General features: G+C 67.0%; 59 protein-coding genes (2 of these 59 only partly in view). 36 read left to right on the top strand and 23 right to left on the bottom strand.

The annotated features are described in order from the left end of the window. The 7 genes from ACO06P_RS12040 to ACO06P_RS12010 all read left to right on the top strand — a co-directional run. A protein-coding gene (locus ACO06P_RS12040; RefSeq protein WP_420345489.1) for a GcvT family protein crosses the window boundary here: on the top strand, positions 1-1,705 show its 3' portion. The gene continues 743 nt to the left of window position 1, outside the view; 1,705 of the gene's 2,448 nt are visible here — the last part of the coding sequence; its start codon lies beyond the left edge, outside the window; it ends in the stop codon at positions 1,703-1,705. A 94-nt stretch (positions 1,706-1,799) separates the two neighbouring features. Continuing rightward, the gene (locus ACO06P_RS12035) at positions 1,800-2,465 is read left to right on the top strand and encodes a methyltransferase family protein (RefSeq protein ID WP_420345488.1); all 666 of its coding nucleotides are present in this window, start codon (positions 1,800-1,802) and stop codon (positions 2,463-2,465) included. A 233-nt stretch (positions 2,466-2,698) separates the two neighbouring features. Then, positions 2,699-3,307 (top strand): DUF2589 domain-containing protein, encoded by a 609-nt coding sequence (locus ACO06P_RS12030; RefSeq protein WP_420345487.1) that lies wholly within the window; start codon positions 2,699-2,701, stop codon positions 3,305-3,307. A 195-nt stretch (positions 3,308-3,502) separates the two neighbouring features. Next, complete coding sequence (locus ACO06P_RS12025; RefSeq protein WP_420345486.1) at positions 3,503-4,321, top strand: hypothetical protein; 819 nt, start codon at positions 3,503-3,505, stop codon at positions 4,319-4,321. 24 nt (positions 4,322-4,345) lie between these two features. Further along, the gene (locus ACO06P_RS12020; RefSeq protein WP_420345485.1) at positions 4,346-5,068 is read left to right on the top strand and encodes a DUF2589 domain-containing protein; all 723 of its coding nucleotides are present in this window, start codon (positions 4,346-4,348) and stop codon (positions 5,066-5,068) included. Between the two features lie 3 nt (positions 5,069-5,071). Beyond that, entirely contained in the window at positions 5,072-5,332 is a 261-nt protein-coding gene (locus ACO06P_RS12015; protein WP_420345484.1) for a hypothetical protein, read from the top strand. A 78-nt stretch (positions 5,333-5,410) separates the two neighbouring features. Then, on the top strand, positions 5,411-6,397 hold the full coding sequence (locus tag ACO06P_RS12010; protein ID WP_420345483.1) for a hypothetical protein: 987 nt from the start codon (positions 5,411-5,413) through the stop codon (positions 6,395-6,397). 19 nt (positions 6,398-6,416) lie between these two features. Here the strand turns inward: ACO06P_RS12010 and ACO06P_RS12005 are convergent, their stop codons facing one another. Both ACO06P_RS12005 and ACO06P_RS12000 read right to left on the bottom strand, forming a co-directional pair. Beyond that, a complete protein-coding gene (locus tag ACO06P_RS12005; protein WP_420345482.1) occupies positions 6,417-6,641 on the bottom strand; it encodes a hypothetical protein in 225 nt (74 codons plus the stop codon). A 12-nt stretch (positions 6,642-6,653) separates the two neighbouring features. Continuing rightward, entirely contained in the window at positions 6,654-7,757 is a 1,104-nt protein-coding gene (locus ACO06P_RS12000) for a hypothetical protein (RefSeq protein WP_420345481.1), read from the bottom strand. Between the two features lie 196 nt (positions 7,758-7,953). Between ACO06P_RS12000 and ACO06P_RS11995 the strand changes: the two genes are divergently transcribed. The 6 genes from ACO06P_RS11995 (at position 7,954) to ACO06P_RS11970 (ending at position 14,666) form a co-directional block, all read left to right on the top strand. Continuing rightward, entirely contained in the window at positions 7,954-9,231 is a 1,278-nt protein-coding gene (locus tag ACO06P_RS11995) for an acetylornithine deacetylase/succinyl-diaminopimelate desuccinylase family protein (protein ID WP_420345480.1), read from the top strand. Positions 9,232-9,310: 79 nt separating this feature from the next. Next, the gene (locus tag ACO06P_RS11990; RefSeq protein ID WP_420345479.1) at positions 9,311-10,804 is read left to right on the top strand and encodes an ABC transporter substrate-binding protein; all 1,494 of its coding nucleotides are present in this window, start codon (positions 9,311-9,313) and stop codon (positions 10,802-10,804) included. A 225-nt stretch (positions 10,805-11,029) separates the two neighbouring features. Next, positions 11,030-11,986: an ABC transporter permease gene (locus tag ACO06P_RS11985; RefSeq protein WP_420345478.1), complete on the top strand. Its 957-nt coding sequence runs from the start codon at positions 11,030-11,032 to the stop codon at positions 11,984-11,986. Next, the gene (locus tag ACO06P_RS11980) at positions 11,976-12,839 is read left to right on the top strand and encodes an ABC transporter permease (protein WP_420345477.1); all 864 of its coding nucleotides are present in this window, start codon (positions 11,976-11,978) and stop codon (positions 12,837-12,839) included. The genes ACO06P_RS11985 and ACO06P_RS11980 overlap by 11 nt, the downstream gene beginning before the upstream one ends. A gap of 7 nt (positions 12,840-12,846) precedes the next feature. Beyond that, positions 12,847-13,833 (top strand): ABC transporter ATP-binding protein, encoded by a 987-nt coding sequence (locus tag ACO06P_RS11975; RefSeq protein WP_420345476.1) that lies wholly within the window; start codon positions 12,847-12,849, stop codon positions 13,831-13,833. Then, the gene (locus ACO06P_RS11970; RefSeq protein ID WP_420345475.1) at positions 13,830-14,666 is read left to right on the top strand and encodes an ATP-binding cassette domain-containing protein; all 837 of its coding nucleotides are present in this window, start codon (positions 13,830-13,832) and stop codon (positions 14,664-14,666) included. Before ACO06P_RS11975 ends, ACO06P_RS11970 begins: the two co-directional genes overlap by 4 nt. On the opposite strand, the gene ACO06P_RS11965 is transcribed toward ACO06P_RS11970, so the two are convergent. The 3 genes from ACO06P_RS11965 to ACO06P_RS11955 all read right to left on the bottom strand — a co-directional run bounded on the left by ACO06P_RS11965 (position 14,663) and on the right by ACO06P_RS11955 (position 17,337). Beyond that, on the bottom strand, positions 14,663-15,703 hold the full coding sequence (locus ACO06P_RS11965; protein WP_420345474.1) for a hypothetical protein: 1,041 nt from the start codon (positions 15,701-15,703) through the stop codon (positions 14,663-14,665). The two genes, ACO06P_RS11970 and ACO06P_RS11965, sit on opposite strands and share 4 nt — an antisense overlap. 99 nt (positions 15,704-15,802) lie before the next feature. Next, positions 15,803-16,450 (bottom strand): LysE family translocator, encoded by a 648-nt coding sequence (locus ACO06P_RS11960; RefSeq protein ID WP_420345473.1) that lies wholly within the window; start codon positions 16,448-16,450, stop codon positions 15,803-15,805. Beyond that, positions 16,450-17,337 carry a nicotianamine synthase family protein gene (locus ACO06P_RS11955; protein ID WP_420345472.1) on the bottom strand — a complete coding sequence of 296 codons (888 nt, stop codon included), beginning with the start codon at positions 17,335-17,337 and terminating at the stop codon, positions 16,450-16,452. The genes ACO06P_RS11960 and ACO06P_RS11955 overlap by 1 nt, the downstream gene beginning before the upstream one ends. Before the next feature lie 109 nt (positions 17,338-17,446). Here ACO06P_RS11955 and ACO06P_RS11950 point away from each other — a divergent pair, with 109 nt between their 5' ends. Further along, a complete protein-coding gene (locus tag ACO06P_RS11950; protein WP_420345471.1) occupies positions 17,447-18,367 on the top strand; it encodes a LysR substrate-binding domain-containing protein in 921 nt (306 codons plus the stop codon). A 19-nt stretch (positions 18,368-18,386) separates the two neighbouring features. On the opposite strand, the gene ACO06P_RS11945 is transcribed toward ACO06P_RS11950, so the two are convergent. Both ACO06P_RS11945 and ACO06P_RS11940 read right to left on the bottom strand, forming a co-directional pair. Next, positions 18,387-18,671, bottom strand: a complete 285-nt coding sequence (locus ACO06P_RS11945) for a hypothetical protein (RefSeq protein WP_420345470.1) — start codon at positions 18,669-18,671, stop codon at positions 18,387-18,389. Positions 18,672-18,694: 23 nt separating this feature from the next. Next, positions 18,695-18,982, bottom strand: coding sequence for an HlyU family transcriptional regulator (locus ACO06P_RS11940; protein WP_420345469.1), 288 nt, complete (start codon positions 18,980-18,982; stop codon positions 18,695-18,697). A gap of 132 nt (positions 18,983-19,114) precedes the next feature. On the opposite strand from ACO06P_RS11940, the gene ACO06P_RS11935 reads away from it, so the two are divergent. Further along, entirely contained in the window at positions 19,115-20,479 is a 1,365-nt protein-coding gene (locus ACO06P_RS11935) for an NAD(P)/FAD-dependent oxidoreductase (RefSeq protein ID WP_420345468.1), read from the top strand. Between the two features lie 14 nt (positions 20,480-20,493). On the opposite strand, the gene ACO06P_RS11930 is transcribed toward ACO06P_RS11935, so the two are convergent. The 4 genes from ACO06P_RS11930 to ACO06P_RS11915 form a co-directional block, all read right to left on the bottom strand. After that, positions 20,494-20,946 carry a universal stress protein gene (locus tag ACO06P_RS11930; protein WP_420345467.1) on the bottom strand — a complete coding sequence of 151 codons (453 nt, stop codon included), beginning with the start codon at positions 20,944-20,946 and terminating at the stop codon, positions 20,494-20,496. Between the two features lie 20 nt (positions 20,947-20,966). After that, positions 20,967-22,913, bottom strand: a complete 1,947-nt coding sequence (locus tag ACO06P_RS11925) for a glycine betaine ABC transporter substrate-binding protein (RefSeq protein ID WP_420345466.1) — start codon at positions 22,911-22,913, stop codon at positions 20,967-20,969. 13 nt (positions 22,914-22,926) lie between these two features. Beyond that, the gene (locus tag ACO06P_RS11920) at positions 22,927-24,528 is read right to left on the bottom strand and encodes a BCCT family transporter (RefSeq protein ID WP_420345465.1); all 1,602 of its coding nucleotides are present in this window, start codon (positions 24,526-24,528) and stop codon (positions 22,927-22,929) included. Between the two features lie 227 nt (positions 24,529-24,755). Next, positions 24,756-25,643 (bottom strand): phytanoyl-CoA dioxygenase family protein, encoded by an 888-nt coding sequence (locus ACO06P_RS11915; RefSeq protein WP_420345464.1) that lies wholly within the window; start codon positions 25,641-25,643, stop codon positions 24,756-24,758. 360 nt (positions 25,644-26,003) lie between these two features. On the opposite strand from ACO06P_RS11915, the gene ACO06P_RS11910 reads away from it, so the two are divergent. The 5 genes from ACO06P_RS11910 (at position 26,004) to ACO06P_RS11890 (ending at position 30,015) form a co-directional block, all read left to right on the top strand. After that, a complete protein-coding gene (locus ACO06P_RS11910) occupies positions 26,004-26,324 on the top strand; it encodes a ribbon-helix-helix domain-containing protein (protein ID WP_420345463.1) in 321 nt (106 codons plus the stop codon). A 276-nt stretch (positions 26,325-26,600) separates the two neighbouring features. Beyond that, complete coding sequence (locus tag ACO06P_RS11905; RefSeq protein ID WP_420345462.1) at positions 26,601-26,996, top strand: VOC family protein; 396 nt, start codon at positions 26,601-26,603, stop codon at positions 26,994-26,996. Positions 26,997-27,070: 74 nt separating this feature from the next. Next, complete coding sequence (locus ACO06P_RS11900; RefSeq protein WP_420345461.1) at positions 27,071-27,622, top strand: twin-arginine translocation signal domain-containing protein; 552 nt, start codon at positions 27,071-27,073, stop codon at positions 27,620-27,622. A 16-nt stretch (positions 27,623-27,638) separates the two neighbouring features. Continuing rightward, positions 27,639-29,210: a GMC family oxidoreductase gene (locus ACO06P_RS11895; RefSeq protein WP_420345460.1), complete on the top strand. Its 1,572-nt coding sequence runs from the start codon at positions 27,639-27,641 to the stop codon at positions 29,208-29,210. A gap of 151 nt (positions 29,211-29,361) precedes the next feature. After that, positions 29,362-30,015 carry a hypothetical protein gene (locus ACO06P_RS11890; protein ID WP_420345459.1) on the top strand — a complete coding sequence of 218 codons (654 nt, stop codon included), beginning with the start codon at positions 29,362-29,364 and terminating at the stop codon, positions 30,013-30,015. Positions 30,016-30,055: 40 nt separating this feature from the next. Here ACO06P_RS11890 and ACO06P_RS11885 read toward each other — a convergent pair whose 3' ends face one another. Then, positions 30,056-30,529 carry an HIT family protein gene (locus tag ACO06P_RS11885; protein WP_420345458.1) on the bottom strand — a complete coding sequence of 158 codons (474 nt, stop codon included), beginning with the start codon at positions 30,527-30,529 and terminating at the stop codon, positions 30,056-30,058. A gap of 224 nt (positions 30,530-30,753) precedes the next feature. On the opposite strand from ACO06P_RS11885, the gene ACO06P_RS11880 reads away from it, so the two are divergent. The 4 genes from ACO06P_RS11880 (at position 30,754) to ACO06P_RS11865 (ending at position 33,975) form a co-directional block, all read left to right on the top strand. Continuing rightward, positions 30,754-31,314: a superoxide dismutase family protein gene (locus ACO06P_RS11880; RefSeq protein WP_420345457.1), complete on the top strand. Its 561-nt coding sequence runs from the start codon at positions 30,754-30,756 to the stop codon at positions 31,312-31,314. Between the two features lie 103 nt (positions 31,315-31,417). Further along, complete coding sequence (locus tag ACO06P_RS11875; protein ID WP_420345456.1) at positions 31,418-32,299, top strand: LysR family transcriptional regulator; 882 nt, start codon at positions 31,418-31,420, stop codon at positions 32,297-32,299. 100 nt (positions 32,300-32,399) lie between these two features. Further along, positions 32,400-32,981: a nuclear transport factor 2 family protein gene (locus tag ACO06P_RS11870; RefSeq protein WP_420345455.1), complete on the top strand. Its 582-nt coding sequence runs from the start codon at positions 32,400-32,402 to the stop codon at positions 32,979-32,981. A gap of 94 nt (positions 32,982-33,075) precedes the next feature. Further along, positions 33,076-33,975, top strand: coding sequence for an SDR family NAD(P)-dependent oxidoreductase (locus ACO06P_RS11865; RefSeq protein WP_420345454.1), 900 nt, complete (start codon positions 33,076-33,078; stop codon positions 33,973-33,975). A 31-nt stretch (positions 33,976-34,006) separates the two neighbouring features. Here ACO06P_RS11865 and ACO06P_RS11860 read toward each other — a convergent pair whose 3' ends face one another. Then, on the bottom strand, positions 34,007-34,960 hold the full coding sequence (locus tag ACO06P_RS11860; RefSeq protein ID WP_420345453.1) for a GNAT family N-acetyltransferase: 954 nt from the start codon (positions 34,958-34,960) through the stop codon (positions 34,007-34,009). A 51-nt stretch (positions 34,961-35,011) separates the two neighbouring features. Here ACO06P_RS11860 and ACO06P_RS11855 point away from each other — a divergent pair, with 51 nt between their 5' ends. Both ACO06P_RS11855 and ACO06P_RS11850 read left to right on the top strand, forming a co-directional pair. Beyond that, complete coding sequence (locus ACO06P_RS11855) at positions 35,012-35,239, top strand: hypothetical protein (protein WP_420345452.1); 228 nt, start codon at positions 35,012-35,014, stop codon at positions 35,237-35,239. A gap of 81 nt (positions 35,240-35,320) precedes the next feature. Next, on the top strand, positions 35,321-36,382 hold the full coding sequence (locus ACO06P_RS11850; RefSeq protein ID WP_420345451.1) for an ABC transporter ATP-binding protein: 1,062 nt from the start codon (positions 35,321-35,323) through the stop codon (positions 36,380-36,382). Positions 36,383-36,522: 140 nt separating this feature from the next. Here ACO06P_RS11850 and ACO06P_RS11845 read toward each other — a convergent pair whose 3' ends face one another. From ACO06P_RS11845 to ACO06P_RS11830, 4 genes are all read right to left on the bottom strand, one after another. Then, the gene (locus tag ACO06P_RS11845; RefSeq protein WP_420345450.1) at positions 36,523-38,298 is read right to left on the bottom strand and encodes an ABC transporter permease; all 1,776 of its coding nucleotides are present in this window, start codon (positions 38,296-38,298) and stop codon (positions 36,523-36,525) included. After that, positions 38,298-39,293 (bottom strand): ABC transporter substrate-binding protein, encoded by a 996-nt coding sequence (locus ACO06P_RS11840; protein WP_420345449.1) that lies wholly within the window; start codon positions 39,291-39,293, stop codon positions 38,298-38,300. The genes ACO06P_RS11845 and ACO06P_RS11840 overlap by 1 nt, the downstream gene beginning before the upstream one ends. A gap of 194 nt (positions 39,294-39,487) precedes the next feature. Then, entirely contained in the window at positions 39,488-39,724 is a 237-nt protein-coding gene (locus ACO06P_RS11835; RefSeq protein ID WP_420345448.1) for a hypothetical protein, read from the bottom strand. Positions 39,725-40,032: 308 nt separating this feature from the next. Continuing rightward, positions 40,033-40,332, bottom strand: a complete 300-nt coding sequence (locus ACO06P_RS11830; protein WP_421938202.1) for a helix-turn-helix domain-containing protein — start codon at positions 40,330-40,332, stop codon at positions 40,033-40,035. A 930-nt stretch (positions 40,333-41,262) separates the two neighbouring features. Here ACO06P_RS11830 and ACO06P_RS11825 point away from each other — a divergent pair. After that, complete coding sequence (locus ACO06P_RS11825) at positions 41,263-42,198, top strand: GlxA family transcriptional regulator (RefSeq protein WP_420345446.1); 936 nt, start codon at positions 41,263-41,265, stop codon at positions 42,196-42,198. A 185-nt stretch (positions 42,199-42,383) separates the two neighbouring features. After that, positions 42,384-42,803: a hypothetical protein gene (locus tag ACO06P_RS11820; protein WP_420345445.1), complete on the top strand. Its 420-nt coding sequence runs from the start codon at positions 42,384-42,386 to the stop codon at positions 42,801-42,803. A 211-nt stretch (positions 42,804-43,014) separates the two neighbouring features. On the opposite strand, the gene ACO06P_RS11815 is transcribed toward ACO06P_RS11820, so the two are convergent. Beyond that, positions 43,015-43,476: a hypothetical protein gene (locus tag ACO06P_RS11815; RefSeq protein ID WP_420345444.1), complete on the bottom strand. Its 462-nt coding sequence runs from the start codon at positions 43,474-43,476 to the stop codon at positions 43,015-43,017. 332 nt (positions 43,477-43,808) lie between these two features. Here ACO06P_RS11815 and ACO06P_RS11810 point away from each other — a divergent pair, with 332 nt between their 5' ends. Next, positions 43,809-45,536 (top strand): putative bifunctional diguanylate cyclase/phosphodiesterase, encoded by a 1,728-nt coding sequence (locus tag ACO06P_RS11810; protein ID WP_420345443.1) that lies wholly within the window; start codon positions 43,809-43,811, stop codon positions 45,534-45,536. Between the two features lie 25 nt (positions 45,537-45,561). Here the strand turns inward: ACO06P_RS11810 and phaR are convergent, their stop codons facing one another. Then, positions 45,562-46,194: a polyhydroxyalkanoate synthesis repressor PhaR gene (phaR, locus tag ACO06P_RS11805; protein ID WP_420345442.1), complete on the bottom strand. Its 633-nt coding sequence runs from the start codon at positions 46,192-46,194 to the stop codon at positions 45,562-45,564. 320 nt (positions 46,195-46,514) lie between these two features. Here phaR and ACO06P_RS11800 point away from each other — a divergent pair, with 320 nt between their 5' ends. The 3 genes from ACO06P_RS11800 to ACO06P_RS11790 all read left to right on the top strand — a co-directional run bounded on the left by ACO06P_RS11800 (position 46,515) and on the right by ACO06P_RS11790 (position 49,428). Further along, complete coding sequence (locus ACO06P_RS11800) at positions 46,515-47,006, top strand: hypothetical protein (protein WP_420345441.1); 492 nt, start codon at positions 46,515-46,517, stop codon at positions 47,004-47,006. 46 nt (positions 47,007-47,052) lie between these two features. Beyond that, positions 47,053-48,078, top strand: a complete 1,026-nt coding sequence (locus ACO06P_RS11795) for an alpha/beta fold hydrolase (protein ID WP_420345440.1) — start codon at positions 47,053-47,055, stop codon at positions 48,076-48,078. 174 nt (positions 48,079-48,252) lie between these two features. Continuing rightward, the gene (locus ACO06P_RS11790) at positions 48,253-49,428 is read left to right on the top strand and encodes an acetyl-CoA C-acetyltransferase (protein ID WP_420345439.1); all 1,176 of its coding nucleotides are present in this window, start codon (positions 48,253-48,255) and stop codon (positions 49,426-49,428) included. Between the two features lie 98 nt (positions 49,429-49,526). Here the strand turns inward: ACO06P_RS11790 and ACO06P_RS11785 are convergent, their stop codons facing one another. Genes ACO06P_RS11785 through ACO06P_RS11775 form a run of 3 tightly spaced genes read right to left on the bottom strand, consistent with a single transcriptional unit; the run spans position 49,527 to position 50,699 of the window. Next, positions 49,527-49,922: a hypothetical protein gene (locus ACO06P_RS11785; RefSeq protein WP_420345438.1), complete on the bottom strand. Its 396-nt coding sequence runs from the start codon at positions 49,920-49,922 to the stop codon at positions 49,527-49,529. Further along, a complete protein-coding gene (locus tag ACO06P_RS11780; RefSeq protein ID WP_420345437.1) occupies positions 49,906-50,349 on the bottom strand; it encodes an SRPBCC family protein in 444 nt (147 codons plus the stop codon). The genes ACO06P_RS11785 and ACO06P_RS11780 overlap by 17 nt, the downstream gene beginning before the upstream one ends. Further along, complete coding sequence (locus tag ACO06P_RS11775; protein WP_420345436.1) at positions 50,346-50,699, bottom strand: ArsR/SmtB family transcription factor; 354 nt, start codon at positions 50,697-50,699, stop codon at positions 50,346-50,348. The genes ACO06P_RS11780 and ACO06P_RS11775 overlap by 4 nt, the downstream gene beginning before the upstream one ends. 177 nt (positions 50,700-50,876) lie before the next feature. On the opposite strand from ACO06P_RS11775, the gene phbB reads away from it, so the two are divergent. From phbB to ACO06P_RS11755, 4 genes are read left to right on the top strand one after another with little or no spacing between them, the layout of a single operon-like run. Next, positions 50,877-51,602, top strand: coding sequence for an acetoacetyl-CoA reductase (phbB, locus tag ACO06P_RS11770; protein ID WP_420345435.1), 726 nt, complete (start codon positions 50,877-50,879; stop codon positions 51,600-51,602). Positions 51,603-51,627: 25 nt separating this feature from the next. After that, positions 51,628-52,056, top strand: a complete 429-nt coding sequence (locus ACO06P_RS11765; RefSeq protein ID WP_420345434.1) for a thiol-disulfide oxidoreductase DCC family protein — start codon at positions 51,628-51,630, stop codon at positions 52,054-52,056. 58 nt (positions 52,057-52,114) lie between these two features. Further along, positions 52,115-52,546, top strand: a complete 432-nt coding sequence (locus tag ACO06P_RS11760) for an NUDIX hydrolase (protein WP_420345433.1) — start codon at positions 52,115-52,117, stop codon at positions 52,544-52,546. A 50-nt stretch (positions 52,547-52,596) separates the two neighbouring features. Then, a complete protein-coding gene (locus tag ACO06P_RS11755) occupies positions 52,597-53,493 on the top strand; it encodes a DMT family transporter (RefSeq protein ID WP_420345432.1) in 897 nt (298 codons plus the stop codon). Between the two features lie 26 nt (positions 53,494-53,519). Here ACO06P_RS11755 and ACO06P_RS11750 read toward each other — a convergent pair whose 3' ends face one another. Further along, positions 53,520-53,637, bottom strand: the 3' portion of a protein-coding gene (locus ACO06P_RS11750) for a cupin domain-containing protein (protein WP_420345431.1). The gene runs 326 nt beyond the window's last position; the window shows 118 of its 444 coding nt (coding positions 327-444); its start codon lies beyond the right edge, outside the window — the gene reads right to left on this strand; the stop codon is at positions 53,520-53,522.

Raw genomic sequence — 53,637 nt, 5'->3', positions numbered from 1 at the left:
CGACCGGCTCACCTACTACAAGGAGGAAGTGGGCGGCCTGGTGATGGGCGGCTACGAGCCCGACCCGATTCCCTGGGCGGTGGACGGCATCCCGCCGGACTTTCACTTCAGCCTGCTGGACTCCGACTTCGATCACTTCGAACCGATGATGGAACTGGCCCTCGGCCGCGTGCCCGCGCTGCAGCGCGCCGGCGTAAAGCAACTGATCAACGGACCCGAGTCCTTCACCCCCGACGGCAACTTCATTCTCGGCGAGGCGCCGGAGCTCGCGAACTTTTTCGTCGGCGCCGGCTTCAACGCCTTCGGCATCGCCTCGGGCGGCGGTGCCGGCATGGCCTTGGCGGAATGGGTCGCCAAGGGCGAGCAGCCTTTCGATCTCTGGCCGGTGGACATCCGGCGCTTTGGGCGGCCCCATGCCGATACGGACTGGGTGCGCCGGCGCACGCTGGAAGCCTACGCCAAGCACTACACCATGGCCTGGCCCCATGAGGAGCACGGCTCGGCGCGGCCCTGCCGGCGCTCGCCGCTCTATCAGATCCTGAAAGACCAGGGTGCCTGCTTCGGCGAGAAGATGGGCTGGGAGCGGCCCAACTGGTTCGCCGACCTTGCGGCGGGGGAGGTGCCGGAAGACGTCTACAGCTTCGGGCGCCAGAACTGGTTTGCGGCCGTCGCCCGCGAGCACCGGGCAACGCGCGAGGCCGCGGCGCTCTTCGACCAGAGTTCCTTCGCCAAGTTTCTGTTGCAGGGCCCGGACGCCGAGGCCGCGCTGGGCTGGATCTGCGCCAACGACGTCGCACGGCCGCCGGGCCGTGTGATCTACACCCAGATGCTGAACGACCGCGGCGGTATCGAATGCGACCTCACGGTGACGCGCCTGGCTGCCGACCGCTACTACATCGTCACCGGCACCGGCTTTGCCACCCATGACTTCCATTGGATCCGCCGCAGCATTCCGCCGGGCATGCGCGCCGAACTGCTGGACGTGACCTCGGCCTACGGTGTGCTGGCGCTGATGGGCCCGCGGGCGCGGGACATCCTGCAGGCGGTGACCTCGGCGGACGTTTCCAACGCCGCTTTTCCCTTCGCCACGGCCCAGGCCGTTCCCATCGCCGGCGCCACGGTCTGGGCGCTGCGCCTGACCTATGTCGGCGAGCTCGGCTGGGAGCTGCACGTGCCCACGGAATCCATGGTCGCTGTCTATGAGGCACTGAGGACGGTGGGTGACACTGCGGGGCTCTGCAACGCCGGTTACCGGGCCATCGAATCGCTGAGACTGGAGAAGGGCTACAGGGCCTGGGGTGCGGAGATCGGGCCGGACCACACGCCGCTGGAGGCCGGGCTGGGCTGGGCGGTGAAGTTGGGCAGGGGTTGCGACTTCCGGGGCCGCCCGGCGTTGGAGGCGCAGCGCAGCGCCGGTGTGAAGAAGCACCTCGCCGCCTTCGTGCCCGACGATCCCGCTGTGGTCCTGCTGGGGCGGGAGACCATCTACCGCAACGGTGAGCGCGCCGGCTGGCTGACCAGCGGCGGCTTCGGTCACAGTCTCGGGCAGGCGATCGGCTACGGCTACGTCCGCGCCGAGGCACCGATCGACCGGAGTTATCTGGAGGCTGGCGACTACGCCCTGGAGGTTGCCGGCGAACGGCTGCCTTGCCGCCTGCACCTCCAGCCGCTGATCGACCCGGAGATGGCCAGGGTAAAGGCCTGATCCGCAACCCTTTCCTTGTTAATTAACCATCTTCTAATGCTTCGATGGTGTGTTGCTGCTATAATCCTGCCGACAATCAAAATGGGTTCACAAAGTGGCAGAGCCGCAGATACTGGATGCCGTGCGCTGGTTCCTGGCGCTCTTCTTTCCGGGCGTCGCGCTGTTTTATGTGCTGCGCCTGACGGCGCGCCGCTCGGCCCTGGGCCACTCGGCGGTCTCCCACGGCGCCGTCGGCAGCCGGCCCTGGTTGCTGGCCAAGACCTTCGTTTTCTTCCGCACCGCCATCACCCTGGCCATGTTGGCCCGTGCGTTCTGGCCATCGCTGGATGGCTATCTGCTGGCCTGTGCCTGGCTGATGACCCCCGTTGTTGTTGTGACCGGGGTGGCGGTGATGGTGGGCGCCTTTACCGTGGTGGTGGTGCTGAACCTGACCATGGGCGATGCCTGGCGCTCCGGTCTCGCGACCGCAGGCGGTCCGCCGCCCCTGATCACCACGGGGGCCTTTGCCTGGACCCGCAACCCGATGTTCCTCGCCGTCCAGGTTGCCCAGCTCGGATTCTTCCTGGCCTTCCCCAGCGGCTTCACGCTGCTCTGTCTGGCGGTCGGCGTCGTCGTGCTGCATCTGCAGGTGCGTCTTGAAGAGGATCACCTGCTGAGCGTTCACGGCGAGGCCTACCGCGACTATGCGGCGCGGACGCCGCGCTGGTTCACGCTGCGCCACCTGCTCGTCCGCACGAAGATCCTGCCGGCCTCCGCCTGAGCGCCGTAGCCCGACTCCCCTCACCGTTCTCTGCCTCTTATTTGTCACGGCCCCTAGCGAAAACGTCGCTATGCTGTGAGAATCGTTGGTCGATTCCTCCGGAAGATTAAATCGCTGTCCGCAGGAGCGGCCCTGGGTTGTGAGCCGAGCCGTCGCGGCAGCGTCAGGGAGCCTGTTCGCCTTGCGGGCAGGGGGATGCGGTCTGCCAAAGGCTCGCCATCGGAGGGGAGACTATGGCCGTAGCAGGCGAACTTCAGGCACTACCGTTCGGGTCGTTGATCGGCGGCCCGCTCGACGCGGCGATCGAAGCGCAGGCCAAGGCGGCCGTCTCGTCGGTGAACTTCATCCGCTCCATCGGTTTCGACGAAAAGGGCGCGGTCCAGAACATCACCTTCACCGCCAAGAAGGGCAGCACGGAAACCGAGATCACGGTGCCGCTGCTGACCATCGTGCCGATCCCCTTCATCCGCATCGACGAGATGACCATCGACTTCAAGGCGAACATCACCTCCAGCAAGGAGAGCGCCGACAAGACGGTGGAGTCGACCAGCAAGAGCGCCAAGGTCAATGCCAGCGCCCGCTACCTCTTCTTCAAGGCCAGCCTGGAAGCCTCGATCTCCTCCAAGAAGGACTCGGAGTCGACCAAGAACTCCAAGTACTCGGTGGAGACCACCATCGACGTCCACGTCCATGCCGTTCAGGACGAACTGCCGGCCGGCCTCGCCAAGATGCTGAACATCCTGGCCGATACCATCCAGGCGCCGCCGCCCGTGGCCGATCAGTCCGGTGGCGGCGGTGCTGGCGGTGGCGGCGGCGCCGGGGGCGGTTCCAAGGGAAACTGATCGCGCTGGGGCCGTCCGAAACCGCCCGTCTGCCGGGCCGCCCCAGCGCTCTTGCCCGTTCCCGTCCCGTGCACACCCGCCTCTGGCGGCGGCTGTTGGACTGGCTCGGGGGATGGCACAGTGCCTGGAGCGCAGGCTAGAAGACGCTCCAGGGACGGGTAACGTCCGCATGAAGGGGAGGCGGCGTAGGCAAAGATGGCCGATCTGCAACAGATCGTCGGGGCGATCCTGAGGGATCTCGCGAAGGCGCGCTTCAGCGCCGATCTCTACTCGCGCTCGATCGCGCGCTACTACGAGAACGACTACCTTCTGCGCAAGTTTCCGGTACCGCGCGCCGACGTCGAGGAGGTGGAGATCGATCTGAAGTTCTCCATTGCCGGCGTGCCCGACAGCGAAGTGAACAACGAAAGCCAGGAAGCCAACGCCGCCGTCCTTTTCGAACGTTCGGTGGAGCGTCTGGTCGCCAGCTTTCTCGACATCGCGCGGGCGCGCAGTCAGGACGACCGGGCTTTCAACGACACCTGGTGGAAGTACCTGACGAAGGGGTTCAACTCCACCGCTCTGCGCATCGAAATGCGCCAGAAGGTGTTGCGCTACTTCATCGAGTCCTACACCCACATGATCGACGATGACGGCAACTTCGATGCCGCCCTCGTCCTGGGCGAATTGGAGCGGCCCTTTCGCTGGGCGATGGAAGCCTTCGCCAAGGAAGACTTCACCCGCGATGAAGAAGCCGAGCAGCAGATGAAGAGCGATCTGCGCGAACTGATCCTGCCCATCATCGGCGACGATGCCGTCAAGCAGGCGGTAGCGGCGATGGCCAAACCCATCAAGACCATCTGGCAGGGCAACAGCGACACCCGTCTCGAGATCATGGTCGAGGGCGGGCAGCTTTCCCAGCTGAGCGATGCGGCCCTGTCCAGCGTGAAGATCAAGGCCGTGGTGCGCAACATGGTCTGGACGGAGGTGAAGGTGGGCGACCGCACGACCCGCCACGCCCTGACGTCCGAGTAGGCGCGCGCAGAAAGGAGAGCGGCGATGTCTGACGAGACACCGGAGGAAGCGGCGGTGCCGGCACCCGCCGGAAACGGCGAGCCGCCTGGTGGGGGTGATGACGGCGGCGGTAGCAGCGGCGGCCCGTCGTCTTCCGGCGGCGACCTGCCGGACCCGCAGGGCTCCGTGCTGTCGCTGGCCCAGCTCATCGGCGCGCCGATCCATGCCCTCGTCGACGCCGAGGCGCAGTCGGCCATGGCGACGGCCCGCTTCATCCGCTCGGTGGGTTTCGTCGGCAACGGCGAGGGCATGGGCGAACTGGGCGACCTGCAGATGGCCCGTTTCAAGCGCCGCCGCAGCACGGCCGAGGGGACCGACGAAGAGGTCGAGGTGCAGATCCCGCTGCTCTCCATGCTGCCGATCCCGGCGCTGCAGATCAAAGACGCGGAACTGGACTACACCGTGAAGATCATCCAGACCGAGGCGCTGCCGCAGCGCCAGGCCGAGATCAACCAGTTGATGACCACAAAGCGCCAGGGACCACTGGGCGAGCCGCCGGCCACCCTGCGCGCCGCCTTCGCCCGCGAGCAGCGCCCCGGCGACCGCCGGTCGGTCGACATGCTCCTGAAGATGAAGCTGCGCATCGAGCAGGCCGACATGCCGGCCGGTCTTGCCCAGCTCCTGGCGCTGGCCGGGGAGTCCGCGGGGCAGAAGTCGGTGATCGACGCAGAGAGCGAAGACGATACGCGCGACGACAAGGACGACTAGGCCATGACGGCGATGCAGCCCGGTGAGATCCCCTGTCCCTCGTGCGGCCGTCCGCTGCCCCTGCCGGTTGCGGCGGTGCTGTCCGGACAGCCCATTGTCTGTGCCGGCTGCGGGCTGGAATTGACCGCCCAGCGCGAGACCTCGCGCGAGGCGCTGGACGCCCTCGGCCGCTGGTACGAGGAAACCGGCGCCGCCCGCGACATGGCCGCATCGGCTGCCGGCACCGGCGGCGAGGCTGAGGCAAGGAAGCGGCGATCGCGGTAGGTCTGAAGACGCTAGATCTGTGCGCCGCGTCTCGGGCATGCCTCCCTTGTTCGCAATCCGCTGTGAGAGACCCTGACCTTGGCCAGGTTTGAAAGCTGGTTCCGGCCCTGGCTGGACGACCCCGGGCCCTGGGACCATTGGGAGCTCGATCCTTCGGATGAAGAGACACTGGCGGCATTGCTGCGGGGGGCCGCCGGCCCGGCCCGGGTGCGCCTGGAGAACGACTTCGCCGCGGAGGCGCGGCGCTTCGGCGCCACCGCTCTGGTCGACCGCCTGGCGGCGGCGCCCCCTGATGGCGAATCCCTGTTCCGCACTGCACTAGCCCTGGCCGCGGCCGATCACTACCGGGCCCGCGTCGCCCCGCCGCGGCGCGATCCCGGGGGCAGCACCAACCCGGCGAACCGGGAGCGCTGGGCCGCCCTGCGGCCCTATCTGCTGCGACAGCTTCACGCCTGGGCGGAGGACAATGCGGCGGACTCCCTGGTCTGGCGGGCCGTCGCCGGACGGATCGCGGACGACTGGATCCCGGCGGAGCAGATCGGCCGCAGTCTCGAGCGCCAGTTGTCGGAGACCGGGCTTTTCACATCGGTCGCTGTGGAGCTGGACCTGAAGCCGCCGGTTCCCGGCGGTTCCGTCTGGTTGAGGGCCCGGACGGCGGAGACGCTGGAGCGCATCAGGGAAGCGCTCGCACAACGGCAGCCGGTTCCGGTGGAGGTATTGCGCGACCCCCTGACGGCGCCGGCCGCGGCGCAGATTCTCGTTGTCTATCGCCTGGAGGATCGGGACGACGGCTGGCTGTCCCTCACCGGTTACGACCCGGTCGCGCCCGACACGCCGCAGGGCCTGCGGCTGCAGTCTGGGCCGGACGGATTGCGGGTGCGCGAGCCGCAGGACGGTGAGGGCCGCCCGGCGGTGAAGGGCCTGCGCTGCATCGCCGCGCCGCCGGGCGAGCCGCCGCTGTTCGGCTGGCGCCGCCGGCTGCGCTGGGTTCTGCCCTGGGGGCTGTTCTGGTACCTAGGACGCCGCTGGCGGCTGTTCCGCGACCGCAAGCACGACCGGGGTTAGGTCAGGCTGGGAACCAAACTCAGCCCGCAGCCTTGGGCGGCGCTTCCTCGATCAGCAGAATCCGCACCGGCGCGATCTCCTTTTCGATATCCGGGAGCAGAGCTGTCAGTTCCGCATCCTCGATCGCCGCGGCATAGAGGCAGACGGCGTTGTCGGCGCGGCGGATACCGACCGCGTGGACGCCGCAGCGGCCGAGCAGGCGGTGCTTCAGCCGCCGCTTCGCGTCCTCCAGAGGGTCACCCATCGGCCAGGCTTCCTAGATCGGTTCGATTTCCAGGCTCTCCATCACATCATTCATCTGGTTGGCGATGCCGTAAACCCCGCTCTGCGGTCCCGCGAAGAACAGGCCGACCGCGCGGGCCGCGGCCCGGTTGACGATCAGCGATCCGCTGTCGCCGCCCAGCCCGATGGCGCTGTAGGGCGCCGTCACCTCGATGCGCAGCTGTTCGACGAACAGCGCCACGGCCGAGGGGTCGAAGGCATCCATGCCGACCAGGGCGTCGTAGGACTCGTCGGTGATCACGCCCTCGGTGTAGCCGGTCGTGCGCCCGTGTTTGCGCACCTCCATGCCCTCAACGCCGCGCTCCGCTCCGGAAATCGGTCCGATGGTGCAGACTTCCGCCTCGCTCTCGATGTCCGGCAGCATCAGACCGACGGCGGCATCGATGCGGTTCGGGGTCTGGCCGTCGATGACGATCTCCTGAAAGCGCTGCAGTGTGGCGACGCGGTCCTCTACCGATCCGCCGTCGGCGGGGCCGGGCTGCAGCAGATCGTCGCCGATGAGGGCACGGTTGGTGTCGGCGAAGACATGGTTGTTGCTGAGCGCCAGCACCTGGCCCGGATCGTCGCCGCCGCGGGTCGAGCGGCAGAAGCAGGCCAGGGTGCCGGCGGTGACGTCTTCATGGGCGACGCTGATGCCGGCGACCACAGGACGCTGGCGGGACTGCCTGGCCTCGCTGCAGCCCTCCTGCTGGGTTGCACTGCGGCGCTTCGCGGCGGGCCTGGTCGTTTTCGACGGCGGCTTTTTGACCACGGTGTTGCCCAGCGCAAAGGCGGGCGCCGTCTCGATGACGTCCGTGGCCAGGCCGTCGATGGTCTCCGGCAGGCGGTCGCGCGGTGCCAGAAGGGATGGCGGCAGTTTCTGCGCCACGTAGAAGCGCACGCAGTTCTGCCGTGTCGCCTTGCCGGCGACGATCTTCTTGCCCACGCCCACCGCATGCACGTTGGCGCCGGCGGCGGCCACCGCAGCGGAGACCCGCAGGGGACGGCGGGCGGTCACCACGCCACCCCGCAGTCCGGCGCGCAGCAGGCGCGGGCCGAAGGCTTGCTTGGCTTGCAGAAGGTCGGTGGGAATTGGCATGGCGCGTCTCCTCGTGATCGTCGATCTTCGGGCTCGGCGCTCTCTCCGACCCTATAGGTGGGGACATCGGCACGGCGGCGAAGGGCTCGCTTGTGACATTTCTGTCCTTTTCCCGTCCGGCGCAGTGCGCCACGCGCCTTTCATTGGGCCGACTGCCGCTTGCGCCCGGGTGGCGCTCTGTGGCTATCTGGCGTCCATGCAGGACGCTCTCTTTCGACGCATCGAAGAAAAGCAGGATGATCTGGTCGCGCTGACCTGCGATCTGATCCGCTTTCCCACCGTGAACCCGCCGGGCGAGGCCTACGCGCCCTGCGCAGAGTTTTTGGGGGAGCGGCTGCGCAAACGCGGCTTCGATGTCTCCTACCACCGCGCCGAAGGCGTGGTGGGGGACTCTGCGCGCTATCCGCGCACCAATGTGGTCGCCCGCATCGAAGGCAGCCGCCCCGGTCCTTGCGTTCACTTCAACGGCCACATCGATGTGGTGGCCGCGGGCCGCGGCTGGTCGGTCGATCCCTTCGCGCCTGTCGTGCGGGATGGACGGGTCTACGGCCGCGGCGCCTGCGACATGAAGGGCGGGATCGCCGCGGCGGTGATCGCTGTCGAGGCGCTGCTTGAGGCGACCGGCGATCTGCCCGGCGTCCTGGAGATTTCCGGCACCGTCGACGAGGAATCCGGCGGCTATGCCGGCGTCGGCTATCTGGCGCAGCAGGGCCTGTTCTCGCGCCCGCGGGTCGACCATGTGATCATCCCGGAACCGCTGAACGTCGACCGGGTCTGCATCGGCCACCGCGGCGTCTGGTGGGCGGAGGTCGAAACCAAGGGCCGCATCGCCCATGGCTCCATGCCTTTTCTCGGCGATTGCGCGGTGCGTCACATGGGCGCCTTCCTGCAGCGCCTGGAAAGCGAGCTTTACCCCGCGCTGGCGGCCAAGCGCACGGAGATGCCCGTGGTGCCGGAGGGCGCGCGCCAGTCGACCCTCAACATCAACGCCATCCACGGCGGCCTCGCCGAAGACTACGAGGGCCTGCCGGCGCCCATGGTGCCGGACTCCTGCCGCATGGTGCTCGACCGCCGCTATCTCATCGAAGAGGACCCGGAGGCGGTAAAGAACGAGATCGTCTCGATCCTCGAGAGCCTCAAGCATGACCGCGCCGGCTTCGACTATGCCATCAAGGAGGTGCTGGCCTTCCAGCCCACCCTGACCGATGCCGGGGCACCGGTGGTGCGCGCGGTCTCCGCGGCCATCGAGGAGGTGCTGGGCCGCCCGGCGGAACAGGTGGTTTCCCCCGGCACCTACGATCAGAAACACATCGTGCGCGTCGGACACCTAGAAGACTGCATCGCCTACGGCCCGGGCATCCTCGATCTGGCCCATCAACCGGATGAGTATGTCGGCATCGACGATATGATTGCTTCCGCGAAGGTCATGGCGGCAGCGACATTGGCGCTTTTGGGCAAGCCCGCGGCTGGCTAAACTCGCCGCAAAGCAAGGGACGGTGCCGTTCGGCGGCCAAACACCCGTCCGAAGGCCAAGGAGGAGGCAGAGCAGAGCGATGAACGGATTTCTTGCACGCAGCATTCAGGCAGGGGTGGTCGCCTGCGGCCTGCTTGGCCTGGGCATTGCGCCGGCCACCGCCGCCAAGGACAGCCTGACGCTTGCCATGCCGCTCGAGCCGCCGCACCTCGACCCGACCACCGGTGCGGCTGCGGCCATCGACGAGGTGGTCTACGCCAACATCTTCGAGGGCCTGACCCGCATCGACAGCGCGGGCGCCGTTCAGCCGGCCCTGGCCAAGAGCTGGGAGGTTTCGGACGACGGCCTCGTCTACACCTTCACCCTGCAATCCGGGGTGCGGTTCCACGACGGCACCAGCTTTGAGGCCGCCGACGTGAAGTTCTCCCTCGACCGCGCGATGGCCGAAGACAGCACCAACGCGCAGAAAGGGCTCTTCGAATCGATCGCCTCCGTGGAAACGCCGGATGCCGACACCGTGGTCATCACGCTGAAGCAGCCTGCCGGGAATCTGCTGTTCAACCTCGGCTGGGGCGATGCCGTCATCGTCGCTCCGGAAAGCGCGGCGAACAACAAGACCAATCCGGTCGGCACCGGCCCCTTCGCCTTCGAGCGCTGGGTGAAGGGCGACCGGGTCGAGATGGTCCGCAACGGCAACTACTGGGGAACGCCCGCCAAGCTGGCCAGGGCTACCATCAAGATCATTCCCGATCCTGCGGCGGCGACCGCGGCCATGCTGGCCGGCGACATCGACGCCTATGCCAACTTTCCGGCCCCCGAGGCCCTGGCGCAGTTCGAGGCCGATCCCCGCTTCAAGGTGGTGATCGGCAGTACGGAGGGCGAGACCATTCTCGCGATCAACAATGCGCGCGGACCGCTCAGCGATCTGCGTGTGCGCCGGGCGTTGGCCCATGCCGTGGACCGGCAGGCGGTGATCGACGGGGCCATGTTCGGTTATGGCACGCCCATCGGCACCCACTTCGCCCCGCACCATCCCGCCTACGTCGATCTGACCGGCAGCTATCCCTACGATCCGGAGAAGGCCAAGGCCCTGTTGGCCGAGGCGGGTTACGGCGACGGCCTCTCTCTCAGCCTGAAGCTGCCGCCGCCCAGCTACGCCCGCCGCGGCGGCGAGATCGTTGCCGCCCAGCTTGCCGCCGTGGGCGTCGCAACCGAGATCAGCCAGGTCGAGTGGGCACAGTGGCTGGAGCAGGTCTTCAGGGGCACCGACTACGACCTCACCATCGTCTCGCACACCGAACCCATGGACATCGGCATCTACGGCCGCGAGACCTACTACTTCAACTACCAGGACGACGACTTCAAGGCGCTGATGGCGAAGCTCAACGCCACGGTGGACGAGAGCGCGCGCTACGGCCTGCTGGCCGAAGCCCAGGAGAAGCTGGCGGCGGACTCGGTGAACGTCTTCCTTTTCCAGCTCGCCAAGCACGGCGTCTGGAACAAGGACATCGTCGGCCTCTGGGAAAACAGCCCGGTGCAGGCCAACGACCTGACCGCGGTCTCCTGGCAGTAGGGACGTAGGCGGCCGGGTTGAGGCTCCGCATTGCAGGACGACCCTGCGTCCTTCGAGACGCGCGCCCGATCTGATGCCCGGTCGCGCTCCTCAGGATGAGGGAGATCCTGTATGGCACGAAGAAGCATCCTCATGCTGAGGAGCCCGCCCCGGCGGGCGTCTCGAAGCACGCATGTCGGTGATCCAGCGCGGCATCTCCGCCTCGTCGGGCTGTCAGACTAGATCATGGCCCTTTTCCTCGTTCAGCGGCTGACCGCGCTGGTCGTTACTCTGCTGGTAGCGAGCCTGCTGGTCTTTTTGGTGATGGAAGTGCTGCCGGGCGACCCGGCGGCCATCATCCTGGGCGTGAACGCGCGCGCCGACACCTTGGCGGCGCTGCGGGCTGAGATGGGCCTCGACCGCCCGGCGGTCGAACGCTACTTCGTCTGGCTCGGCGGCCTGGTCACCGGCGACCTCGGGCGCAGCTACACCTATGGCGTCCCGGTCTGGGAACTGGTGGGCGAACGCATCGGCCTGACCCTGCCGCTGGCGCTGATGGCCATCGTGCTTTCCACGGCGCTTGCCATTCCCCTTGGGGTGTTGGCGGCGGCCAAGCGCAACAAGGCGGCCGACGTCGGCGTCATGGGGTTCACCCAGCTGGGCATCGCCATTCCGAACTTCTGGTTCGCCATTCTCCTGATCCTGCTCTTCGCGGTGCACTGGCAGGTCCTGCCGGCCGGTGGCTTCGCGGGCTGGGATGCCGGCTTCTGGCCGGCGGTCAAGACGCTGATCCTGCCGGCGGTCGCGCTGGCCCTGCCGCAGGCGGCGATCCTGGCGCGGGTCACCCGTTCCTCGGTGCTGGAAACCCTGGGCGAGGACTTCGTGCGCACCGCCCGGGCCAAGGGTCTCAGCCGCGGCGCCGCGCTCTGGCGCCATGCCGTGCGCAATGCCCTCATCCCCGTGGTGACCATCATGGGCCTCCAGTTCTCCTTCCTCCTGGCCGGCACCATCATCATCGAGAACGTCTTCTACCTGCCCGGTCTCGGTCGTCTGATCTTTCAGGCCATCGCCCAGCGCGACCTTATCGTGGTGAAGGACCTGGTGATCCTGCTGGCGGCCAGCGTGGTGGTCGTCAACTTCGTGGTCGACCTGCTCTATGCCGTGCTCGACCCGCGCCTGCGGGGAGGCCGGCATGTCATCTGAGACGCAGCCCTCGGCCCTTCGCGAGTACTGGCAGCGCGGCCGCGGCCAGGCCAACCTCATGATCGGTCTCGCGGTAACGCTGACGCTGGTCGCGGTGGCCCTGCTGTCGCTGGTCTGGACGCCCTACGCCGTCAGCGTTATCGACATTCCGGGCAAGCTGCAGCCGCCCTCGGCCGATCACTGGCTGGGCACGGACCAGTTTGGTCGCGACGTGCTGTCGCGCATCATGGCCGGCGCGGTGAACTCCATCACCGTCTCGCTGGTGGCCGTCGGCATCGGCGCTGGCATCGGTGTGCCGCTCGGCGCTCTGGCCGCCGCGCGCCGCGGCCTGGTGGAGGAGGTCGTGATGCGCTTCAACGACTTCACCTTCGCCTTTCCCGCCCTGTTGTCCGCAGTGATGATCACCGCCCTTTTCGGTCCGGGGGCGGTCAATGCCATCATCGCCATCGGCATCTTCAACATCCCGGTCTTCGCGCGCCTGACCCGTGCGGCGGCCCTCAGCCTGTGGAAGCGCGACTTCGTGCTGGCGGCGCGGGTGGCGGGGCGCGGGCGCCTGCGGATCACGACGGACCATATCCTCCCCAACATCGCCAGTCTGCTGATCGTGCAGATGACCATCCAGTTCGCGCTGGCGATCCTGGCGGAAGCGGGCCTGAGCTATCTCGGCCTCGGCACCCAGCCGCCGAACCCGAGCTGGGGCAAGATGCTGAACGAGGCCCAGACCCTGATGTTCATCGCTCCGCAACTTGCGGTCTTTCCGGGTCTCGCCATCATGGTCACGGTCCTCGGCCTCAATCTGCTGGGTGACGGTTTGCGCGACCTGCTGGACCCGCGCCTGCGGCGGCTGCGGTGAGGACCCGATGACGCTGCTCAGCCTCGAAGACCTCCGCGTCAGCATTGCCACGCCCGAAGGCCCGGCGAGGCTGCTGGATGGCGTAAGCTTCGATCTCGCCGTCGGGGAGCAACTGGGGATCGTGGGGGAGTCCGGCTGCGGCAAGTCGATGACGGCGCTGGCCGTGATGGGTCTGCTCCCGGCGGCGGCCCGGGCGGAGGGCCGCATCCTCTTCCAAGGCCGCGATCTTCTGGCACTGGACGAGGGCGCGCTCTGCCATATCCGTGGGCGGCGCATCGCCATGGTCTTTCAGGAACCCATGACGGCGCTCAACCCGGTCAAGAGCATCGGGGATCAGGTGGCCGAGGGGCTGCGCTGGCACCTCGGTCTCGGGCGCGGCGCGGCGGAGGCGCAGGCGGTGAAGCTGCTCGACCGTGTCGGCCTGCCGCAGCCGCGCTTTGCGCCCGGGCTCTATCCGCACCAGCTTTCCGGCGGCCAGCGCCAGCGCGTGGTGATCGCCATCGCCCTGGCCTGCGACCCGGCGGTCCTCATTGCCGACGAGCCGACCACCGCCCTCGACGTGACCAGCCAGGCGGAGATCCTCGATCTCCTGGGCGACGTTACGGCGGAGGCGAAGATGGCCCTGATGCTGATCACCCACGATCTGGCAGTGGTGTGGCAGAACACGGCCTCCATGCTGGTGATGTATGCCGGCTGCGTTGTCGAGCGCGGGGCGACGGCGGCGGTCTTCGAGCGCATGGCCCACCCCTACACCCGCGGCCTGCTGGCGGCCTCGCCCCACGCCCTCGACGCGGCCCTGCCGGCCGGCCGCCGGCTGGCCACCATCCCCGGCCGCGTGCCCGATCCGCAACACCGCCCGCAGGGCTGCGTCTTTGCCGGCCGCTGTCCCCGGGCGGCGCCCGACTGCCTGCCGCAGCCGCCGGGCGAGCGCGTGCTGGAGGACGGGCACCGCGTCGCCTGTCTCTATCCGCACGGCGCGGAGGTGCCGGCATGACGGCCGGCGAGACAGGCGCTGCGCTGCTGCGGGTGGAGGGTCTCACCCTCGACTACCCCCTGCCGCGCGAACGCCTGCTGGCGCCGGCGCCGCGTTTTCGGGCGCTGGACGGGGTCAGCCTTCAACTTGCGAAGGGCGAAAGCCTGGCTGTGGTCGGCGAGTCCGGCAGCGGCAAGTCCAGCCTGGCGCGCACGGTCCTGGCGCTGGAGCGGCCGACCGCGGGGCGCGTCGAGATGATGGGGCAGGACGTCTTCGCGCTGACGTCGTCCGGCCTGCGGGCCTTGCGGCGCCATGCGCAGATGGTCTTCCAGGATCCTTACGGCTCCCTCGATCCGCGGCGCACCATCGGCTGGACGGTGGCGGAGCCGCTCGACGCGCTGGAAAGTGGCGTAAGTGCCACCGAGCGAAAGGCGCGCATTGCCGAGGTCCTGGACTCCGTCGGCCTGAAGCCGCGCGACGCCGAACGCTTCCCGCACGAGTTTTCCGGCGGCCAGCGCCAGCGCATCGCCATCGCCCGGGCGCTGATCACCCATCCAGATCTCATCGTTGCCGATGAGCCGGTCTCGGCGCTGGATGTCTCGGTGCAGGCCCAGGTGCTGAACCTTTTCATGGACCTGCGTGAGCGCCTCGGCCTCAGCTACCTCTTTATCTCCCACGACCTGGCGGTCGTGCGCCACGTCGCCGACCGGGTCGTGGTCATGCGCCACGGCGCGGTGGTGGAGGAGGGGGACGTCGAAACCGTCTTCAACGCCCCCCGACATCCCTACACACAGGCGCTTCTCGCCGCGGTCCCGCGGGTCGGCGTGCCGCGGCGGCGGCGCAGCGGGCCTTAACCCACGGCGGCTGGCCGTCCCTCGATCACCGCCGCGGTGTGGCCGATGGTTCTGCCCGCACGGTGCAGCTTAAGCGCGCTGGCCGGATCGATCCGCTTGGACGCAAGGGCGCTTTCCAGCGCCAGCGCCTCCCTGGTGGACCGGATCGGCGCGGCGCCGGCGAAGGCGGCGTCCAGGTCTTCGGCCAGATAGAAGTGGAAGGGGCCGTGGCCGCGCGTCTGCGCTTCGGCATAGCCGCCGATCACCTCCTCGGCCTCGCTTTGGATCTTCCAGCTGTAGAGCAGGATCTCGGCCCTGTAGTCCACTGCCGCGAAACTGCGCAGCATGGCGCGCAGCGGCAGCCGCCCGCCGATGGAACAGAGGACCGCGCCGCCGGGGCTGAGGCATCGCCGCGCCTGCAGCAGGAACGCGATGTGCAGATCCAGCAGATAGTCACGGGCCAGCGGCGGTATCGCCTCGCCGCGCGGTGCAATGAAGCTGGAACTGGCCTGACCGTCGTCGAGGGAGACGTCCGCCGGCAGGGGAATGTTCGGCAGGTTCTCGTAGATCAGATCGAAGCGGAGGCCGCTGCCGTCGAACGGCGTCAGCAGATCGCCGACGCCGCTGCGCAGGATCACGCTGTCGGGGCGCTTCAGGTTGGCCAGGATGTTGGCCATGGCCTGATCGACCACGGCGCGGTGCAGGTCGGTGATGGCGATCACGGCAGGCTTCAGCACCTCGGCCGCCGCCAGGGCGTCGAGACCGGCGCCGGTGCCGATGGTGCAGAACCGCTTAAGGACCGCCGCGGCCTCGGGGTGTGCGTGGCGATAGGCCAGAAAGGCCGGGCAGGCGACGCGGGCGACCCAGTCCTGCATCGGCGCCTGGCCCTTGGGCAGATAGCATTGGTCGGTCAGTCGCAGGCGCAGGGTGTCAGTCAGGCACGACGGCTGCGCCAGGCCGAGAAAAGTCTTGGCGGAGACTTCCACGCTCGCCAGATCGAGCGCGAAAGCCCCCGCCGGACTGTCGTCGGCGGTCAAGAGATCAGCAGCATCAGACACGGTGTTGTCTCCTTTTGCACAGAGATTCGGAAAAAAGGGGGAAGGACTGCAATCGACAGGGTTCCGGCGGCCGCCGGAAGCGTTCCCTGGGAGACGCGGTTAAGCGCCGGCCGCCAGGTCGGGAAGATCGGAAACGGCGAGGCGCATTCCGAGAACGACGAAGACAATGCCGGCGGTGGCGTCGATCCAGCCCTGGGCGCGGCCATAGGCGTCGCGGATCTGCGGCCAGGCGAGGGTGGCGACCACCAGCGAGTACCAGGTGAACGATGTCACCGCCATGATGGTAACGGCGGTGAGCCCGACCCAGAGCGGTGCGGGGGCCGGCAGGGTCGCAACGAAGAGGCTGCCGACGAAGGCCACGGTCTTGGGGTTGGCGAGGTTGGTGAAGAGCCCGCGGCGCCAGGCGGAAACCTGCGTCGGAGGATCCTCCCGCAGGGCGGCGCCAAGGCCGGAAGCGCCGAGCGAACTGTAAACCAGGCGCAGGCCGAGGTAGATGAGGTAGCCGCCGCCGGCGACGGCGAGAAAGAGGAAGGCGCCGGGCGCGGCCGCCATCACGGCGGAGAGGCCGAAAAAGCCGGCGAGGCCCCAGACGACCGTGCCGCAGACGATGCCGAGCACGGTGGCGAAACCCTTCCTGCGCCCGAACAGCAGGGTCGACTGCGCGGAGATCAGGAAGTTCGGGCCCGGCGACATCGCGGCGATCGCCCACACTCCGGCAACGCTCAGCAGCCCAAGATGGGTCTCCATCACACCGCGCCTTCCGGCTTCAGCGACACCTTGCCCAGGCACAGCGTGGAGAGCGTCTGGAAGCCGCGGGCACGGCTGATGGCCTGGGCTTCGTAGGGCAGCAGCGACCGGGGCGCCGTCGGCCTGTAGATGAACTGCCTCAGCCCTTCGGTCGTGCGGCAGAGCACGCGGGCATCGGCAGCGGCGCTGCCGGCAATGCGGGCGAAGATCGCGGACTTCGGCTCGGCCAGCACGCCGACCAGGATCACGCTGTAGCCGGCGAAGTCCACTGTCCCGCCGTCGGCGGCGACGACCTGCAGCCTGTCGCTCAGGCCCAGATGTTCGATGATCTCGCCGGCCTGTGCCGCGCGGTCGCGCAGGATTTCGATGGCGTCGACCCGGCAGCCCCTCGTGCGCACATACTCCAGCGCGGTGATCGGCAGGCAGCCGGCGCCGACAAAGGCGACCCGGTCTTCGGGACCGATCCCGGCCAGCGCGATCTCCGCGGCTGCCAGCGCGCGGTAGCGGGCAAGATAGCTGCGGGTTTCGGACTCGCAGTCGTTGAGATAGCGCAGCGGATGGCGGACCCGGGCGATGTCCGCCACGAAGGCGTCTTCCAGGCGGCATTCGAAGTCTGCAAACAGCCGCTGGCTGGCCGCCATGGCGCCCTGCAACTCCGCCCGGTGCACCACTTCGCGCGCTTCCGGTTCGGACAGCAGGTCGCTCAGCAGGACCGCCTCCAGCGCCAGCAAGGCGGCCAGGTGGCGCTCCGGATCTCCGCCCTCCGCCGTCCGTTCGGCGGCCTCAACCAACGATTGGATGTGTTCGCCGAACCGCTGCAGCAGTTCGGACCCGGGATAGAAACCGGCCAGCCCGCGCAGCAACCCATCCTGGATTCGCTCTTCCATCGTCCTGCCTTCCTGCCAGATGCACAGAAAACCGACTACCTCCAATGATTGCTCAAACCACAACCCTATGTCACATTCGTAATTCGGATACATGTCACGGGGGATTTTGATGGATTGGCACGCACCGGTGCATTATCCCCGCCCGCAACTTGACCTCGAGTTGTTGAGGACCTTTGTCGCGGTGGTGGAAGCTGGCAGTTTCACCGCCGCCGGCCATCGGATCGGGCGCTCCCAGTCGACCATCAGCAACCAGATCTCCAAGCTTGAGACCCTCACCGGGACCCGCCTGCTGGTCCGCTCGAAACAGGGCGTTGCGGTAACGGCAGAGGGTGCTGTTCTTTTGGGGTACGCGCGCGATCTGTTGCGCATCGAAGGCGATGCCATGGCGGCGCTGCGCCTGCCGGCGGGCGCCGGCAAGGTGCGGTTGGGCACGCAGGAGGGGCTTGCGGTGACTCAGTTGCCGCCGCTGCTGAACCGCTTCATGCGCCTGCACCCGGCTTTTGAGATCGAGGTGGTCTCCGGCATGGCGGTCGACCTGACGGAGATGCTGCGCGCCGAGCAGCTCGATCTCGTGCTCATGCGCCAGCGCCGCAGCGACGCGCCGCCCGGCGACGGTCTTTGGCGCGAGCCGGTCCTATGGGTGGGCCATGCCCAGTTGGTCCAGAGGGACGATGCGCCGCTGCCGCTGGTGGTCTATCCCGTCGGCTGCTTCTACAGGGCGTCCATGCTGGAAGGTCTTGCCAGGCAGGGTATCGAGCATCGCGTGATCTACACCGCGGCCTGTACCGCCAGCCTGCAGGCGGCGGTTCTGGCCGGGCTCGGTGTTTCGGCCTTTGCCGCCGGCACCATCGGCGAGGGCGTACCGGTTCTGGGGGCCGCCAGCGGTCTGCCGGCGCTCGGCGACGTGGTGGTCCGCCTCTACCGCAGCAAGAAGAAGCAGAACACCGCCGCCGAAGCGCTGGCCGAGTTCATCGAACGGTCGCTGGGATCGAACCCTGTGGGTGTACAGGCAGCATCGTCGCGGCGTTAGCGCCGGCGGGCGCCGCTTGTTAAAGCAGGGTGCCGGCGATGGCGGCCCATTCCTCGTCCAAGGGCGTCTTGGCGTGAGTCTTGCCGGCACGGCGGTACCAGTAGCCGGCGTTGCTCTCGTCGCCCTCCACCCGGTGCAGGTAGGCGTGAACCCAGGCCCCTTCGGCGCTGCCGTCGGACTGGGCCAGGCGGTGGGCGGCCTCCCAGTCGCCCTTGGCGGCCTGCCACAGGGCGGCCAGCGGCGGGCTCAGGCCTGCGGGCGGTTGGTCGGCTTCGAGGCTGTCGCGGAACGCTTTCAGGTCCATGGGAAAAACGCCTGCTTCTCGATCTAGGTCTTGAACAGCCGGTCGCCCTGTTCGTCGATGATCTGCCGCCCCTTCACCAGGGCGAAGTCGTCGGCGTCTTTCTGGGAGGCATGGGTGTCGGCGCGCAGGAAGCTGTGTTCCCTCATCTCCCCGTCGACCTCCTTGCGGATCACGCCGGCGGTGAGCCACTGGCCGCCCTGGCGCCGCGCAGCCGGTTGGATCTCAAAGCCCTTGTATTCGATCGCCTCTGCGCTCGGGGCCGCGCTCTCGCCGTCGCCCCCACCGCCGAAAAGCTTGCTGAAGAAGCCCATGGTTCCGATCCCCGGTTCCTATCCCTGTCTCGCCGTGACAGCGCCGTTTTGCCGGAGCATAGCGCGCCCGCGCTGCTCTTCCTAGTGTCGGCCGCCCTTTGCAGAGACTGTGAAATCCAATAGACCCTTCCTATGACCCGTCTCTATCACGCAAGCCTCTACGACCGCGATGCGGCAGCCGGCAGCTACTGGGAGGCTTCTGCCCCGCCGCTGGGCCGCGAGACGCCGGCTCTGGCCGGCGAGGCGTCCTGCGAGGTGGCCGTCATCGGGGCCGGTTATACCGGGCTGACGGCGGCGCTTTGCCTGGCTGAGGAAGACGGCATGGATGTCGCGGTGCTGGAGGCGGGGACTCCCGGCTGGGGCGCCTCCGGGCGCAACGGCGGCTTCTGCTGTCTGGGCGGCGCGAAGCTGGATTACGGCGCGATGGAGCGCCGCTACGGCCGCGAGGAAACGCGCCGCTTCTTCCAGGTCCAGAGGGAGGCCATCGACCTGGTGAAGGACTTCTGCACCCGGCGCGGCATTGCAGCGGACCTGACGGGCGAAGGCGAGATCGTGCTCGCCCACCGTCCGGGCCGTCTGGCGGAGATGCGCGGCGAGCAGGAGACCCTGCGCCGGCTCTTCGGTCTCGACACTCAGATCCTGTCGCCTGCGGAACTGGCCGAACGCGGGCTCGCGGCCAGCGGTTTTCACGGCGGCTTCCTGGTTCCTCTGGGCACCGGGCTTCACCCGCTGAAGTATCTGCGCGGTCTGGCGGGCGCCGCCATCGACGCCGGGGTCCGGGTTTTCGGCGGCTCGCCCGTCCTCGCCGTGGAACGCAGCGCTGCCGGCTTCCTGCTGGTCACGCCGCAAGGCCGGCTTTCAGCGCGCAAGGTCATCATCGCCACCAACGGCTACAGCGAGGAAGGGCGGATGCCGGGACTGGCGGGCCGGCTGCTGCCGGTGCTCTCCAACATCCTGGTTACACGGCCCATGAGCGAAGCGGAAAGGGCGGCGCAGGGCTGGACGGCGACCACCATGTGCGCCGACAGCCGCCGGCTGCTGCATTACTTTCGCTTGCTGCCGGATGGCCGGTTTCTTTTTGGCGGGCGCGGCGGCGTATCGGGGTCGCCGGCGGCCGCCGCCCAAGGCGAGCAGCGCCTGCGCCGCGCCTTTGAGCGGCACTTCCCTTTCTGGCGCGAGGTCGAAACGGAGTTCTTCTGGCGCGGCCTGGTGTGTCTCAGCCAGCCTCTGGTGCCCTTTGTCGGGGCGCTCGGGGACGCCAAGGGAGATGGGAGGAGCGAGGGCCTCTACGCCGCCCTGGCCTATCACGGCAACGGCGTTGCCTTCACCGCCTATGCCGGGCGCGCGCTGGCCGCTCTGGTTGCCGGGCGGCAGGGGGCGGAGGCGCTGCCCGCAATGCTGCGCGGGCCGCTGCCGCGCTTTCCCCTGCCGTTCCTGCGCAAGCTCTACCTGGCGGCAGCCTACGGCTTTTACGGATTGCAGGACGCGCGGGGCTGAGCCGCCGCCCGCGGTTATTCGCGAACGATGTGCACCGAGCAGGGGGCGTGGCGGGCGACCCGCGCCGTGTTGGGGCCGAGCAGGTAGTCCTTCAGCGAGGGACGGTGGGCGGCCATGACGATCAGATCGGCGCCGATCTGTTCCGCCGCTTCGACGATCTTCTCGTAGATCGTCCCGTGCGCGGCAATGATGCCGCCGAAGAGTTCTTCGGGAATCAGCTCACCGGCCAGTTCCTTCAGACGCCCCTCGGCCTGCTTGACGAACTCCTTCACGTCATAGTCGATCGAACCGTGCTCCTCGCCGCGGATGGCATAGCGCCAGTCGATCCCGGAGGGGATGTGCGGCACCACCGTCATCAGCCAGACCTCGCCGCCCAGGATACGCGCCTGATCGACGCCGTTGGGCAGCGCCTTCGCCCAGGAGCTCTTGTGTTCCAGGTCGATCGGAACCAGTACCTTCTTCGTCATTGCTGCGTCCTCCCCCCGGATCACTCGCCTGTGCTGTCGGCCGACCTGGCCGGTGTTATGCGGATGTCACTGGGCTGGTCGGGCGCCCGCCGCGGTCTGGCCACCAAGAGATAGACCATCCAGACCAGGAACAGGCTGGCGACGAGGTTGATCAGCGACGTGGCCGGGTCGGCGACCAGCGGCTGCGGCCCCTCGTCGAGTGTCGGCCTGAGCGCCGCGGCGGCCGGCGCCGCCGGGTCGACCGCCTCGGCCGAGCCCAGGGCCTTGGAGAGTTCCAGCACGGTGGAGGCCGGCAGCGGCTGTGTGGCCGCCGTGCCGGTGGTGCCTGGGCCCTGCGCGCCGAAGGCTTCCCGTCCGCCGGAGGGACCGGCCAGCACCATCTGCACGCCGAGCGTCTCGACAGCGGATGTCTGGCCGTCGTAAGTGCCCTGCGGGATCTGGATCTGGCGCAGGAAGGAAAAGCGCAGCGGCGCGTTGCCCTCGGTCCAGCCCTGGATCGGTAGCAGCTTGAAAGCACTGCCTTCCAGCAGTTCCAGCACCGCCGTGTCGCCGAGCGGGGCCATCACGAACAGGGCGTCCACCAGTCCCTTGGCCATGGCTTCGAACTGGATGCCCAGTTCCGCGTCCTGGCCGGAGACCACGTTCACCTCGGTCAGTCCGATCCCGGCAAGCGCCATGCGCGCGACCCGGTCGGAGGAGGAGCCGGCCTGTCCGACGCCGAGCTTGCCGACTTCCGCCAGGCTCGCCGGCCCGTTCTGGCGGGTGATGACGTGAGCCACCTGGAAGCCGAGCACGCCCAGAGCCTCTGCCGGGCTGGTCAGCACGGCGCTGTCGCCCTCGACCTCGTAGAAGGAGTCCACGCCGGAGACCGCGAGTCGCGCGGCCCCGCTGGTCACCAGATCGAGCGGATTGGGCGCGCGCTCGACAACGACGGAGCGCTTGGGAAAGACGCTGCGCGCTGCGCGAACCGCCTTGCCGGCCGGCCCGGCGAGGGAGTCCAACTCGCCCATCGCCACCACAAGCGGGTCGGCCCCTGTGCCGCCGGTGTCGCCGGCTTCCGAGGCGGCCTGCAAAAGGCCGGAGGCAACGAGATAATCGAAAGCGACAGCAGCCACGCTGCGCCCCTCCAGTTCGACCTCGGCAATCATCTCCCGCATCGCGTCGGCGGTCAGTTTGTTCTCCAGCTTGGCCAGCGCGGGCCCCAGTTCGGGAAAGCGGGTCAGCGCCTCGCGGCGGACCAGCGGCGAAGGCTCGTAGACGGGAAAGAAGGTAAGGTCGTCTTCCAGCACCACCAGATCGAAGCTGTCGATCTGCTGGTCGGTGCGGAACAGCTCGCCGACCAGCGCATCGCCCTCCAGCACCGCCTGGGCGATGGCATCCTTGCCGCCTTCGTCGAGACTGTAGGTCAGGATCTTGCCGGGCCGCAGGCCATAGCGGCGCACCAGCGGATTGAGGCCGTCCAAAGGACGCTCGACGAAGGTGTCGTCAGTGGCAAAGTCGACGCTTTCCAACTGCGCGAGATCGCTGATCCTGGTGATGCCCTCGGCCTGGGCGACCTCCGGGCGCACCACCAGCACGTAGTCGCTGGAAAAACCGAGGCGCTCGCGCCAATCCAGGTCGAGGGCGCCATAGAGCTCACGCACCCGCGCCAGCGCCGCATCGCCGTCGGTCATCGGCGGCTGGCCGAGATAAACCAGGCCGGTGCCGTTGTACTCCGGATAGACGTCGATGCGCCCCTGCTTCAGGGCTTCGAAGGTCTCCGCCGAGGAACCGAAGGGGATCGCCCGCTGCACCGCCAGACCGTCCTCTTCGGCGATGCGGGCCATCATCTCGGCCATCAGCATGTTCTCGGTGAAGTTCTTCGAGGCCACGCGCACGATCTTGGCATCCTCTTCCGCGCAGCCGGCGAGGCCGAGGGAGGCGGTGAGGAGCAGGGCGAGGGCGGCGGTCTTGATGGTTCTTGTCATGGTTCCTTCCCCCTTAGTCCGCCGATCCGCCGCCGGCAGGCGCCTGACTCGGGGCCTGACCCTGTGCCCGACCCTGCACCTGCGCCATCCGCCGCGCCATTCTGAGGTCGCGGTTCTCCGGCGACTCGTCTTCCCTCAAGGCCCGGAAGAACCCGACCAGCTGGAAGAAGACGATGAAGGTGAAAGGTATGGCGCCGGTGATCGCCATCGCCTTGGCCACCGTCACGCTGCCGGAAACCAGAACGCCGAAGGTGATGGCCGACATGATGATGCCCCAGAGCAGCTTGGTCCGCACGTCCGGGTTCAGGTTGCCGCGGGTGGTCATCATGGAGACCACGAAGGTCCCGGAATCGGCGCTGGTCACGAGGAAGACGAAGATCAGGATGACCGCCAGGATGTTCAGCAGACCCGTGCCGGGCAGGTAGCTGAAGAAGGTGAAGAGCGCCTTGGTGACGTCCTCGAAGACCACCTCCGCCAGGCCGCCGCCGCCGTTCATCTCGATGTAGACCGAGGCGCCGCCGAAGACGGCGAACCACAGCATGGAGAAGATCGTCGGCACCATGACCACGCCGATGCAGAATTCGCGGATGGTGCGTCCGCGGCTGATGCGGGCGATGAAGATGCCCACGAAGGGCCCCCAGGCGATCCACCAGATGAGGTAGGTCAGGGTCCAGCCGTGGGTCCAGCCGCGCAGCGAGTCGTCATAGGAGAAGATGCGGAACGACAGGAAGATGAACTGGCTGAGATAGTCGCCGATGGAGTTGACGAAGGCATTGAAGATGAAGGTCGTCGGACCGGCGAAGAGCACCACCAGCATGATGACGATGGCGATCACCATGTTGAGGTTGGAAAGAATCTTGATGCCCTTGTCGACGCCGGTACAGGCGGACAGCAGGAAGGCGATGGTCATCACCACCAGGATGCCGATGGCCACCGTGAGGGAGGCGGGGTCGGTGCCGAAGACCTCGGAAAGGCCGGAACGCACCAGCAGCGTTCCCATGCCCAGCGACCCGGCCAGCCCGAAGACGACGGCCATGACCGCCAGCACGTCCGAGGTTACGGAGATGACGCCGGTCGCACGGTCGCCCAGCAGCGGGCGCAGGGCGTATTCGATGGGCGTCGAGACCATCGAGGGGGCATCCTTGCGGAACACGAAGTAGGCGATGACCAGCGCACAGACGCCGTAGATCGCCCAGGCGTGAAAACCCCAGTGCAGGTTCGTGATGACGAAAGCCATGCGCGCGGCTTCGGCGGTCTCCCCGTCCATGCCCGGCGGCGAGTAGAAGTGGTACATCGGCTCGGCCACGCCCCAGAACAGCAGGCCGGAGCCCATGCCGCCGGCAAACAGCATGGCGATCCAGGAGGCGGTGGAGAATTCCGGCTCCTCTTCGTCCTTGCCCAGTTTGATCTCGCCGTAGCGGGTGATCGCCAAATAGACGACGAGGAAGACGAACATCGTGCAGGTGAGCATGAACAGCCAGTCGAGGTACTCCAGCGCGCCGCTGGTCAGGGCGACGGCGGCGCCGGTCACGTCATCAGGTGAAACGACGCTCCAGATACCGATGATGGCGCTCAGTCCGACGGAAATGATCAGGACAGGATTCTTGAAAAGCATGCACACCCCCCAGTTATGCGCTTCCGCTTTTTTGTGCTGCGGAAGCTTTTTTAGTTGCTCGTGCTTAGTCGTGGTGCTGCGCGACCGTAGCACGGTCCGGAACTGCTGTCCCCGGTTGAGTGGCCAGGATAGATGCTCGCAAGTGCTGCCTTGTGCTTCTCACGACCCTTCGTGTGCTTGAGACGACTTTGTGGCGCTCTGGTCGGGCGGTCCTTGGCCGGTGTCGTCTAGCCGGTTTCCACCCTTTCCCCTTCCGTTCCTTCCCAGAGAGTCGGAAAGAACTCGCTCACCAGGGCGTCCCCTTCCCGGTGGCCGGCGGCCTCCATGATGGCGCGCTCCTGCTTGGCCCAGTCTCCGCGGTAGCGGATCCGCGCGTCTTCCTTGGCCATCCGCAGGGTATAGCGGCGCCGGGTCTGATCGGGCGTGTGGGCTGAAAGGGCGCCGTGCAGACAGCGCATATCGAAGAAAATGCAATCTCCCGCTGCGCAATCGAAAGACAGAAGATCGTAGTCTTGCGGGTTGGCATCGATGTCCGGCGGCGCCTCGTAGAGCTTGCCGTTCACCATCCCTGGTGCGGCCGCCGGGCGGTGATCGGCGAAGAAGGTGCGCATGAAGAGGCGGTTCCAGAGGTGGGAACCGCGGACGAAGGAGATCCCCTCGGCCTTGCTGGTGGGCTCAAGCGGCAGCCAGAGCACGCACATGCTGCCTTCGAAGTCGAAGTAGGAGATGTCATGATGCCACGGCGGCCGGGCCGTGGAGCCGGTCTCGCGCAGGAACCAGTTATCCATCACCAGGTTGATCCGGCGCGCGCCCAGCAGTTGGGCTGCCAGGCCCGCAGCCGGCGATTGCCGCACGAAGGATTCAAAGGCGGGGAAGTCGGACCACACCCAGAAATCCTCTATGTAGCGAGGCCCCTCCTCGGCGCCTTCGGCGCGGCGGACCTCCTGGCGCGGACTCGGGTTCCTCAGATTTTCCGAGATTCCCTGGTCGAGCAGATCCAGCCACTGCCGGCCAAAGGCCTGACGCAGGCAGACGACGCCGTCGCGCTGAAAGGCGGTGATCGCCGCTTCGGGGAGCTGCTGTGCGGTTTCTGCTGATGCGGCATGATCGGGCATGTCCTGCGTTTCCCTGCTCCGGCCTGCGCGGGCCAAGCCGCCGCGCACTGCCGCCAGCCTAGCGTGACCTGGGCGCTCTTGTCGCGGTTGCGCTGCGCCGGCCGATCACGGCTGCCGGCGCGGGAGGCCCGCCCGCCTGACCTGATCCATCTGACCTGATCCATCTGACCTGACCCATCTGATCTGATCCATCTGATCTGAAAGGAGACGCTGGACAGTGCAGTCTTCGATTCCGCATAATTATTGTAACGAAAAATTACAAATGTTCGGCTTTTGGGGCCTGCAAACCGGCCGGCGCGGCGGTTTCGCGCGGAGACCGGGGTTGTTGCAGGCTCCTGCTGTCCTGGGGAGGTCAGACCCATGTGCCATGTTTTTTCCGGACAGGATCCTGAGACCTATCGTTTCGTGACGCGGTCGATCCGCATCAATGGCCACAGCACCTCGGTGCGGTTGGAAGCCCGCTTCTGGGACATTCTTGAGGCTATGGCGCGGTCGCAAAGCATGACGGTGCCGCAGTTCGTCTCCGAACTCTATGAGGAGGTTCTGGAGCTTCAGGGCGAGATCAGCAACTTTGCCTCGCTGCTGCGCTGCGCCTGCCTGGTGTTCCTCACCGATGACCGCTTTCCGCAATCGATTCGGCCATCTGCCAAGCTTTCGGTTGAGGAAAGCATCGCGGTCTAGACACGGATCTCGCGATCAGGATCGCGTTTCGCCGCTGCTGTAGTAGCGGCATAACACCACCTGTCCGCTGCCGGGCGGTAGACTCCTCATCAACGGCCGAGAGAACGCGCAAAGCGAGACGGCCTGGGAGGATGAACGGCTGTGCCGACCGCTCTCCACCGGTTGTGAACCTTTCTGCCCGACGTGCGCCTGCGCCGCTCCCTTGGCGCTGGATGCCGCCAGACGTCGCGGGCGGCCCCATCGAGGCAGCCAGCAGATAAAGCGAGGATGACCGCCATGGCCAAAGCCATCCACACCATGATCCGCGTCCTGGACGAGACGCGCTCGACGGAGTTTTACAGGAAGGCCTTCGGGCTGGACGTCGCCGATCGCTTCGACTTCGACGACTTCACGCTGATCTATCTGCGCAACCCCGAAAACGACTTCGAAGTCGAACTGACGGTCAACAAGAGCCAGAGCGAACCCTACACCCACGGCACGGGCTATGGACATCTGGCGGTGGCGGTGGAGGACCTGAAGGCCGAGCACGAGCGCTTCGAGGAACTCGGTCTCAACCCCAATCCGATGAAGGAGTTTCACCGCGACGGCGCGTTGATGGCGTCGTTCTTTTTCGTGCAGGACCCCGACGGTTACAAGATCGAGGTGCTGCAACAGCACGGGCGCTACCGCTGAAGGCAGCGGGTCGGCGAGAAACCGGAAAAGCAAAGAACAAAGAACAAAGCAGAGGATCTGAGGAGGAAAAGCCCATGAGGACGTTGGATAAGCGCACGAAGGTGACGCGCCGGCGGTTTCTGAAGACCGCCGGGGCCGGCACCGCCGGCATCATCGCCGTTGTCAACGGCGGGATCGTGATGGGCTCCGGCGGGGCCTGGGCCATGGAGGTGAAGACCCTGCGGCCCGAGAGCATGGCAACGCTGGTGCAGATGGCCCGCGACACCTATCCGCACGATCACCTGGCGGACAAGTTCTATGCCCAGGCGATGATCGGCTATGACGCCTCGGCCGGCGAGGACGCGGCGTTGAAAGCCATGCTGGAGAGCGGCGTCGACCTCTTGGATGCGACCGCCCAGGCGCGCCACGGCGGCGGCTACCGCGACGTCGCCTGGGAGGAGGACCGCGTCGCCATCCTGACTTCGATAGAGGACGGCGCCTTCTTCCAGAAGATCCGCGGCGGCCTCGTCACCGGGCTCTACAACCAGCCGGAGGTCTGGGCCAAGTTCGGCTACGAGGGCGCCTCGGCGGAGAAGGGCGGCTACATCAGCCGCGGCTTCGACGACATCGACTGGCTGGAAGCCTGAGCGGGGAGGACGAACCATGGCAAAGACATTCGATCTGAACGACGACAGCGTGGTCGTCGTCATCGGCTCCGGCGCCGGCGGCGGCACGCTGGGCACCGAGCTCGCGCTGAAGGGCATCCGAACCGTGATCCTGGAGGCCGGCGGCCGCCACGAGATCGACGACTTCGAAAACGACGAGTGGGGGATGTTCGGCAAGATCTCCTGGCTCGACGCCCGCACCACCTCCGGCGACTGGCGGGTCGCCAGGGACTTCCCCGGCCTGCCGGCCTGGATCGTCAAGGCGGTGGGCGGCTCCACAGTGCATTGGGCGGGCGCCTCGCTGCGCTTTCAGGAGCACGAGTTCAAGGTGCGCAGCACCTACGGCGAGATCGCCGGCGCCAACCTGCTGGACTGGCCGATCACCCTGGCTGATATGGAGCCCTGGTACGCCAAGGCCGAAGACCGCATGGGCGTGACCCGCACCCACGGCATCGACGGCCTGCCGGGTAACAACAACTTCAAGGTCATGAAGGCCGGCGCCGACAAGCTGGGCTACAAGAGCTGTCACACCGGCCGCATGGCGATCAACTCCGCCGACCGCGACGGCCGCGGCGCCTGCCAGCAGATCGGCTTCTGCTTCCAGGGCTGCAAGACCGGCGCCAAGTGGTCGACGCTCTATGCGGAGATCCCCAAGGGCGAGGCGACCGGCAAGCTGGAGGTGCGGCCCAACAGCCAGGTGCTGCAGATCGAGCACGACAGTTCCGGCAAGGTGACCGGCGTGCTCTATGCCGATGCCGAGGGCAAGCAGCACCGGCAGAAGGCGCGGGCGGTGGCGGTGGCCGGCAATTCCATCGAGTCGCCGCGGCTGCTTCTGAACTCCGCCTCGGCGATGTATCCCGACGGCCTTGCCAACTCCTCCGGCCAGGTGGGGCGCAACTACATGCGCCACATGACCGGCAGCGTCTATGCCGTCTTCGACCGGCCGGTGCACATGTACCGCGGCACCACCATGGCGGGGATCATCACCGACGAGTCGGTCAACGATCCCTCGCGCGGCTTCGTCGGCGGCTACGAGATGGAAACGCTGTCGCTCGGCCTGCCGTTCATGGCCGCCTTCCTTAACCCCGGCGCCTGGGGGCGCGGCTTCACCTCGGCCATGGACATGTACGACCACATGGCCGGCATGTGGCTGGTGGGCGAGGACATGCCGCAGGAGACCAACCGCATCACCCTGCATGCGACGATGAAGGACCAGCACGGTCTGCCGGTGCCCGACGTGCACTTCGACGACCATGCCAACGACATCGCCATGCGCAATCATGCCTATAAGCAGGGGGCGGCGGTCTACGACGCGGTGGGCGCGGTGCGCACTTTCCCGACACCGCCCTATCCCTCGACCCACAACCTGGGCACCAACCGGATGAGCGAGAAGCCGCGCGACGGCGTGGTCAACAAGTGGGGCCAGACCCACGACATTGCCAATCTGTTCATCTCCGACGGCAGCCAGTTCACCACCGGCGCGGCGGAGAACCCGACCCTGACGATTGTCGCGCTGGCCCTGCGCCAGGCCGACTACATCGCTGACCAGATGGGCAAGAATGCGATCTGACCGCGCATTTCCCGTCTGATCACCTGGGCCGCTCAGATCCGCTCGATCTGCCGGGCGGTCCGCAACTTGCCACTGGCGGCGGTCTCTCTTTGGGGGAGGCCGCCGCACTTTTCCGTGACCGCCTTTTGCCCTTCTGGCGGGGCCGCACCACATGAGAACGATGAGACCGCAGTTTCTGATCGTGGTGCTGGCGTTGCTGTTCTCCGGGACCGCAGAACCTGGGAAAGCGGAACCTGGGCAAGCGGAACCGCAGGATCTTCCGGGCTGGGGGGCGGCGCGCTGGGGCATGACCGCCGCTGAACTGGAAGCGGCTCTGGGGGCGGCGGCGCAGCCGCTGCCGGGGCGCTGGCTTTACGGCGGCGCCTATGCGGAGCTCAGCGTGCCGGAGGCCAATGTCGGCGGCCTTGTCTTCACGGCCTATCTGCAGATGGACGAGGCCAGCGACCGCCTGCGCCAGGTGCTCTTGGAGCGCCGTCGGGTCGGCGCGACGCCGGCGGCGTTCGAGCGTCTGGTGGAAAGCCTGGAAGCGGCTTACGGCGAACCCAGCCAGGTCTGCGCCCAGGCGAAGAGCGGCGGGGTGCCGCTGGACTACCACATGATCTGGCGCTTCCCGACTACCACGGTGCACGCCAAGTTTCTCGACTTCTCCACCACGGCGGCTTTCAGCCGCGACCCCCAGGCCGGCTTCGACCCCCGCCGCGCGGAGCGCGACGTGCGGCGCAACATCAGGCGCTTCTTTCCGCGGCGCATCCTGCTGCGCTTCCACGACGCGCGGGAGGGCGATCTGGACCGCGGCTGCTCCTGAGCGACATCCGGGGCGGTCCCTTGAGGGACCGGCAGCACGCTCAGGGGTTCAGAAGACCTTTCACCCGCTCCGCCGTCTCCTGCAGGTCCTCGCGCGGCAGCGCCGGAAACTCCGGGCTGTAGAAGCGGGTCATGCCGTTCGGCAGCTTCTCCTCGACGATTTCGCCCTTGATCATCTGATCGTTCAGCGCGTCGCCGGCGCGGTGTGGGGCAAGGTGCAGGTGCAGGTGGGGAACGCCGTCGCCGAAGATGTAGACGTAGACGACCTCGGCGCCGGTGGCCTCCTTCAGCGCCTTGGTGCTGCGCGCCAGGGCCGGCCCGAAAGTCTTTGCCTCGTCGCCGTCCAGGGCATGGATATGGGAGATGTGGCGCTTCGGCTCCAGATAGGAGAAGCCCAGCACCTCCGAAGAGAGGCTGAAGGTCAGCCGCCAGTGCGCATCCTGCCAGATCTCGGTGCGGTCGAGTTCGCCGTCGGCCTCGGCGCCGCGGCACATGATGCAGTCGGTTTCGGGCATGTGTTGAGTCCCCGCTGAAGGAAGCACCCGTCCCGGCAGCTTACACACCTTCCGATGCGGTCAGGCCAATTCAACAAGCATTTTGCTTGTCTGATTAGGGAGACCATTCATCCGATTAGGGAGACCGCGCAGAGATCGTTCCACGGCCCTCAAATGTCACCTGCCGGGGATTGCCGGTATCGCGCGCCGGCCACATCTCTTGTCTTTGCAATCATTCGGAGTCGATGACCATGCGTGTTCGCGCCCTTGCTGTTTCCTCTCTTGCTGCCGCCGGCCTGATGATGACCGCTGCTGCTGCCCCCTCTTTTGCCGACGGCCATGCGGCGCCGGTGCAGGCCCAGGCCACCATCATCAATCTTCAGGGGGAGGAGATCGGCACGGCCTCCCTGCGGCAGGGACCGACGGGCGTCCTGCTCCATATCCGGGTGTCGGGGCTGACACCGGGTGCCCACGGCTTCCATCTGCACAGTCACGGGGCCTGCGATCCCGAAGAGGGCTTCACCACGGCAAAGGGCCATATCGGTCTTATCGAGGGCGGCCATGGGCTGCTGAACCCCAACGGGCCGGAGGCCGGCGATCTCCCCAATCTCTTCGTCGGGGCTGACGGAATCGGCGAGATGGAGGCGTTCAACACCCTGGTGTCGCTTGTCGAAGGCCCGCACAACCTTCTCGACGAGGATGGGTCGACCTTTGTCATCCATGAGAACCCGGACGACCACATGTCCCAGCCGATCGGCGGTTCGGGGCCCCGGGTCGCCTGCGGGCTGATCACGGCCGTTCAATAGGGCGGCGAGCGACCTGAAGTGGGCGCTGCCTGTCGGCTGTGTACCGATACTCCTGGCTATTGAATTATTCCTCCAATGATGCTCCTGAAGTATCATTGGAGGCATGGAGCTCAGGCATCTTCGGTACTTCGTTGCCATCGCCGATCATGGCGGTCTGCGTCATGCCGCAGAGCGCCTGAACGTCGCCCAGCCCGCCGTCTCGCGGCAGATCAAGGATCTTGAGGCCGAACTCGGCTTCGATCTGTTGCGTCGCGAAGGGCGCGGCGTCGTTCTGACCGATGCCGGAAAGGTTTTTGCTGAAGAGGCGCGCGACGTGCTGGCGCGGACCTCTGCCGCCGTCGAGAAGGCGCAGCGCGTGTCGCGCGGCGGCGGTGGAACCCTGAAGATCGGTCTGCTGGAAAATGCATCGTGGTCCGGGCCTCTGCCGCGTGCGTTGAACCGCTTCGCGCGGGCCTATCCCGACATTCAGCTTGATGTGGTGCCGCTTGGATCGATCGCGCAGATCGATGCCGTGCGCGATGGCCTGCTCGACGCCGGCTTCGTCTACCGCCAGGACAATCTTGTCGAGGGCACGCTGGCGGCGCATCCGCTGGCCACAGACGACGTGGTGCTTGCCGCCTCCGCCGACACGGTTTTCGATCGCGACGGACCGCTCGAGCCGGAAGACATCGACGGGCTGCCGATGGTTTCCTTCCCCCGCGAAGCCGCGCCGGCCTACTTCGATCGCCAGACCGCCGCTATGGCGGCGCTTGGCCTGGAACCGCGGATCGTTCAACGGGCCAATAACGAGACGACAATCCTGAGCCTCGTCTCGGCGGGTGTCGGCTGCGCCCTGGTCAACTCGGCCAACATGCAGCGCCCGCCGCGCGGCGTTCAGTTCCGCAAGGTGAAGGGGCTGTCCGTGCCTCTGGAGTTCGTCTTCATCCACCGGACAAGTCCGGGCAGTCTGACGGCGCTCCTGATCGAGACCGTCCTGGATGAATGATGCCTGAGAAGCATCGCTCCCAGACCATAACGGTATTTGTGGTTATTGGTTGAGCCGCCTATCTCCAGCCTATCGGAACACAACGCGATGGAGATGGCCGATGAAGACCCTTGCCCTCGCAGCCGCCCTTGCCGTGGCGCTGCCCTTCAGCGGCCCTTTTCAGACCGCGCAGGCCCAGATGGCGGCCCCGGTCCTTGCGGGCAGCCCCGTGACCGCCGAGACCCTGGTAGACCGGGCCGAGATGATCCGGATTGCCGATACCCTGGACGCCGCTGTCGACGCCAAGGACTGGGCCCTGGCCCGCAGTCTCTTTACCGATGAGATCGATGTCGACTTCACCTCGCTGGCGGGCGGCGAGCCGGCGACGATTCCCGCTGACGACCTGATCGCCGGCTGGTCCGCCAACCTGACGGCGGAGAAGGAGAGCTTTCACCTGCGCGGCAACCAACGCATCACCTTCACCGGCGCCGACACCGCCGTGATGCTCAGCCATGGCTATGCCTGGAACCGCATGGAACGCGGCGCCCTGCCGGAGAACGGCGGCAACCCGCTGTGGGAGGTCTGGGGCACCTACCTGCACGGCTTCGCGCGGGTGGACGGCGCTTGGAAGATCAGCGCCATGACCTTCACCGCGACTGCCGAACGCGGCAGCACCTTCGTGCGCAACACGCCCGGCAGTTAAGCCGGCAACATCCCCGGAGACGTTACAGCGAAGGCTTGAGCAGCAGCGGTTCCACGCTCGGCCTTTCTGTCCCCTGTTTGAAAGGACCCTCGCGATGACATCGGAAACCTCCGTCCCCCGCCGTTCCTTCCTCGCCCGCGGGGCGCTTGGCCTGGCCGCGACCGCAGCCACGGCGGCGGCCGCCTCGACGGCAAAGGCAAACGCACTGAACCCGCTTGCGGCGCCCGACCGTGCCGACCCGGAGGGCGCTTTCGCCGGCAAGGTGGTGGCGATCACCGGCGGCAACTCCGGCATCGGCGCGGCGACCGCCCATGCCTTTGCCATGGCCGGCGCGCAGGTCGTCATCACCGCGCGCCGCGATGCCCTGGGACAGCAGGTCGAAGCCGAGATCCGCGCCAAGGGCGGCGAGGCGACCTGGATGGTCACCGATGTGCGCGACCCCGCGCAGGTCGAAGCCTTCATCGCCGCCACCGTCTCCACCTACGGCCGGCTCGACGTGCTGTTCAACAACGCCGGTATCTTCATGACCCCGGGCCTGATCGAGGACATCGCGCTCGAGAACTTCGACGACATGCTGCGCACCAATACCTATGGCGTCTTCTACGGCATGAAGTACGCCATCCCGGTGATGAAGGCGCAGGGCAGCGGCGTGATCGTCAACATGGCCTCCGTCGCGGCCCATCGCGGCTTTCCCAACACCGCCCACTACAATGCCTCGAAACACGCCGTGGCCGGCCTGACCAAGGCCGGCGCCCAACTGGCCAAGGACAACATCCGGGTGGTGTCGATCTCGCCCCTTGCGGTGGACACGCCGATGCTGCGCGAAAGCTTCGACTACCAGGGCTTTACCTACGAAGCGGCCGCGCCGACCTTCGTGACGCCGCGCATCATGGACCCGCATGAGATGGCCGAGGGGGTCATGTTCCTCGCCTCCGACGCGGCCACCGCCTTCAACGGCATGGACTTCGACGCCACCGGCGGGCAGCTCGCCTGACCCGCGTTTGGATGGCCGCTTAAAGGCCCGTCTACAGATACGTCCCCGCCAGCGTAAAGACGTCGCCGCCGAGGCCGAGCTTGAAGCGGGCGATGCCGGGCTGGCTTTCGGTGTTGACCCCGCCGAGGTCGAGCCAGCGGCAGTCGTCGGCCTTCAGCGTTTCGATGCCGCGCCAGAGTAGCAGGTTGTGGGCCTGCCCGGCGCGCCCGGCGTCGCTGGTCCAGGAGGCGAGGTAGGTGGCGGCGGCGCCGTGGCGCACCAGGATCACTCCGGCGACCAGGTCGCGGTCGCGGCGCGCCGTGAGGGCGATCACAGCATCGCGGTCGGCGCGCGCCAGGGCGGCGATGAAGTCGCCGTTGGGCCCGAGGAAGCGCTTCTTGCGGCGGAAGCGGTCGTAGAGCAGCAGCATCTGGTTGAGGCGGCGCGGGTGGTCGACCGCCTCCACCGTGATCCCGGATTTCTCTGCCTGCTGCAGGGCGTTGCGCCACTTCCCGTGGAGCTTTGCGCGCAGGGTCTCCAGCGGCGGGTCGAGGTCGAGCCAGACCGAGCTGTAGCCGGTCACTACCGGGCGCAGGCCCAGGGCCCGCAGCATGGCATCGCTGCGGGCGTCCTGCGGCAGCTCCGCCAGCCACAGCAGGAAGTCGCCGAAGCGGCGCCGGCGATAATGATCGGCGACCGCCGCGCAGACCTGAGATGCGCGCGGGTCCTGCAACGGGTCGATGAGCCAGACCGGCCCGCGCATCACCCGCGTAAAGCGGACGAGCGCCCGGTGGCGGCAAAAGCTCTGGACCAGGGCCAGGGGCTCACCGCCCGCGGCCACGAGGCCGCGCTCCACCGTAAGCCCATGTTCGCTTTCGACGGCCTGGCCGTAGGCCCAGGCCTGTTCCAGGCTGGATTTGCCGGCCGCGCGAAACAGCGCCTCCCAGCGCGCGCGCGCACAGGGCTCCCAGGCGACTTCCGTGGCGGTGTCCGGAACGGCGACCATGGGCGCAGTCTCCCGGTTTTCTCCGCGCGCGACAACGCTTAGTCTGCGGCCATGGCAGAGCCTTCCACCGAGTCGTCCGGGTCGCCCGGGCCGGCCGTTCCCGAAATCCGCGGCCACCGCATTCCCAAGCGCCGCTTTACCGGCTGGGCGCTCTACTACTTCCTGCTCTACGTCGGGTTGCCGGTCCTCGTTCTCGGCCTGCTGGTCGACGCCGTTCTATACTTCGTTTTCACCGGTCTCCTTGGCCGCTGCTACGCGCTCTTCTGCCTGTTTCTCTGAAGCGTCATTTGACCGCAGCGGCGGCGGCAGGCTAAGCCAGGGCCGTCTTTGCGTTGTAACAAACCCGCCACCCAGGGAACCATGGTCGCCCTCACGATCTCCTCCGTCTCCAAGCGCTTCGGCGAGACCCGCGCGGTGGACGCCGTCAGCCTCGATGTGGCTGACGGCGAGTTCCTGGCGGTGCTGGGCCCCTCCGGCTGCGGCAAGACCACCCTGTTGCGCCTGATCGCCGGCTTCGAGCGGCTGGACGCGGGCAGCATCCATCTGGGCGACCTGCTGGCCTCCTCCGATGCCCATCACCTGGCCACCGAAGATCGGCGCATTGGCATCGTCTTCCAGTCCTACGCGCTCTGGCCGCATATGAGCGTTGCCGGCAATGTCGGCTACCCTTTGCGCGTTCAGAAGGTGCGCGGCAGCGACTACGACCGCCGCGTTGCCGCGGCGCTGGAGACTGTGGGCCTGAAGGGCCTGGAGGAGCGGCGTCCGGCGGAGCTTTCCGGCGGCCAGCGCCAGCGGGTGGCCTTGGCGCGCTGCCTGGTGATGGAGCCGCGCATCGTGCTGCTGGACGAACCCCTGGCCAACCTCGATGTCCATCTCCGCGCGGCGATGGAAGAAGAGTTTGCCGCCTTCCACGCCAAGACCGGCGCCACCATGGTCTACATCACCCACGATCAGGCGGAGGCCATGACCCTGGCCGACCGCATCGCGGTGATGCACGACGGGCGCCTCGCCCAGCTTGCCGCGCCGCGGGACCTCTACCGCAAGCCGCAGAACGATATGGTGGCGGACTTCATCGGTCAGGGCAGCATCGTGCCGGCCGAGGTCTCCTCCCTGCTGCGCGAGGGGCGCTGCGCCGCCACCGTCCTGGGGCGCGACTTCGTGCTGCGCTGTGCGCCGGACCAGCAGCAGGGGCCGGCCAGGGTCTGCCTGCGGCCGGAGGATCTGGTTCTCACGCCGGAGGGCGCCATCCGTGGACGGGCGCTCAAGGTCACTTACAAGGGCGGCGTGACGGCGGTGGAGGTGGCGCCGGAAGCCGATCCGGCGGCGCGGTTGCAGCTCACCTTGCCGGACGACAGCGCGCCGGCCCGGGGCGACGCGGTGCGCCTCACCTTGCAGGACGGCTGGGTGATCCCGGCCAGTTGATTGACAACGTGCTTCGAGACGACCGCTGCACGGTCTCCTCAGCATGAGGTCAATCAGTTTGGGTGTTCACCCTCACCCTGAGGAGATCCGAAGGATCGTCTCGAAGGGTGCGTTTAGTGATCGACCTTCGCGGTTTTCGGTTAGGCCTCCCAGGGCAGCACGCCGCGGGGCAGGCGCTTGGCGAGGCTGCCGGCCAGCAGCATCAGCCCCAGCACCACCGCGACCACCATCACCGCGACGGCGGAAGCCATGGAGGAACTGCCGCTTTCGTCGAGGAAGAAGATGATGACGCCGATGGTCTCGGCGCCGGAGGAGGTGAGCAGGGCGGAGACCTGGATCTCATTGAAGGCGGTGAGGAAGACCAGCAGCCCGCCGGCTGCGGCCACCGGTGCGGTCAGCGGCAGCACGATGGTGGCCAGGCGCCGGAAAAAGCCGGCCCCGGCCATCTGCCCCGCCTCTTCCAGCGTGCGGTCGAGCTGGTAGAAGCCGCTGATCACCGGGCGCAGGCCGAGGGTGAGGAAGCGCGCCAGATAGGCGGCGAAGATGATCCACAGCGTGCCATAGAGCGAGACGCCGAGCAGCGGGATCGGCTTCAGGAACACCAGGATGGCGGCGATGGCCAGCACCGCCCCGGGCAGGGCATAGGGCAGTTCTGCCAGACCGTTCAGCACCCGCAGCAGGACTGTGCGGCGCCAGACGATGAAGTAGGCCAGCGGCACCGCCAGCGCGATCAGCAGCACCGCCGTTGCGCCCGCCAGCATGAAGCTGTTTACAAAGCCGCGCGCCGTGGCGTCGTGGCTGAGGACGGCATCGGCATAGTGGCGCAGCGTGAAGGTCTCGGGCGAAAGCGACAGCCCGTAGGCTTTCACCAGGGAGGCAGCCAGGAGGGCGGCCAGGGGCAGCACCAGGATGAAGACGATGATCAGCCAGCACAGGGCCTCCACCAGCCGGCGCCGGGACCCCAGTTCGTAGAACAGCGGTTGCGAGGGGGCGCCGATGGTGCGGTAGTCGCGCCGCCGCAGCAACCAGGCCTGCAGGCCGAAGCCCGCGGCGGCGATCACGCTGACCAGCACCGAGAGCACGGCGATCTGGCTGATGATGTCCGGCCCGAAATCGGAGAGCCGCTGGTAGATCAGGGTCGGCAGCACGGAGTAGCGCGCCGGGATGCCCAGCATGGCCGGAATGCCGAAGTTGCCGACGGCGGAGACGAAGGCGAGCGCCGTGCCGGCGACCAGCGAGGGCATCATCAGCGGCAGCACGATGGTCTGGAAGACCTGCCGGCCGGAGGCGCCGCTGGCCCGCGCGGCCTCCACCATTTCCTTGGGCATGGCGCGCAGCCCCGCGCGCAGGGCAAGGAAGACCAGCGGGGCGTGCTGAATGCCGAGCAGCAGGATGATGCCTTCGCGGGAATAGAGCGGATGGGGCGTGCCGAGCGGCGGGGCCAGGCCCAGCATGTTCAGCAGGCTGCTGGAGGGACCGAAGACCTGGATCCACGACAGCGCGGTCACCTGCGGCGGGATCATCATCGGCAGCATGAAGCAGAACACCAGCGCCGCCTTGCCGCGGATGTCGGTGAGCGCGACGAGGAAGGCAAAGAAGCTGCCGAGCAGCAGGCTGATGATCGTGCCGCCGAGGGAGACCTCGATGCTGTGCCAGGTCGCGCGCCAGGTGGAGCGGCGCGCCAGCACTTCTTCGATGGTTGCCAGGGAAGGCGTGCCGCCGGGGGCGATGGCCTCCCACAAAAGCCGCGCCAGAGGCAGCACGGCGATCAGGCCGACGAAGAGCACGAGGAAGGCGAGCAGCGCCTGCTCGCCGGTTCCGCGCCAGAGGCGGGAAGACCTGTCTGCGCCGGGACCTGCCTTATCGGGGCCGGCGCCCGGGCTTCGGGCCAGGGCGCCGGCCTCCGAAGGCGACATTACTCGCCGAACAGTTCGGTGAACTTCATCCGCGCGGTCTTGTCCGTCTCGATCGCCTGATCGGCGTCAAAGCCGATCAGCTTGATCTCGGACTGCGCGGGGAAGCCCGGCGGCGGTGCGACGGTCGGATGGGCGGGCAGGAAGCCTTGCGCCGCCGCCAGCGTCTGGCCCTCTTCCGAAAGGATGAAGTCGACGAAGGCCTGGGAGGCCGGGACGTTCTTGGACGTCGAGAGGATGGCCACCGGCTCGGTCACCGCGCTCACCCCTTCCTCGGGGAAGACGAAGTCGACCGGCGAGCCTTCCAGCTTGTTGCGGATGGCCAGGAAGTCGATGACGATGCCGTAAAGCTTTTCGCCGCTGGCAACCGCCTTGAAGGTGCCGCCGTTGCCGCCCTTGGGCGTGATGTCGTTGCCGGCAAGGCCTTCGTAGTAATCCCAGCCCAGGCCCGGTGCATTCACGACACTGTGCATGTGGTTGAGCGCGGCGCCGGAGTAGAGCGGGCTCGGCATCGCGACCAGACCCTTGGCCTCGGCGGCCAGCAGGTCGCTCCAGGACTTCGGCTTCATCGGCGCGGCGGTGTTGTAGACGATGCCGGTGGTGATCAGCTTGGTGCCGAAGTAGGTCATGTCGGCATCGTAGAGCGCCTTGTCGTAGGGGCCGACCGCGGCCTCCTTGTAGGGCAGCAGGCGCCCTTCCTTCTTCAACTGGCCCATGTTGATGATGTCGGCGATCAGCAGGACATCGGGCTTGATCTCGCCGGCGGAGATCTCCGCACGCAGGATGTTCATCAGCTTCGAGGTGCCGTTGCGGGTCCACTCCACTTCGACATCCGGATACTTGGCCTTGAAGGCATCGACCGTCTGCTGGGCGTCCTTCTCAAGCTGGGAGGTATAGACGACCAGCTTGCCCGAGACGGCCAGGGCGGAAGAGTTGGGAAGGAAGACGGCGAGCGCGGCAAGCAGCAGGCCGGCAGCAGCATAACGAAGCGATGGCATCGTGGGAGCCTCCGGTGGAAATGTCGGGAAGTGAACTCAGGCGCGCTCGAGGGCCGAATGCCGGGGCCCGACCGCAGAACGCCGGAGAGTAGTCCCGCCCCGTGATTGAAAGGTTACAGAAGTATGACGGCTTCATGAAGCCAGATCTGACAAGGTAAGCGCAGGCGCCGGCTGCCTGTTGCTTCCCGGCCCGCTTAGCCTTTCGCCGCCTTCACGGGCGACTCCGCCTCGACTGTGCGGCGGCCCGCAGGGGTCAGGGCGACCGAATGGACCCCGGGGCTGACCTCGGTGATGGTGAGCCAGCCCTTGGCGCGGCACTCGCGCAGGGTGCGCCAGAGAATGGTTTCCGCCGTCTGTTCCGTGACGCCAATCTCGCCGGACATGCGCAGAAGTTCCAGCACCAGCTGCTGTTGCGGAAGCAGGAAAGACACTTTGCGATCCGGTCTAGGGTTTTGGGCCAGTCTAAGGCTTTGGTTCGGACAGAGGCTGCGGCGCTTGGTGCGGCCAAGCCCCGAAGCTTCGAGCCGTCACGGCTTCGGTTCAAGGCCTTTTATGCGCAACCGGCTGTTGTTGCGCGGCGCTGATCGCTCCGGCGCGGGAGCGCTTCGCATGGCCATGCCGCGCGGGGTTCCGGTCGCGCATCGCCGACGCCCAGGCGCCCGGCGGGAAGCGGGGCCGCAGAACGGGACTGCCGGGCCTGTGGCCGGGCAGTCCTCGCTCAAAGCCGTTGGCCGACCCTTTAGTGGGTCCGTCCGTCCGCCAGGACGCGGCACAGCTGGCTCACGGCCTCCTGATGGCGGTCGTTCGAGATACGGGTAAAGTTCCGTGCCAGGTCAAGGCACATCCGCTGACGCTCGTTCAGGCGCCCGTCTTCGCTGTTCAGGCCCTCGTAGAAGAACCCGATATCGACACCGAGCACCTTGGCGATCTCGAACAGCCGGCCGGCCGAGACGCGGTTGATGCCGCGCTCGTACTTGTGGGCCTGCTGGTAGGTTACGCCGATCATCTCGGCAAGCTGCTGCTGGGTCAGTCCCAGCATGGTACGCCGCTCGCGGATACGTTGACCGACGAACTTCTCAACGCTTTGGATGTTAGCAGATACAGTTTCCACTCGATTTCACCATTTTGCTGTGATTCCTGCCCAACCTTAAGTAAGAATCTAATCGATACGGCAATATCGAATAATCACTTTATGAAGTAAATATGGCAAGAGTTTTTTCGCGAGGACACTTTTAAAACTCTGGCGGAACAGCCTTCACGAGCCGTTCCGGCACAGCGTCCCTCTGCGCAGATGGCGTCTCTAAAATACCGAAAGATAATTCATTTTCTGCGCCGCGCGCCCGTTGTGGCGCCGCAATAGTCGCAGGGCGCCGGCCGGCGCCCATCAATCAATGGGCATCCTGACCTTATAATATTCAACTTAGGGCCGCAAAATTGCCATGCAACCCTAACTCACAGACTTTTTTAGTGGCGGCGGCTGCCCGGAGTGTCGCTTTGACGCTTCGGTGATCGCAGCGAGACCGCATCAACCTCTCGTACAAGATGAATCTATCGTCATCTGGGCGGCTCTACGCCAGGGTCAAAATAGGGACGCCCCGGCAGGGTTCGACACCCGCCCCGGCGCGCCGGCCCCTCGAAGCGCCGCTGGAAACCTTCCTGCGGCGCTGGTGCTGCGGCTGCAAGGACGGCGCAACGACTGTCGGTTCCCGTGCGCTGATTTCCCAACTGCGGAGGCGCCAGCCGCCCATCGCGGGCAGCTTTCCCCTTGGGGCCTTCGGGCGTGGCGGTGCACGGCTTCGGAGCGTGTGTCGAGCCCATTGTCCGGCGGCAGGTTGTGGGTATGCTGTCGGCGATACGGGGCTTCGCGGGGGGCGGAGCCCGGTCGGGGAGAGGCCATAGAACCGTGGACGTCAAGCGCAGCGGCGAAACGCAGCAGACCTTTGCCTTCTTTTTGTTGCCAGGTTTTTCGATGCTGGCATTCAGCTGCGCGGTGGAACCGCTGCGCGTGGCGAATCGCCTGACGGGCACGCCTTACTACGACTGGCAGATCGTTACGGAGGACGGCGGGCCGGCCCCGGCCTCCGACAGGCTGCGCATGTTGCCGGACTGCGCGCTCGATGCCTGCCAGTCGCCGGACTACTTCATCGTGGTCGGCGGCATGGACATTCACCGCTTTCGGGAGTCGCCGGGCATATCCGCGCTGCGCCGCCTGGAACGCAGCGGCAGCCGTGTCGGCGCGCTCTCGACCGGCAGCTACCTTCTGGCCTGGGCCGGTCTCTTGCAGGGCTACCGCTGCACGGTGCATTGGGAGAACCTGGACGCTTTCCGCGAGGACTTCCCCGAACTGGACATCACCGGCGAACTCTTCGAGGTCGACCGGGGCCGTCTGACGTGCTCCGGCGGGACGGCCTCGCTGGATATGATGCTGAGCCTGATCGGCGACCGCCTGGGCCGCGACCTCGCGACCCGGGTCGCCGAACAGTTCATTCACGAACGCATCCGCGAGACCCACGATCATCAGCGCATGAGCCTTCAGGGGCGCCTGGGGATCAGTCACCCGAAGCTGCTTCAGGTCGTGGAACTCATGGAGGACAACCTGGAGGAGCCGCTGTCCCGGGCCGAGCTGGCCCGCCGGGCCGCGCTCTCCAACCGTCAGCTCGAGCGCCTGTTCCGCAAGTACCTGGCCCGCACGCCGACCCGCTATTACTTGGAACTGCGCCTCTACCGGGCGCGCACCCTTTTGAAGCAGACGGCCATGTCGATCCTCAACGTCGCGCTGGCCTGCGGTTTCGTCTCCGCCTCCCACTTCTCCAAGTGCTACCGCGAGTTCTTCAACAAGATGCCGCGCGAGGAGCGGCAGAGCCGCGACCAGCCCCTCGGCGTCGCGGAAGAGGACGGGCGATAAGGCAGGGCAGTCGAACAGGCGAGACAGTCGGGCAGGCGAGACAGTCGGGGCGTTCGCTCCCGATGCCGGGGGCAGGTACCGGCAATTGAATTAACTCTGCGAAGAATGCTCCTTTTAAGAGAATCTTTGCGTGCCCGGGCGCAGTCTGCGGGCACTGGCGCCCTTCGCCGTCCGGGAGGTCCCTCATGAACAGGCTGCTGATCAAAATCGTGCTGATCCCGCTGGGTTTCGCCGGGTTCTTTTTCTATATGCAGGTCGACCGCGCCACCAACTATGAAGAGACGATGGCGCGGGTGACCAAGGTCGAGGCACTCTGCTACATGACGAAGCGCGAGCGCGGCGTTCTCTCAAAGACCACGACGACGACCGATCACGGTCCCTGTGCCTCCATGAAGCGAATTCATGAGACCCATCCGGCCTATAAGGACTACAGGCTGGTGAAGGTCACCTATGTCGAATACCGCTATCGCTCGCCCGCCGACGGCAAGATCCACCGCGGCAAGCACGAGCAGGTGAAGCACCCTGACGGCAAGGCCGTGAAGTCGGGCGATACGCTTCTGGTACTGGCCCACAAGACGAATGCCGAAAAGACGCAGAGATTCTGAAGCCGGCCTGCGCCCGACCCCTGAGTACTCGGCCCCCTTGAGTAGTCGGCCCCCTGAGTACTCCACCCGTGACTACTCGACTCCTGTGTAAAGGGCAGCCATGCGATTGGCAGTCAAAGCCCCGCTACAGGCGCACCGAAGGGAAGGCGTAACGCAGGAGAAGGCGTAACGCAGGGGACCGGGCCGGTCCGTCAAAGCCGCACAAGGGCCCTTAGACGGCGAAGCGCACCAGCGTTGCGTTCTCGGGCATGAATTCCGGCTCGCCGCCGGCCTTGCGATAGAGGTCGCTGCCCATCAGGGCGCCGTCGCGATGCTGCGAGAGGGGGCTCTGGGCTGCAGTCGCCGGCGCCCGTTCGGCCAGCGCCTGCTGGCCCAGGACCTGGACCATGAAAGGCATGGACGACAGGCGGGAGAAGCCGACGAGGCGGCCCTTGACCGGCTCCTGCGCAGCCGCGGCCCGATCGCGCCCTGCCGTGCCGTTCCGCCCCTCCCCGGCGCGCTGCTCCACCAGGGCCCGCGCGGCGGCCTCCTCGCTGCCGGAGCGCGGCGGCGTGGTTCTGGTCACAGCCTCGACCGGCTGCCGGGGCCCGGACCCCTGGCCGGCAGCGCCGGACGGCGCCAACGGCTTGGCGCCGGGCGCGGGCAGCAGCAGCATCTTGGGAACACCGGTCATCGGGCCTGGATCCAGCTCGGTCCTTTCATCCTCGTCTACAATAGATGCATCTTATGAAAAATTTATCAAGCATTGATTCTAGTTTGGTTTATACATTAACCAATAAAATTATCTATAAAACCCCGATACCTAAACGAACTGATCTATATTTACTAAGCTTATACCAAGCTTGTGTGAAAATTCACAACAAACCCTCCTCTAATGTTCATGTTTCTTTAAGGGGGCACTGACAGATTCGTTGAAGTCGGGTGCCAGATGGCGCCTTCAGGGCCGGGGACGATTGCGCCAGCATTGAGGTGCGATGGTTCAGCTTCAGGTAGGAGAGCTGCGGCGTGATCGATGCCACGAACGAGGACGACACAGGAATGGAACTCGGGCGCCTGCGAGCGGCGATCCGGGCGTCCGGCGATGTCGTCTACGATTGGGATCTGGCAACCGATCGGATCGTCTTCGGCGGCGACGTAGAGGCGCTTTTCGAGAGCAACGACCTGCCGGTGCCGCGCAGCGGCGAAGAGCTGCAGCTGCGGGTCAGTCCGGAGGACATTCCCCGCCGACGCCGTCTGCTGTCGGATCATTTCGCCGGCTCCACGAACTACGATTGCGAGTTCCGCATCCGCACCGGCCAGGGCGACTTCCAGTGGCTGCACGACCGCGGCAGTGTGCAGTACTCGCCGGCCGGCGTTCCGGCGCGCATGACCGGTGTGATCCGCCTGATCACCCTGCGCAAGCGCCACGAAGAACGCCTCCAGTATCTCGCCAACTTCGATGACCTGACGGGCCACTACAACAAACTGCGGATGCGCGAAGCGCTGGAGCACGCACTCACCCAGTCGCAGCGTTTCGGGCAGCCCGGCGTCTATATCGTCATCGGTATCGACTATCTCGACCGCATCAACACAGGGTATGGCTATGAGGTCGGCGACGCCGTGCTGATCGAGCTTGGCCGCCGCCTGGACGATTGCCTGCGCGCCGCCGACGTGATCGGCCGGCCCAGTGGCGACTGCTTCGGCGCCTTGCTGTCCGTTTGCAGCAAGGACAAGGCCCGGGCCGCCGCAGAGCGCATTCTGCAGCGCATGCGCGAGAACCCCGTGGTGGTCGCTGGCGAGCGGATCCATGTTACCGTTTCCATCGGCGCGGTGGCCTTCTGCCGGGAGAGCAAGACCGCGGTCGACACCATGACCAAAGCGGAAAGCGCCCTGCAGCAGGCCAAGGCCGCCGGCCGCGACTGCCTGCGGTTCTATGAGTTGAGCGAAGCGCAACGCCTGGACTACCGCGCCAGCATGGATGTCGGCGAAGAAGTGCAGGAGGCTCTGCACGACGGCCGCATCGCGCTGTCCTACCAGCCGGTTGTCGATGCGCAGTCCCATGCGGTTCGTTACTTCGAATGCCTGGTGCGCATGTACGACAGGTCGGGCGCCCTGGTTCCCGCCGCCGAGTTCATCCCCGCGATCGAGCAGCTTGGATTGATGCGCACCATCGACAATCGGGTGCGCGATCTGGCGCTTGCCGCCTTGGAGCGCTATCCCGATGTCCGGCTGGCGATCAACATCTCCGGCCTGACGGCGACGGAGCGGTCGTGGCAGCGCGGCCTGATCGCCCGCCTCAAGGGGCGGCGCGAGCTGGCCTCACGCCTGGTCGTCGAAATCACGGAGACCGCGGCGCTGATGGATATCGACGAAACATCCCGTTTCGTCGCCTCCCTCAGGACGCTGGGCTGCGAGGTCGCGCTGGACGACTTCGGCTCCGGCTTCACCACCTTCCACCACCTGCGCGCCCTGACCGTCGACGTGGTGAAGATCGACGGCTCCTTTATCCGCGACATCACCACGGACAAGGAAAATCAGATCTTCATCCGCAATCTCCTGGCTCTGGCCCAGACTCTGGGCGTGGCCACGGTTGCCGAATGCGTGGAGACCCGGGAGGATGCCGACTACCTTTCAGCGGAGGGTGTCGACCTGCTTCAAGGCTACTACTTCGGCCGGCCCGATGTTGATGAGCGCCTGCTGCGCCTGCAGCAGGGCGATGCCGCGCCGATAGGCGCTCTGGCCGTCGGGGATTGAGGCCGGGGGTTTCCCCGGATCCGCTCTAGGTCTTGTCTTTGGTGAGTGTGTTGATCTGCTTTTGCAGCTGATCGATCTGCGCCTTCAGATCTTCCAGGGATTCCGACGAGGCCTCGGCCTTGGTATCGGCGCGGCCGTTCTCGGCCGCCGGCTTGTCGCCGTTTTCATCCTGGTCGGCAGGGAAGGGTGAGAACATGCGCATGGCGCTTTCGAACAGCGCCATGTTCTGCTTGCCCATCTCTTCCAGATTGCCGAAGGGGAACATGTTGCCGAAGGTCTCCTGCATCGACTGGCGCATGCGGTCCTGGTTCTGGGCGAAGCTTTCCATCATGTGTTCCAGATAGCGCGGAACCATCCACTGCATGGAATCGCCGTAAAACGAAATCAGTTGCCTGAGGAAGTTGATCGGCAGCAGGTTCTGACCCTTGGACTCCTCCTCGACGATGATCTGCGTCAGCACCGCCCGGGTGATGTCTTCACCGCTCTTGGCGTCGTAGACGACGAAGTCGACATCGTCCTGCACCATCTGACAGAGATGGTCCAGGGTCACATAGCTGCTGGTCGCCGTGTTGTAGAGCCTGCGGTTCGCGTACTTCTTGATCGTAATGGGACCGTCGTTCCCATTCCGGTTTTTTCCGCCTTTGCTGGAAGCCGCCAAGTTCCCTTGCCTTTCCCGCCGCGCGCCCCGCTCATGACTTTCCTCATGAGGCTTTCGCAACCGGCGTTCTCATCGTTTGCGGCGGCGGAGGCCCTTGCCTTGGGGGTGGCAGCACAGGCGCTGCCGGGTATTCCGCTTCCGCCTAGGGATATTGCTGCGCCGCATCACGGCCTGTCAACGCCCGTCTCCGGGCCGGATTTCCCGGGGCTTTGTGGCGCTTTCGGCGGTGGCCTGCCGTCTTTCGGCGGCGGCGGCGGCCGGTTCTGGTCCCGGGGCTCGACTGGTCAGAGCCTGTGGGAGGCGGTTATACTGGCCGCGCAATGAGCCAGACCGATGAGCTTGAAGAGCTGGCGCGGCGCTATGTCGACCTCTGGCAGGACCAAATGACGGCGCTGGCGGCAGACCCCGATTTTGCCGAAGCCATGCAGCGGGTCATGGCCTCGCTGGGGGTCACGGCAGCGGGCCTGCCCGCGGTCTGGGGGGCCTGGCCGGCGGCCATGGCGAGCATGCTGGCGGCGGCCCAGGGCGGACCGGCGGCGGGTCTGCGGGCCGCTGCGTCGGCGAAGGGCGGCGGGCCGGAAAAGGATGGGTCGACGAATGGACGGCGCGAAGACGAGCAGCGGAGCGGCGCAGCCACCCGCCCAGCCAGGGCGCCTGGGGCCGCGGCCGCTGCCGCTGCATCTGACGGCGGCGGGGCTGACCTGGGCGTCATCGCGGACCGCCTTGCCGCTTTGGAGCAACGGATCCTTGCCCTGGAAGGGGGATCTGGCAGAGCGCGCCGAAAACCTAAGGCAAAAGCTCGGGACAGCTGATCCGGAGGCGTTTTCCGCCGCAGTGGAGCGGGAGGTGATCCAGCGGATGACCCTGCTCGCCCAGGGCATCGAGGCATATCGCCACCACCCCTACCGCCGCCGGCTCGCCGACCCTCCCGTGATCTGGCAGGAGGGCGACACCCGCCTGCTCGACTACGGCGCCTGCCCAGAAGCCGCTGCGGCCGACGCGGCAGCGGCCCCTCTGCTGGTGATTCCCTCGCTCATCAATCGGGCCTACGTCCTGGACCTCATGGAAGGGCGCTCCTTCCTGCGCTGGCTGGCCGCCCGCGGCCTGCGCCCGCTGCTGGTGGATTGGGGCCGCCCGCGCGCGCAGGAGCGCGCCTTTACCCTGACCGACTATATCGCCGGGCGCCTGGAGCGGGCGCTCGACTTCGTCGTCGAGGACGGCGGCCGCAAGCCGCTGGCCATCGGCTACTGCATGGGCGGCCTGCTGGCCCTCGGGCTGGCGGCGCGGCGGCAGGAGGATCTCGAAGCCCTGGTCCTGCTGGCGACGCCCTGGGACTTCCACGCCGACAACGCCCCTCACAGCCGTCTCGCCGCCGCCTGCCTGCCTCTGGCGGCGCCGCTCCTGGAGGTCATGGGCGAGATGCCGGTGGACCTGATCCAGGCGCTTTTCGCCAGCCTGGACCCGCATCTGGTGGTGCGCAAGTTCCTCAGCTTTGCCAGGCTCGATCCCGCATCGTCGAAGGCGGCGGCGTTCGTGGCCCTGGAGGACTGGCTGAATGACGGCATTCCCCTGGCGGCGCCGGTGGCGCGCGAATGCCTCGGGCGCTGGTACGGTGACAATGCCGCCGCCCGGGGCGCGTGGCTGCTGGCCGGCAATCCGGTCGACCCGGCCGCCGTCACGCTGCCCGCGCTGAGCGTCATCCCGGCGCAGGACCGCATCGTCCCGCCGGCCTCGGCCCTCGCCCTGGCCGACGCTCTGCCGGCGGGGGAGACCGCTACCCCTACGGTCGGCCATATCGGCATGATGGTGGGCGGCAGGGCGGAGGCGGATGTCTGGCAGCCGCTCCAGGAGTGGATTCTGGCCCGCACGGCAGGGCCGAACTAGCCGCGGGACGGTACGCTTTTCCCGCACGGCTTGCACCGCGGGCTCGTCTGTCCTTATATCAGGAACAGGTTCGTCAAGGCTGCGCGTCCTGAGCCCTTCCGGGACGCAAGGACTGCGGGTCGCCGCTTCATCGCGAAGAGAAGCGCTCCGCCCACAACACGGGAGATCTCCGATATGACCGAAGTCGTTATTGCCGGTGCGGCCCGCACCCCCGTTGGTTCCTTCAATGGGGGCCTGTCCAGCGTGCCGGCCTCCCACCTCGGGGCGGTGGCCGTCAAGGAGGCGATGAAGCGCGCCAAAGTCGAGGCCGAAGAGGTCGACGAGGCCGTTCTGGGCCAGATCCTCACCGCCGGCGCCGGGCAGAACCCGGCCCGTCAGGCCGCCGTCGAGGCTGGTATCCCCGTCGAGAAGACGGCTTATCAGATCAACCAGCTCTGCGGCTCGGGCCTGCGCGCCGTCGCCATCGGCCAGCAGGCCATCAAGACCGGCGACTCCCGTATCGTCGTGGCCGGCGGCCAGGAAAGCATGAGCCAGGCGCCCCATGTGGCGCACCTGCGCAACGGCCAGAAGATGGGCGACCTGAAGATGGTCGACTCGATGATCAAGGATGGGCTCTGGGACGCCTTTAACGGCTACCACATGGGCAACACGGCCGAGAACGTCGCCAAGCAGTGGCAGATCACCCGCGAAGAGCAGGACGCCTTTGCCGCCGGGTCGCAGAACAAGGCCGAAGCGGCCCAGAAGTCCGGCCGCTTCAACGAGGAGATCGTTCCGGTCACCATCAAGACCCGCAAGGGCGAGACCATCGTCGACGTCGACGAGTTCCCGCGCCACGGCGTGACGGCGGAGTCCCTTTCGGGTCTGCGACCCGCGTTCGACAGGGAAGGCTCGGTGACCGCCGGCAACGCCAGCGGCATCAACGACGGCGCCGCGGCGGTTGTCCTGATGTCCGCCGAGGACGCAGCGGCCCGCGGCGTTGCGCCCCTGGGCCGCATCGTCTCCTGGGCCACCTGCGGCGTCGATCCCTCGATCATGGGCACGGGCCCCATCCCCTCCAGCCGCAAGGCCCTGGAACAGGCCGGCTGGGCGCCCGGCGACCTCGATCTGGTCGAAGCCAACGAGGCCTTCGCCGCCCAGGCCCTGGCCGTGAACAAGGACATGGGCTGGGACATCGACAAGGTGAACGTCAACGGCGGGGCCATTGCGCTCGGCCATCCCATCGGTGCTTCCGGAGCCCGCGTTCTGGTCACCCTGCTGCACGAGATGGGCAAGCGCGACGCCAAGAAGGGTCTCGCCACCCTCTGCATCGGTGGCGGCATGGGCATCGCCATGTGCATCGAGCGCGACTGAATGCAGCCGGCGGGCCCTCGGTCCGCCAAAAAAGCGCAGCCAACGAAAGACCGGCCCGCCCTTGTGCGGGCCGGTTTTTTTGTTCGGCCGCGTCGTGTCTACTGTCTGGTGGGGCCCGCGGCGTCGATCAGGTGTACGATCCCCGCCGGGTTGGTGATCCAGAAACCGTCGAAACCTTCGGGCAGGGGCTCGATCCCGTCGCAGCGGCGGATGCCCGACCGATGCAGCCGGACCGCTGCGGTCCGGCTGTCCTCGCAGGTCACCTGCAGCCAGAGTTCCGCCTGGCTCATCTGCGGACAGCAATCGAGGTGCAGCGTCATGGCGCCGAAAGCGAAGGCCGTGGTTTCGGCATCGCCCTTCAGTTCCTTGAGGGCCAGCACGTCTCTGTAAAAGGCCACGGTTTCCGCATAGAGCGGTGCCGGCACCTTCATCGCAAGATTGGCGCCGGCCGTGAAACCCGTCTTGCGATCTTCCTGCTCATGCGCTTCGGGCATGCTCGCCTCCTTTGTTTCCCAGGTGTTGCTCCAGTGCAGCGCATTTCTGCAGCCAGCCCTGGCGGAAGCTCTCCTCCTCCGGCGTGCTGGCCAGGCCGCGGTGCCGGATCGCCAGGCGGCAGCCGGTGCCCCGTTCGGTCAGGGTGAAACTGACCGCTGTCGGGCTGCCGGTGCCGTCCTCGATCCAGGACCAGACCATGAGGTGTGGCGGCTCCAGCGTCAGAACGCGGCAGCGCACGGTGCCACCACAGTCGGTGTCCTCCGGCCCGGCGCGGAGCTCGAAGGTCGCGCCGACGACCGGGCGGAAGGTGTTGGGCATCAGCCAATCGGCCAGCGCGGCGCTGTCGGTCAGCGATCGCCAGAGCGACTCCCTGTCCTGGTCGAAGTCCTGCGTCAGGACAAGGTCCATCGGTCGGCGCCTGCTCATGGAGTTTCGTCCTTTGCTGCGGGCTTTGCTGCAGGCTTCGTTGCGAGATGCCGCCGCAGGCGTGCGAGCCGCGCCTTCCAGAAGCGCTCGTACTGATCGGTCCAGGCGCGCACTTCGGCCAGGGGTGCGGGCTCCAGGGCGTAGATCCGCTTGCGGCCGGCGGGGCGTCGGCGCACCAGTCCCGCCGCGCGCAGGATCTGCAGGTGCTGCGAAACCGCGGCAAAGCTCATGTCGAATTCCGCGGCCAGGTCCTGCACCGGGCGCTCACCCTCAGCCAGCAACTCGAGAAGCCGGCGGCGCGTCCGGTCGGCGATGGCATGGAAAACGGCATCGCTTTCGATGGTCTGCATGGCGGCCACTATATTAAAGCAATCACTTTAATGTCAATTCCGGCGATTGCGCCCCGGATGGCGCGCGCGGCTGTTGGCGGCGGTTGCGATCCATGGTTTTATGCATCTGAAAACAGACCGTTGTCCTAAAGCGGCGGTGATCGCGAAGGGCGTAAACAGCGAGCGGGGAGGTGCACGATGGCGCGGGTGGCGTTGGTGACGGGGGGAACGCGGGGCATCGGGGCGGCGATCTCGGTCGCCCTGAAAGACGCCGGCTACAGCGTGGCGGCGAGCTACGGCGGCAACGACGAGGCCGCCAACAAGTTCAAGGATGACACCGGCATTGCCGTCTACAAGTGGGACGTCGGCGATTTCGAGGCCTGCAAGGCCGGCATCGCCCAGGTCGAGGCCGACCTCGGGCCCGTGGACGTTCTGGTGAACAATGCCGGTATCACCCGGGACGGCACCCTGCACCGCATGACCCTGGAGAACTGGCAGTCGGTGATCTCCACCAATCTGGACTCCCTCTTCAACATGACGCGTAACGTCATCGAGGGCATGCGCAGCCGCAGCTACGGGCGGATCATCTCGATCTCGTCGATCAACGGCCAGAAGGGCCAACTCGGCCAGGCCAACTATTCCACCGCCAAGGCGGGCGTCTTCGGCTTCACCAAGGCGGTGGCGCAGGAAAACGCCTTCAAGGGCATCACCGTCAACGCCGTGGCGCCGGGCTACATCGGTACGGAGATGGTGCGCGCGGTGCCGGAGGAGATTTTGAACACCAAGATCCTGCCGCTGATCCCGGTGGGACGGCTGGGCGAGCCGGAGGAGATTGCCCGCTGCGTGGTGTTCCTGGCCAGCGAGGAGGCCGGCTTTATCACCGGCTCGACGATCTCGGCCAACGGCGGCCAGTACATGGCCTGACGGCGGATAACACAGGCAGGCGGCGGTGTCGGTTGCAGCCTCTGACAACGCGCCGTTGCCGGAAAGGCTGATCCTCTTCGACGGCGTCTGCGTGCTGTGCAACGGCTCCATGCAATTCATCCTCAAGCACGAGCGCGCGGCGGAGTTTCACTTCGCCGCCGTCCAGTCGGACGCCGGGCGCCGCGCCCTGGCCGCCCATGGGCAGCCGACCGAAGACTGGGACTCGGTGGTGGTTGTCGATGGCGCTGCGGTCTACTTGAAATCAGACGCGGCGATCCGCATCGCGCGAGGCCTGCGCGCACCCTGGTCCTGGCTGCGGGCGCTGGCGATCCTGCCGCGTGGCCTGCGCGACTGGCTCTACGACCGGGTGGCGCGCAACCGCTACCGCCTCTTCGGCCGCTACGACCAATGCCGCATTCCCACCGCCGAGGAGCGCGGGCGGTTCCTGCAGTGAGTGCAGCCGCAAGAGGTGACGGCGCCTTCGCGCCGCTGGCGGCGGGGGAGGGCACGGCGTGAACGACTATCCCAACCGTCCGCTGATCGGTGTCGGCGTGGTGGTCTTCAAGGCGGATCGCGTGCTGCTGGTCCGCCGCGGCAAGCCGCCGCGCGAAGGCCAGTGGTCGCTGCCCGGCGGGCGTCAGCGCCTGGGTGAGCGGATCGAGGCCGCGGCCTGCCGCGAGGTGCGGGAGGAGGCGGGGATCGAGATTGTGGTGGGCCCGCTTGTTGACGTGGTCGACTCCATCACCCGCGACGAGGCGGGCGCCGTCCAGTATCACTATACGCTGGTCGACCTGCTGGCGGAGTGGCGGGCGGGAGAGGCTGTGGCCGGTCACGATGCCGCCGAGGTCGCCTGGGCCGACCCGGCCGATCTCGCGCCCTTCGATCTCTGGGCGGAGACCGAGCGCATCATCGCCCTGGCGGTACAGAAGCGCGGGGCGTCCTGATTCCGGCCACGGGCTTGCCAGCACACGCCCTCGGCGCTATCAGCCAGACCATGAGTTCCTCCGCCCCGGCCTCCTCGCCCCAGCGCCTGCGCGCCACCCTGATCGGCGGCATCGCCGTCCTGCTGTGGTCGCTGCTGGCGCTCTTCACCACCGGGGCGGCGGGCATTCCGCCCTTTCAGCTTCTGGCCATGACCTTCGCGGTCGCCTTCGTCACCAGTCTCTGCGTCCTCGCCGCCCGCGGCCCGGGCGCATTTGTGGCCTGGCGCCAGCGTCCGCCGGTCTGGCTGCTCGGGGTGGCCGGGCTCTTCGGCTATCACTTCTTCTACTTCGTTGCCCTCGGCAATGCGCCGCCGGTTGAGGCCGGCCTCATCGCCTATCTCTGGCCGCTGCTGATCGTCGTCTTCTCGGCGCTGCTGCCGGGCGAACGGCTGCGCTGGTTCCACCTCGGCGGCGCGCTGCTGGGTCTGGCCGGGGCGGCGCTGCTGGTCACCCGCGGCGGGCAGCTCGCCTTCCGGGCTGAGTTCGCGCTGGGCTACCTGGCGGCGCTCGCCTGCGCGCTCACCTGGTCCACCTACTCGGTCCTGAACCGGCGCTTCGGCGCGGTGCCGACCGACGTTGTGGGTGGTTTCTGCGGGGCCGTGGCCTTCCTGGGCGCCGCCTGTCACGTGATGCTTGAGACCACCGTTGTGCCCCAGGGCCTGCAGTGGCTGGCGATCCTGGGGCTCGGCCTGGGGCCGGTCGGCGCCGCTTTCTTCGTCTGGGACTACGGCACCAAGCACGGCAACATCCAGGTGCTGGGTGCCTTCTCCTACGCTGCGCCTCTACTCTCGACGCTGCTGCTCATCGCCTTCGGCCAGGCGGAGGCGACCTGGATCGTCGCCCTGGCCTGCCTCCTGATCGTCGCCGGGGCGGTGCTGGCCTCGAAGGAACTGCTGCGCAAATCCTGACGGTGAGGCGGCGTCTATCGTGGGGTCTAGCGGGGAAGGGGCCGCCAGTCCGGCGGCGCCATCTCGAAGCCCTCGAACTGGAAGCCGGGGGCCACGGTGCAGCCCACCAGGGTCCACGCGCCGAGGCTTTCGGCCGTCTGCCAG

The sequence above is a fragment of the Pelagibius sp. genome, assembly GCF_965227505.1.
Taxonomy (GTDB): Bacteria; Pseudomonadota; Alphaproteobacteria; order Kiloniellales; family Kiloniellaceae; genus Pelagibius.
This window is presented reverse-complemented; position numbering and strand designations above follow the sequence as displayed.

Coding starts and splice junctions, on each gene's coding strand:
- ACO06P_RS12030 (WP_420345487.1), top strand. CDS start 2,699: ATGGCCGTAGCAGGCGAACTTCAGGCACTACCGTTCGGGTCGTTGATC.
- ACO06P_RS12025 (WP_420345486.1), top strand. CDS start 3,503: ATGGCCGATCTGCAACAGATCGTCGGGGCGATCCTGAGGGATCTCGCG.
- ACO06P_RS12020 (WP_420345485.1), top strand. CDS start 4,346: ATGTCTGACGAGACACCGGAGGAAGCGGCGGTGCCGGCACCCGCCGGA.
- ACO06P_RS12015 (WP_420345484.1), top strand. CDS start 5,072: ATGACGGCGATGCAGCCCGGTGAGATCCCCTGTCCCTCGTGCGGCCGT.
- ACO06P_RS12005 (WP_420345482.1), bottom strand. CDS start 6,641: ATGGGTGACCCTCTGGAGGACGCGAAGCGGCGGCTGAAGCACCGCCTG.
- ACO06P_RS12000 (WP_420345481.1), bottom strand. CDS start 7,757: ATGCCAATTCCCACCGACCTTCTGCAAGCCAAGCAAGCCTTCGGCCCG.
- ACO06P_RS11995 (WP_420345480.1), top strand. CDS start 7,954: ATGCAGGACGCTCTCTTTCGACGCATCGAAGAAAAGCAGGATGATCTG.
- ACO06P_RS11990 (WP_420345479.1), top strand. CDS start 9,311: ATGAACGGATTTCTTGCACGCAGCATTCAGGCAGGGGTGGTCGCCTGC.
- ACO06P_RS11985 (WP_420345478.1), top strand. CDS start 11,030: ATGGCCCTTTTCCTCGTTCAGCGGCTGACCGCGCTGGTCGTTACTCTG.
- ACO06P_RS11980 (WP_420345477.1), top strand. CDS start 11,976: ATGTCATCTGAGACGCAGCCCTCGGCCCTTCGCGAGTACTGGCAGCGC.
- ACO06P_RS11975 (WP_420345476.1), top strand. CDS start 12,847: ATGACGCTGCTCAGCCTCGAAGACCTCCGCGTCAGCATTGCCACGCCC.
- ACO06P_RS11970 (WP_420345475.1), top strand. CDS start 13,830: ATGACGGCCGGCGAGACAGGCGCTGCGCTGCTGCGGGTGGAGGGTCTC.
- ACO06P_RS11960 (WP_420345473.1), bottom strand. CDS start 16,450: ATGGAGACCCATCTTGGGCTGCTGAGCGTTGCCGGAGTGTGGGCGATC.
- ACO06P_RS11955 (WP_420345472.1), bottom strand. CDS start 17,337: ATGGAAGAGCGAATCCAGGATGGGTTGCTGCGCGGGCTGGCCGGTTTC.
- ACO06P_RS11950 (WP_420345471.1), top strand. CDS start 17,447: ATGGATTGGCACGCACCGGTGCATTATCCCCGCCCGCAACTTGACCTC.
- ACO06P_RS11945 (WP_420345470.1), bottom strand. CDS start 18,671: ATGGACCTGAAAGCGTTCCGCGACAGCCTCGAAGCCGACCAACCGCCC.
- ACO06P_RS11940 (WP_420345469.1), bottom strand. CDS start 18,982: ATGGGCTTCTTCAGCAAGCTTTTCGGCGGTGGGGGCGACGGCGAGAGC.
- ACO06P_RS11935 (WP_420345468.1), top strand. CDS start 19,115: ATGACCCGTCTCTATCACGCAAGCCTCTACGACCGCGATGCGGCAGCC.
- ACO06P_RS11930 (WP_420345467.1), bottom strand. CDS start 20,946: ATGACGAAGAAGGTACTGGTTCCGATCGACCTGGAACACAAGAGCTCC.
- ACO06P_RS11925 (WP_420345466.1), bottom strand. CDS start 22,913: ATGACAAGAACCATCAAGACCGCCGCCCTCGCCCTGCTCCTCACCGCC.
- ACO06P_RS11920 (WP_420345465.1), bottom strand. CDS start 24,528: ATGCTTTTCAAGAATCCTGTCCTGATCATTTCCGTCGGACTGAGCGCC.
- ACO06P_RS11915 (WP_420345464.1), bottom strand. CDS start 25,643: ATGCCCGATCATGCCGCATCAGCAGAAACCGCACAGCAGCTCCCCGAA.
- ACO06P_RS11910 (WP_420345463.1), top strand. CDS start 26,004: ATGTGCCATGTTTTTTCCGGACAGGATCCTGAGACCTATCGTTTCGTG.
- ACO06P_RS11905 (WP_420345462.1), top strand. CDS start 26,601: ATGGCCAAAGCCATCCACACCATGATCCGCGTCCTGGACGAGACGCGC.
- ACO06P_RS11900 (WP_420345461.1), top strand. CDS start 27,071: ATGAGGACGTTGGATAAGCGCACGAAGGTGACGCGCCGGCGGTTTCTG.
- ACO06P_RS11895 (WP_420345460.1), top strand. CDS start 27,639: ATGGCAAAGACATTCGATCTGAACGACGACAGCGTGGTCGTCGTCATC.
- ACO06P_RS11890 (WP_420345459.1), top strand. CDS start 29,362: ATGAGAACGATGAGACCGCAGTTTCTGATCGTGGTGCTGGCGTTGCTG.
- ACO06P_RS11885 (WP_420345458.1), bottom strand. CDS start 30,529: ATGCCCGAAACCGACTGCATCATGTGCCGCGGCGCCGAGGCCGACGGC.
- ACO06P_RS11880 (WP_420345457.1), top strand. CDS start 30,754: ATGACCATGCGTGTTCGCGCCCTTGCTGTTTCCTCTCTTGCTGCCGCC.
- ACO06P_RS11875 (WP_420345456.1), top strand. CDS start 31,418: ATGGAGCTCAGGCATCTTCGGTACTTCGTTGCCATCGCCGATCATGGC.
- ACO06P_RS11870 (WP_420345455.1), top strand. CDS start 32,400: ATGAAGACCCTTGCCCTCGCAGCCGCCCTTGCCGTGGCGCTGCCCTTC.
- ACO06P_RS11865 (WP_420345454.1), top strand. CDS start 33,076: ATGACATCGGAAACCTCCGTCCCCCGCCGTTCCTTCCTCGCCCGCGGG.
- ACO06P_RS11860 (WP_420345453.1), bottom strand. CDS start 34,960: ATGGTCGCCGTTCCGGACACCGCCACGGAAGTCGCCTGGGAGCCCTGT.
- ACO06P_RS11855 (WP_420345452.1), top strand. CDS start 35,012: ATGGCAGAGCCTTCCACCGAGTCGTCCGGGTCGCCCGGGCCGGCCGTT.
- ACO06P_RS11850 (WP_420345451.1), top strand. CDS start 35,321: ATGGTCGCCCTCACGATCTCCTCCGTCTCCAAGCGCTTCGGCGAGACC.
- ACO06P_RS11845 (WP_420345450.1), bottom strand. CDS start 38,298: ATGTCGCCTTCGGAGGCCGGCGCCCTGGCCCGAAGCCCGGGCGCCGGC.
- ACO06P_RS11840 (WP_420345449.1), bottom strand. CDS start 39,293: ATGCCATCGCTTCGTTATGCTGCTGCCGGCCTGCTGCTTGCCGCGCTC.
- ACO06P_RS11830 (WP_421938202.1), bottom strand. CDS start 40,332: ATGCTGGGACTGACCCAGCAGCAGCTTGCCGAGATGATCGGCGTAACC.
- ACO06P_RS11825 (WP_420345446.1), top strand. CDS start 41,263: ATGCTGGCATTCAGCTGCGCGGTGGAACCGCTGCGCGTGGCGAATCGC.
- ACO06P_RS11820 (WP_420345445.1), top strand. CDS start 42,384: ATGAACAGGCTGCTGATCAAAATCGTGCTGATCCCGCTGGGTTTCGCC.
- ACO06P_RS11815 (WP_420345444.1), bottom strand. CDS start 43,476: ATGACCGGTGTTCCCAAGATGCTGCTGCTGCCCGCGCCCGGCGCCAAG.
- ACO06P_RS11800 (WP_420345441.1), top strand. CDS start 46,515: ATGAGCCAGACCGATGAGCTTGAAGAGCTGGCGCGGCGCTATGTCGAC.
- ACO06P_RS11795 (WP_420345440.1), top strand. CDS start 47,053: ATGACCCTGCTCGCCCAGGGCATCGAGGCATATCGCCACCACCCCTAC.
- ACO06P_RS11790 (WP_420345439.1), top strand. CDS start 48,253: ATGACCGAAGTCGTTATTGCCGGTGCGGCCCGCACCCCCGTTGGTTCC.
- ACO06P_RS11785 (WP_420345438.1), bottom strand. CDS start 49,922: ATGCCCGAAGCGCATGAGCAGGAAGATCGCAAGACGGGTTTCACGGCC.
- ACO06P_RS11780 (WP_420345437.1), bottom strand. CDS start 50,349: ATGAGCAGGCGCCGACCGATGGACCTTGTCCTGACGCAGGACTTCGAC.
- ACO06P_RS11775 (WP_420345436.1), bottom strand. CDS start 50,699: ATGCAGACCATCGAAAGCGATGCCGTTTTCCATGCCATCGCCGACCGG.
- phbB (WP_420345435.1), top strand. CDS start 50,877: ATGGCGCGGGTGGCGTTGGTGACGGGGGGAACGCGGGGCATCGGGGCG.
- ACO06P_RS11755 (WP_420345432.1), top strand. CDS start 52,597: ATGAGTTCCTCCGCCCCGGCCTCCTCGCCCCAGCGCCTGCGCGCCACC.